The organism is Pseudomonas sp. MT3 (assembly GCF_054720805.1).
The window spans coordinates 285395-340079 of record NZ_JBTVPY010000002.1 but is presented as its reverse complement, the minus strand read 5'-3'; the positions used below and the strand labels follow the sequence as shown (position 1 = coordinate 340079).

Below are 54685 nucleotides of genomic sequence, written 5' to 3'. Positions count from 1 at the left end.
GGCATTCGAAGTCATCGTGGTCGACGACGGCAGCAGCGATGCCACCCGCGCCGTGCTGCAGGGCCTGCAACAGGATGGCTACGCCGAGCTGCGGGTGCTGGTTCACGCGCGTTCGCTGGGCCAGAGCACGTCCATCTACCACGCCGCCGAAGCCGCTCGCGGCCATTGGCTGGCGACCCTGGACGGCGACGGGCAGAACGATCCGGCGGACATCCCCGGCATGCTCGCCCTGGTGCGCGCCGCCGACTGCCCCGCAGGCCTCAAGCTGATCGCCGGGCATCGTGTGAAGCGCCAGGACAGCGCCAGCAAGCGCTGGGCCTCGCGCTTCGCCAATCGCCTGCGCGGGCGCCTGCTGCGCGACCAGACCCCGGACACTGGCTGCGGCCTGAAGCTGATCGAGCGCGAAGCCTTCCTGCGTCTGCCGTACTTCGACCACATGCACCGTTTCATCCCGGCGCTGATCCAGCGTCACCAGGGCGTCATGCGCGTGCATCCGGTGAACCACCGGCCGCGCCACGCCGGGGTGTCCAAGTACGGCAACCTTGACCGTGCTCTGGTAGGCATCCTCGATCTGTTCGGCGTCTGGTGGCTGATCCGCCGCACGCGCCTGGATGCCGTTCCCCACGAACTGGGGCGCTGAGGCATGGCGAGCCAGGGCGACTCCGGAAATTCGCTTTCCCGCTTGGCGCCGCCGCGCGCGAGGGTCGGCGCGCGGTATTCCTGGTGGTGGCGCTGCGCCGAGCGGCCCTGGCTGCTGCTGGCGCTGGCGGCCCTGCTGCTGGGGGCCGGCCTGGGGCTGCGCCAGCCGAGCAACGTCGATGAAGAGCGCTTCCTCGGCGTGGCCCTGGAGATGCTGCAGGACGGTGACTGGCTGATCCCCCATCGCGCCGCGGAAATCTACCCGGACAAGCCGCCGCTGTTCATGTGGCTGGTGGCGCTGCTGCTGCGCCTGGGGCTGGCGCCGAACCTGGCGCTGTTCCTGCCGGCCTTCGGCGCCGGCCTGGTGGCCACCGCCTGTCTCTACGACCTCGGCCGCCGTCTGTGGAAGCGCCGTATCGGGTTGATCGCCGGGCTGCTGTTCCTGGCCACCTACCAGACCTATTCGGTGCTGCGCGACGGCGCTATCGACGGCTTCCTTTGCCTGTGGATCAGCCTGGGCGTCTACGGCCTCTGCCGCCACCTGCTGCTCGGCCCGGCGTGGTGCTGGTTCTACCTGGCCTGCGCGGCGATGGGGCTGGGCATCATCAGCAAGGGCGTGGGTTTCCTGCCGGCACTGATGCTGATTCCCTACGCCTATGCCGTGCGCCAGGGATGGGCTGGCGTAGTGCGCATGCCCGGCCAGGCGCGCGCCTGGTGGCTGGGCCTGCTGGTGGCCCTGGTGGTCATCGTGCTGTGGCTGGTGCCGGTGGCGCTGCATGTGCTCTGGAGCGGCAGCGCCGATGGCCGCGCCTACCTCGACGACATCCTCCTGCAGCAGACCGCCAAGCGCTACGCCAGCGCCTGGCAGCATCAGGAGCCGTTCTGGTACTTCTTCGTCAAGGTCATCCCGCAGTACTGGCTGCCCTTGCTGCTGGTCCTGCCGTGGGCGGTGCCTGCCTGGCGCCGGCAACTGGCCCGGCGCGACGGACGCCTGCTGGTGCTGCTCGGCTGGGTGGCGCTGGTGCTGCTGTTCTTCAGCCTGAGTTCCGGCAAACGCAAGCTCTACATCTTCCCCGCGCTGCCCGGGCTGGTGCTGGCCGTGGCGCCGTTGCTGCCCTGGCTGCTGCGCCGCTGGTTCGCCGAGCGGCCGAGGGCGCGCAAGGTCTTCCTGGGCGTCGCGCTGTGCTGGTTCGCCGCCTGGTTCGCCCGTGGCTTCGTCGAGCCGTTGCGCGATCCCGGCGATGACCGTCGTCCGCTGATGGCCGAGGTGGCGCGCCTGAGCGGCGGCGCCGAGCTGGTGCTGACCCACTGGCGAGAAGGCCACTGGCTCTACGCCCGCCAGCCGCTGGTGCACTTCGGCCTGGACACCCCGGCCCCCTTGAGCAAGGCGCTGACCTGGCTGCGCGGCCATCCGCAAGCGGTGGCGATGGTCCGTGCCGAAGATCTCGAGCGCTGCTTCCGTCGCGAGCGCGCCCGCGAGGTGACGGGGGACTACGAGGAGCGCTGGTTCCTGGTCGGCGCCGATGCCGACAACGGCCAGTGCGCCGACGACGCTTCCGCCCCGGCCTACCGCTTCGCCTGGAAGCGGCCGCTTTCATGAGTTTCCACTTCCCGGGAGTCCGAATGTGAACCGAGCCGTCGACAGCGTGGACATCCTGTCGCTGCATCCCCCGCGCCGCCGTCTCGATCGGCGCGCCTGGCTATCCCTGGCGCTGGTCGTGGCGCTGCTCCTGCCGGCCGTGACGCTGGTACTCACCGGGCACTGGCAGCAGCGGGCCTACTTCTACATCAGCAGCCAGCTGCATGCCGCCGAGTGGGCCGGGCGCAGCGTCTGGCTGCCCGACTACAAGGTGGTGATCGACGCGCTGCCGGTGAAGGGCATCGAGTCCGACCTGTCCGCCATCAGCTACGACTTCGACCAGGACCGCCTGATCGCCGTGACCAATGCCGGGGCCATGAAGCTGGCGGTGTTGAGCAAGACCGGCGAGCTGCTGGCGCAGTACCCCATGAACGGCTTCCAGGATGTGGAGGGCGTGGCCTACCTGGGCGGTGGCCTGGTGGCGGTGTCCGATGAGAACCTCCAGCAGATCGATTTCTTCGCGCTGCCCGAGCGGCCTGGCCAGGGGATAGACGCTCGCGACGCGCAATCGATCGCCCTGGCGATCAACCCGAGCCTCCACAACAAGGGCTTCGAAGGGCTCACCTATGACGCCGGGCATGACCGCCTGTTCATCGGCAAGGAACGCGGCCCGCGACAGATCTACGAAATCACCGGCGTACGCGCCAGCCTTGCCGGCAAGTTGCAGCTCAAGGTGATCGACCACAGCGCCTGGGTGAAGCGCAGCGTCTTCGGCACCGACATCTCCGATCTCCACTACGACCGCAAGAGCGGCCACCTGCTGGTGCTCAGCGAAGAGTCGCGGCTGATCATGGAACTGGATGGGCAGGGCGGCCTGGTCAGCTTCCGCTCGCTTGGCGGTTTCGGCGACCTGGAGCACGGCGCGCCCCAGGCCGAGGGGCTGAGCATGGACGCCGACGGCAATCTCTACGTGGTCAGCGAGCCGAACCTCTTCTATCGCTTCGAGAGGCAGCGCTGAGGCGGCTTTTCGATAACCGCGAGGGCCTCTTCCGAATGCCGCCAGGGCTCAGTGGCTCTGCGCGCCGGCGCCTCCGGCCTGGCGCCGGATCAGCGCCAGGTTGCGCAGGTAGACCAGGATGCCGAAGGACTGGCCGAGGATGATGATGGGGTCGCGCTGCGCCACGGCGTAGCTGAACAGCAATACGCTGCCAGCCATCGACAGGTACCAGAAGTGGATCGGGTTGACCGGCCGGCCAGCGCGCTCGGAATACCACAGTTGCAGCACGAAGCGCCCGGTGAAGAGCGTCTGGCCGAACATACCGATCGCGGTCCAGAGCGGGTCGGCGCCGGTGATCGCCTTGAGCATCGGCTCGGGCTTCGACATCCAGCCCAGCGCGATGGCCACCGCCGCCCAGGTCAGCCAGGGCCAGGCGAAGAACAGTGGCCGGCCACCGCCGTGGCGGCGGTCCAGTTCCAGGTTGCGCAGGTAGATGGCCAGGCCGGCGAGCTGCCCCAGGCAGATCACCAGGTCGCGCTGGTGGGTGGCGTAGGCCAGCAACAGCACCGCTCCGGCGCAGCTGAAATACCAGAAATGCACCGGCATCAAGCTCTTGCGCGCGCGCTCGGACAACACCCACTGGACCAGGAAGCGGGCGGAGAAAGCCGCCTGCGCGAGCAGTCCGATGGCGAACCACAGTGGATTGGCGGCGTTCAAGCGGGGCCCCTCGTCGGATCGTCGAGAGCCGCGCCGGGCGCGGCCTGTAGCACAGCCGGAAGCATAGAGGCGGCAGATGTCGCTTTGGTGGCGGCGGCGGAAGGTCGAGTCGGGCGATTCGCGGCGGGATGGAGCGATGGCGACGGGCGGGATCAACATTCCCCCGGTGCCTGCACGTCCGGGGGTGTGGACGGGGCACCGAGGCCAGGCGGCAGGAGCCGCAACACGAGGGGAATGGAAATCGACCTTGTCTTGTGGACAAGGTCGGACTCCGACCCTTCGAGGGGTACCTGACAAGTCTCCCGAAGGGTGCGAGAGCGCGCCAACGATAGAAGCTGGCCACTAGCCGGTCAATCGAAAACGACAAACGCCTGTTGGGCATGTTCGATATTCGAACCGAAACGTGACGGAGAACAGTGGATTTCGTTAGCCGGCTATCGGAGGTTGTCTATACTGTTTCCAAATGTGTCGGCGAAAAAATCACCGGGTTAAGGTGACGATTCGTCCGATGCGAGGCGGCCAGGGACTTCCGCTCAGACACCCGGGAAGCAGTTCAACCCAACAAGAGAAGCCCCATGAACGCACCTGCCTCCGTACCGCAGTATTCCGCCCATGAGCGCCGCTCGCGCATTCTCGCCATCGTCGGCGCATCGTCGGGCAACCTGGTGGAGTGGTTCGACTTCTACGTCTACGCCTTCACCGCCCTGTACTTCGCCCACGCCTTCTTCCCCTCGGACAACCCGACGGTACAACTGCTCAACACCGCCGGGGTGTTCGCCGCCGGCTTCCTGATGCGTCCCATCGGCGGCTGGATGTTCGGCCGCATCGCCGACAAGAAGGGCCGCAAGACCGCGATGATGATCTCGGTGCTGATGATGTGCGGCGGCTCGCTGGCCATTGCCGTGATGCCGACCTACGCCACCATCGGCGTTGCAGCGCCCGCCCTGCTGCTGCTCGCGCGGCTGTTCCAGGGGCTCTCGGTGGGCGGCGAGTACGGCACCAGCGCGACCTACATGAGCGAGGTGGCGCTCAAGGGCCAGCGCGGCTTCTTCGCCTCGTTCCAGTACGTCACCCTGATCGGCGGCCAACTGCTGGCGGTGCTGGTGGTGGTGGTCCTGCAGCAGCTGCTGAGCACCGACGAGCTGCGCGAGTGGGGCTGGCGGATTCCCTTCGTGGTCGGTGCCATCACCGCGGTGATCGCCTTCTACCTGCGCCGCTCGCTGAGCGAGACAGCCAAGGCGTCCAACCTCAACCGCAAGGAATCGGGCACCCTCACCGAACTGTTCGCCCACCACAAGCGCGCCTTCTTCACCGTGCTCGGCTTCACCGCCGGCGGCTCGCTGATCTTCTACACCTTCACCACCTACATGCAGAAATACCTGGTGAACACCGCCGGCATGGACCCGAAGGTGGCCAGCGGCGTGATGACCTTCGCGCTGTTCTGCTACATGTGCATGCAGCCGCTGTTCGGCGCGCTGTCCGACCGCATCGGGCGCAAGACCTCGATGCTCTGGTTCGGCATCCTGGGGATGCTCTTCACCTGGCCGATCCTCTCCGCGCTGAAGGCGGTGAGCAGCCCCTACCTGGCCTTCGTGCTGATCATCGCGGCGATGGCCATCGTCAGCCTGTACACCTCCATCAGCGGCCTGATCAAGTCGGAGATGTTCCCGCCGCAGATCCGCGCCCTGGGCGTGGGCCTGTCCTATGCGGTGGGCAACGCCATCTTCGGCGGCTCGGCGGAATATGTCGCCCTGGGCCTGAAGAGCCTCGGCGTCGAGGAGTACTTCTACATCTATGTCTCGGTCATGTGCGGCGTGGCGCTGGTGGTCTGCCTGCTGCTGCCGGACCTGCGCAAGGTCAGTTACCTCAACGACGAGGACTGAGTCGCCTCGCGCCTGAAGGCTAGTTGTCGGCCCGGCCACGCAGCGCGTGGTCGGGCAACGCCAGGGCGATCAGCAGCGTCAGGACGCCGAAGCCGGCGCTGATCAGGAACAGGTGGCTGAACACCTGGTCCAGCACCTGCCGCTGCGCCTCGTGGCCCGCGCCACCCAGGCTGTCCAGCAGGGCGCTGGCCGACAGGCCGTGGCCGGCGTCGCCCGCCAGCGGCTGCAGCATGGCCAGCAACAGGGCCGACATCAGCGCGATGCCCACCGCGCCGCCGAGGGAGCGGAACAGCGTGATGTTGCTGGTGGCCACGCCCAGGTAGCGGCTGTCCACGGCGCTCTGCGCCGCCACCAGGCTGGTGGGGAACTGGGTGCCGGCGGCGGTGCCGGTGAGCAGCATGCACAGGCCCGAGAGCAGGTAGGCGTCCGGCGAGGTCAGCGCAAGGCCGGCGATGGCGCCGGGCGCCAACAGCGCGCCCGCGACGATCTGCGGCTTGTAGCGTCCGAGGACTGCGGTCAGGCGGCCGCAGCAGTACGCCCCCAACGGCACGCCCATCGCCAGCGGCAGCAGGTGCAGCGCCGCGCTGTCCGCGCCCGCACCGGTGACCGACTGGAAGCGCAATGGCACCAGCACCGATAGCGAGATGACCTGGAAGCTGGCGAAGAAGCTGATCAGCCAGCTCAACGTCGCCGCGCGGATACGGAACAGTTGCATCGGCACCAGCGGTTCCGGCGCGCGGCGTTCCTGCATGACGAACAGCGCGATCAACACCAGCGCGGCGGCGAACAGTCCAAGCATCTGCGGGTCGTTCCAGCGCGCGCCCTGGCCGACCTCGGTGATCGCCAGCAGCAGGCTGCCCAGGCCTGCGATCATCAGCGCGGTGCCCAGGTAGTCGATCACCGGCTGGCGGCCCGGCACCGGCAGGCCGCGCAAGGTGCGGCGGGACACGGCGAGGGCGACCAGTCCCACCGGCAGGTTGATCAGGAACACCCAGCGCCAGGACAGGTACTCGGTCAGCAGGCCGCCCAACACCGGTCCGGCGATGCTCGCCACCGCGTACATGCTGCTGAAATAGCCCTGGTAGCGGCCGCGTTCGCGGGGCGGGACGATGTCGCCGATGATCGCCTGGCTCACCGACATCATGCCGCCGGCGCCGATGCCCTGCAGCACGCGGGCGAGCACCAGCTGCTCCATGCTCTGCGCGGCGCCGCAGAGCGCCGAGGCGGCGGTGAATACGCCGATGGCGAACAGCATCAGCACGCGGCGCCCGTAGAGGTCGCCGAGCTTGCCGTAGATCGGCATGGAGATGGTCATCGCCACCATGTAGCCGGAGATGACCCAGGCGAGCAGGTCGAAATCGCCGAAGCCGGCGGAGATCGCCGGAAGCGACACGGCGACGATGGTCTGGTCCAGCGCGCCGAGGAAGATCGCCAGCATCAGTCCCACCAGTACGGTGCGGACCGCCGGGCGCGGCGCGGAGAAGGTATTCAAGGCGGTCCCCTTCACTGCAGAGGGCCTTCGGTCGGAAGGCGCCGAAAGGAGGCACAGTGTAGCCCAGGCCAGGGTCCAATGATTACGGGGCTTGCCGTCCGCGCGTCATTGTTTCCGCTGCGCAAAGGCTCTATCTCAGACCCGGCAAGAATGTCTCCGGGAGCGGCTGCTACGCTTGCATGGCGAACTATCCATCCGTGGCGCTACCGGACGCGATCCGCGCCCGATAGCTTTGCGCGAGCCAGGCCATAGGGACAGACTATGGAGGAACTGGTCTATAGTTCTTCAGCCCTGTGACCAGGAGGTATGCATGAAAGCCAATCTGCCCTCTGAGTTGCTGTCCCTGCAGCTGCCGTTGCGCATCCGCATCGGCGAGACCCAGGCCTTCGACCTGGGGCCGGATCCGCAGGTAACTCTCGTCGTGCGCGACCCTACGCTGCTGACCGAGATCACCCAGCCCAGCCTCGATGTGCTGGGCCGCGCCTACGTCGAGAAGCGCATGGACATCGAAGGCCCCATTGGCGATGTGATCGCTATGGGCGATGCCCTGAGCGCTGCCCTGGGTACCGACGATGCGGGGGGGGACTACGTGCGCGAAAGCCACGACAAGTCCACCGACGCCGAGGCGATCCACTACCACTACGACCTTTCCAACGCGTTCTACCAGCTCTGGCTGGACCCGGAGATGGTGTACTCCTGCGCCTACTACGAGACCGGCAGCGAGGACCTGGCCACCGCCCAGGTCGCCAAGCTGCGCCACCTGTGCCGCAAGCTGCGCCTCAAACCCGGCGAGAAGCTGCTCGACGTCGGCTGCGGCTGGGGCGGCCTGGCGCGCCTGGCGGCGAAGGAATTCGGTGTCCAGGTGCACGGCATCACCCTCAGCGAGGAGCAGCTCAAGCTCGGCCGCGAGCGGATCAGGGCCGAGGGCCTGGAGGGCAAGGTGACCCTGGAGCTGCGCGACTACCGCGACCTGCCGCGCGACGGCCGCTACGACAAGGTGGTCAGCGTCGGCATGTTCGAACACGTCGGTCACGCCAATCTGGGCATCTACTTCCAGCACCTGTTCGACGCGGTGCGGCCGGGCGGGCTGGTGATGAACCACGGCATCACCTCCAGCAACACCGACGGCCGTCCGGTCGGGCGCGGCGCCGGCGACTTCATCGACCGCTACGTGTTCCCCCACGGCGAGCTGCCGCACCTGTCGCTGGCCGTCGCCCGCATGAGCGAGGCGGGGCTGGAAGTGGTCGATGTCGAGGGGCTGCGCCTGCACTACGCGCGCACCCTGGACTTCTGGAGCGCCAACCTCGAGGCGAAGCTGGCCGAAGCGGCGCGACTGGTGCCCGACCAGGCCCTGCGCATCTGGCGCCTGTACCTCGCCGGTTGCGCCTACGGGTTCAAGAAAGGCTGGATCAACCTGCACCAGATACTTGCCAGCAGGCCGCACGCGGACGGTAGCCAGGAAGTGCCCTGGAGCCGGCGGGATATCTACGTCTGATCCTGAAAAAGCGATGCAATCGGACCCGGATTTCCGGGTCCGATTCGTTCGGGCTGCACCCCAGGGCGGTGTCGTAATGCTTGCATCACAGGCCGGCAGAGGATAAACCGTCGCCTCCTTTTGGCTTGCCCCTGCGAATCATGGTGTCTTTCTTCCCCGAACTGTCTCTCGTCGAACTCACTCCCGCCCAGGCGCCGTGGCCACTTCTGCTGCTGGCCGATCCGAGCCGCGCGCAGATCGAGCGGTACTTGCCACAGTCGCGGGTGCTGGCGCTCAGCGACAGCGAGGCGGTGCGCGGCGTGCTCACGCTGACCGCGCGCAGCTGGGGCGTGATCGAGATCACCAACCTTGCGGTGGAAGAGGAATGGCAGGGCCGCGGCCTGGCCCGGCGCCTGCTGACAGCGGCCATCGATGCCGCGCGAGCCATCGGCGCGCTGCGGCTGGACATCGCCACCGGCAACTCCAGCCTGGCGCAACTGGGCCTGTACCAGCGCATGGGCTTCCGCATCGCCTGCGTGGAGCACGACTACTTTTCGCTGAACTACCCGGAGCCGATCATCGAGAATGGCATCCGCTGCCGCGATCGCATACGCCTGGACCTGGTGCTCTAGGGCCGTACCCAACGGCTCGCCGCCACCGCGTCGTGGGCGTGCAGGCTTTCCGCATGCACCACGCGCACCTCGAAGCCTGACACCTCTTCGCGCTGCAGCAGCGCCCGGTGCAGCCGGCGCGCGGCGTCCTCGCAGAACATCAGGTTCTGTCCGTTGGCCAATGCAAAGGCCTGTTCGTCGGCGCGCTTCACCGCCGTCTGCACGGCGGTACCGAGGGCGGCCTCGGCGTGGTCGATCAACTCGCTGAAAGCGAATGTCCGCGCGGCCGGGTCGAGGCGCAGTTGTAGCCGCGCCTCGCTGCGCTGGCTGTGTGGCGTGGCGAGGATGCCCTGCGGGCTGCCGAGCCAGGCGCGGACCTCGCTGGCCTTCAGCGGACGGCCTGCGAAGTCGGCGTCGAAACGCTCCTGGATCAGCTGGCGCGCCAGCGCCGCCGAGCACGGGCAGGTCGAGGAGTAGGGCAGGCTCAGGCGCAGTTCCAGTTGCAACATGTCATCTTCCAGCTGCGCGTGGATTTCGCAGGGGTAGCGCTTCCATCCGCTCAGCGGGCTGACCAGTGCCGGGCGCCGCAGCATCAGTTCGAAACGCAGTACCAGGCTGGCGCGTCGGGAGAGCTGCGCGTGGCTTCTGAGGAATTGCCTGAGCAGGTCACGCAGCAGCGCGGGTGAAAGCTCCGCGTCCGCCAGCGCCTCCAGCTCCAGGTACAGCCGCGACATGTGGATGCCGCGCGCATCGGCTTCATCGAGGCTGACGCCGGCATCGGCATAGGCGGCAACGCGCTCGCCGGCGATACGCAGCGGCACGGCGATGCCCTGCATGCCGACCCAGTCGAGCGGGACGGGCAGGTGGGTGGATTGGCAGGCGATATCGGGGAGCAGGGCGGTCATGGGCGGGTCGCGGTCAACGGTTGTTATAATATAACGTATTTACTTTCCGGCGATCCCGCAATGGGCTCGTCAGCGTTTCAGCGTTCCTGTTGCTTGCAACCGCTGACCCGGCCACAGGTCAGCCGCGCGCTGTCACCGGTGGAGCTGCTGAAGCGGCTGATGTTGGTCCAGCCGATGCCGCGGCTGGTGCCGACCCACACCTGGCCGTCGCTGGTCACGCCGCTGAAGAAGGTCAGGCTGCCGTAGCGCGTGCCGGTCTGCGCCCAGCGCCGGCCGCTGCTCGCCTCGAAGCCGCGCAGGTAGGTGTCGTGGCCCTGGGTGGCGATGCTGTAGAGATTCCCCGAATCGTCCATGCAGGCCAGCACCGAAGCGGACCAGGCGCAGCGCGCCGGCTGCTCGCCGGGAAAGGGTAGCGGCGCGGAACCGCTGGCGTGGGCGAAGGGAGCGAGCAGGCAGAACAGCAGGGCGCGGCGCAGCATCGACGGTCTCGGAGGCGGATGGAGCGGAGCATCGGTATCGCATGTCGGAACACGCTTGTCGATTCTCGATTGCTGGATATGCACTGTTATAATATAACATAATCAAATTACTCCCTTCCGGAGACGGCCATGACCGAACAGGAACTGCTCGCCCAGCCCGGCGATGCCTACATGAGCGAGGCGCAACAGGGTTATTTCCGTGAGTTGCTGCTGCACCAGCGCGGCGAATTGCAGGCGCGCATCGACGAGGAATTCCGTGCCTTGCAGGACGGCGAGCGGGCCAGCGACGACGCCGATATCGCCAGTCGCGAGGAAGAACGCCAGTGGCAACTGCGTCGGCTGGAGCGCGAGAAGAAGCTGCTGGACAAGATCGACCAGGCGCTGGAGCGCCTGGTCCGGGGCGATTACGGCTGGTGCGAGGAAACCGCCGAGCCGATCGGCCTGCGCCGCCTGCTGCTGCGCCCCACCGCCTCGTTGTGCATCGAGGCCAAGGAGCGCCAGGAACGGCGCGAACTGCACGTCCGCGAAGCCTGATCCCTGGAGACGACCCGTTGAAAAGCCCCGTGAACCGCCTGCTCCCCGTCACCGTACTGTCCGGCTTCCTTGGCGCCGGCAAGAGCACCTTGCTCAACCACGTGCTGAAGAACCGCGAGGACCTCAAGGTCGCGGTGATCGTCAACGATATGAGCGAAATCAACATCGACGGCCGCGAAGTGCAGCGCGACGTCAGCCTCAATCGCGGCCAGGAGCGCCTGGTGGAGATGAGCAACGGCTGCATCTGCTGCACCCTGCGCGAGGACCTGCTGGAAGAGGTCAGCCGGCTCGCCGGCGAAGGTCGCTTCGACTACCTGCTGATCGAGTCCACCGGCATCTCCGAACCGCTGCCGGTGGCCGAGACCTTCACCTTCCGCGACGAGCAGGGCCGCAGCCTGTCGGACCTGGCGCGGCTGGACACGCTGGTCACGGTGGTCGACGGGCTGAATTTCCTCGCCGACTACCAGGGCGCCGACAGCCTCGCCGAGCGCGGCGAAACCCTCGGCGAGGACGACGAGCGTTCGCTCAGCGACCTGCTGGTGGAACAGGTGGAGTTCGCCGACGTGATCCTGGTGAGCAAGATCGACCTGATCGGCAGCGCCGAGCGTGATGAACTGCTGGCGATCCTGCGTCGGCTCAACCCCGACGCCGACATACGACCCATGGTCATGGGCCAGGTGCCGCTGGCGACCATCCTCGACACCGGCCGCTTCGACTTCCAGCGCGCCGAGCGGGCGCCGGGCTGGCTCAAGGAGCTGCGCGGCGAGCACCTGCCGGAAACCGAGGCCTATGGCATCGCCTCCAGCGTCTACCGCGCGCGCCGGCCCTTCCATCCACAGCGCTTCCACGACTTCCTCGCCGAGCCCTGGAGCAACGGCCGTCTGCTGCGCTCCAAGGGTTTCTTCTGGCTGGCCAGCCGCTACCGCGAGGCGGGCAGTTGGTCCCAGGCCGGCGGCCTGATGCGCCACGGCCTGGCCGGGCGCTGGTGGCGCTTCGTCCCGCGCGAGGCCTGGCCGCAGGACACCGCCGAACTGCAGGTCGTACTGCGCCACTGGGACGAGAACAGCGGCGATTGCCGTCAGGAACTGGTGTTCATCGGTCAGAACCTGGACTTCGCGCGCCTGTTCGCCGAGCTGGACCGCTGCCTGCTGGATGACGCCGAGATGGCCGCCGGAACGACCGCCTGGAAGCGCCTGCCCGATCCCTTCGAACCCTGGGAAGCGCCCACCTGAGGCGAGGCCTTGAAGACATCCCGTCCGCGTTGCCGATGTTGGGCTGGCGGGCAAAAAAAGGGCCGCCAGGGGATGGCGGCCCGATTCACCAAGATCATGCCCGGCGTGGGGTGCCGAGAGGGTGTGAGGTACCCGGCGACAGTAAGCCTGAGGCGTATGACAGGCCGATGACGACGTGTCAGGGTTTGCGCCACTGGCCGTGGCTCTGGGTCTCGCAGAAGGGCTGGAGGATGCGCGCGTCGCTGGGCACCCCGTAGTAATGGATGTCCTGGCGATAGGGCATGCCCTGCACCTGGGCGTTCTCGCAGACGCCGAAGGCCCCGCTCGGGCAGTGGTCGGCGTAGGTGACCTGGACTGTCTGGTCCTTCAACTGCGGCTGGCAGAAGCCATCGCGGAACAGCGTGGCGGGAATGCTGCGGTTCTGCTGGCAGACCTTCACGTCGAGGTTGGCCCCCTGGCTGTGCACCACACAGGCTTCGCCGTGGGCGAGCAACGGCAGGCAGGCGAAGGTCAAAGGAAGGAGTTGGCGCATGGTCGGTCCGGGGGTGCGTAAAGAAGTCGCGACTCTAGCGCTTTTCCCGACGAGCGTCAGGCGGCACCATGAGCGAATGTTGAAGCAGATCCCGACTCATCTCATCGCCGGCCCCCTCGGGGCGGGCAAGACCAGCCTGTTGCATGACCTGCTGGCCCAGCGCCCGGCGGAGGAACGCTGGGCGGTGCTGGTCAACGAATTTGGCCAGGTCGGCCTGGATGCCGCGCTGCTCTGCCGCGACGAGGAGGGCATCGCCCTCGGCGAGGTCGCGGGCGGTTGCCTGTGCTGTGTCAACGGCGCGCCGTTCCAGGTCGGGCTGGGCCGGCTGTTGCGCAAGGCCAGGCCACAACGGTTGTTCATCGAACCCTCCGGCCTCGGCCATCCGTCGCAGCTGCTGGCGCAACTGCGCGCCGCGCCGTGGCAGGGCGTGCTGGCGGTCCAGCCGCTGGTCATGGTGCTGGACGCCGCGTTACTGGCGGCCGGACAGCCCTTGCCCGAGCCTCAGCGGGAGGCGCTGGAGCAGGCCGGGCTGATGCTGCTGAACAAGAGCGAAACCCTCGATGACGCGGCCCGCGCGCAGTTGCTGGTCGCTCTGCCGGTGCTGCCGGCGCGCTGGACCACGCAGGGCCGCCTGGCGCTTTCCGAGCTTCCCGCTTCGCCCCTGGAGGCGCCGGGGGCCGGGCTGCCCATCCTGCCGGCCAGCGTCGAAGCGGGCGTGCTGCTGCGTCGTGAGCAGCCACTGCGGCAGGTGCGCATCGAGGATGGGCGACAAGCGGTCGGCTGGCGTTTTCACCCGGACTGGCGCTTCCGCATTGCCGAGCTGGACGCCTGGCTTGCCGCGCTGCCCGGCCTGCTGCGGGCCAAGGCGGTGCTGCATGGCGAGGCCGGCTGGCTGGCGTGCAATCGTACCGAACGAACGGCGCCCTGGACGCCCAGTCCGTGGCGGCGTGACAGCCGGATCGAGCTGATCCTGGCGGCGCAGGTCGATCCACAACCGCTCCACGATGCGCTTCTACGCTGCGCCATCGAGCCAGGATGACGGACGAGGTTGCCCTCGCGGGCCTGGTGAATGATAATAATTATCAGAAGATACTGCTTCGTGAACTCTTTCCGCAGGCTTTCTCATGTCGTTACCCCAACCGCGCGAAGCGGCTGACGCCAGTCTAGCCGTGTCCGCCGAGGACCAACTGTCCTCTGCCGCCACGGCGGAAGACAGTGCCGTACTGCCCAGCGTGAACGCCCAGCGCGTCAACGAGGCCAACCTGCGTCTGGTCAGCTGCGAGGGGGAGCGCCGGGACACGGAGGTGGTTCCCGAAGAGGTGCTGATCCCCTACGCCGTTCCCGTGGAAGGCGTGGAAGAGGGCGAAGAGCCGCCGCGCCGGAGCGGCTGGTGGAAGTCCTCGGGTCTGGCGATCGGCCTGCATGCGGCGATCGTTGCCGGGCTGGTCTGGGTCGTGCCCTCGCCGGCGGAGCTGAACCTGGGCCAGGGCGAGATGCCCAAGGCGATGCAGGTCAGCGTCGTCACCCTGCCGCCCAAGCCTGAGCCGGTGCAGCAACCGCCGGCCGCCGCGCCGGTCCCGACGCCGCCTGAACCGGAGCCGCCCAAGCCGGTCGAGCCGCCCAAACCGGTGGAAAAGCCCAAGCCGAAACCCAAGCCGGTGGAAAAGGCCGTCCCCAAGGTCGCGCCCAAGCCCAAACCGAAACCCAAGCCCGAGCCTGATCCGGAACCGGCGCAGGAAACCTCCGCGGCGCCGACCCCGGCAGCACCGCCGCCGCCTGCCGCGCCGACCGTCGGCCAGTCCACGCCGGGCGCGCAGTCGGCGCCGACCGGCTCTCAAGGCCCGGCAGGCCTGCCGACCGGCAGCCTCAACGACAGCGACATCAAGCCGCTGCGCATGGACCCGCCGAGCTACCCGCGGATCGCCCAGGCGAAGCAGATCGAAGGGCACGTGAAGGTGCTGTTCACCATCACCAGCGCCGGGCGGATCACCGACATCCAGTTCCTCGAGTCGACGCCGCCGCGCGTCTTCGAGCGCAGCGTGCGCGACGCGATGGAGAGATGGCGCTTCGAACCCCGCTCGCTGGGCGGCCGGATCGTGGCCCGCCAGGCGACCAAGGTGTTCAATTTCGAGCTGAAGAAAGCCCGTCGCTGAGACCTTTCGCCCCCAACGAAAAACGCGCCTCCAGGCGCGTTTTTCGTTGGCTGTAATCGGACATGGGCGATGTTCGGGGGGCTCTTGTGGGGGAGCGGATTCATTCCTCGGGGAACAGTTCGGCCTTCAGTAATTCCAGCGCCTCCCGCAGCCCACCGACGGCGATCTGCGCCGGCACCCCGAGCATCAGGTTCAGCGGCAGGTCGAAAGCCTCCACCTGGTTGCCGTCGCGGTCACGGCCCGGCTCGTCGCCTTGCCACTCGCGCGGCAGGCGTTCGGTACAGCTCCCGCCCGCGTCGATATAGCCGTACAGCGGCTTGCCCAGGGCGGCGGCATAACCCAGCTCGAAGGCCGTGCCGCTGTCCGGCTCGGCGCCACGGAAGGGGTTGAGGTTGGCGACCAGCGCATCGGCCTCTGCGATCAGCGCGAGGTTGGCCTGGTAGATCCACAACGCCTGCTCGCGGGGCCGGTCGATTCCCTCGGGCACCGAGTGGTCCAGCGGGTACAAGCCCAGCAGGCCGAACTCGGCGCACAGGGCCTTGAGTCGTTCACCCTGCTCGAAGGCGTCGGGGCGGAACACGTCGGGGCCGGCGAGGTAGATCTTGAGCATGGTCAGAGTCCCATCAGCGACAACATCAGGAAGGTGGCGAACAGCACGAAATGGGTCATGCCTTCGATGGCGTTGGTCTTGCCGTCGTGCAGGTTGAAGCCGGCGACCATCAGGGTGATGAACATCATGCCGGTCTGCAGCGGGGTCATTGCCATCTGGATCGGCTGGCCCTTGAACAGCGCCAGGGCCTCGATCACCGGCACGGTGAGGATGACCGTGGACAGCGAAGCACCCAGGGCGATGTTGACCACTGGCTGCATGCGGTTGGCCAGCGCGGCGCGCAGGGCGGTTAGGATTTCCGGGCTGGCGGAGATCGCCGCCACCAGCAGCGCCGGGACGATCGGCGGCACGCCGCTGCCTTGCAGGCCGACGTCCAGGGCCTTGGACATCACCTCGGCCAGCGCGCCGATCAGCACCACGCCGGCCGCCAGCAGCAGGATCGACCGCCGGCTGTCGCCGGGGGCCGCATGGGCCGTGTGCTGCTCGCCGTGGGCGGCGTAGTTGTAGCTGAAGAAGTAGCTGTGCTGACCGGTCTGCATGCGCAGGAACAGGGCGTAGAGCATCACCATGCAGCCGATGGTGAACATCGAGTAGAGCTTCCACTGCTCGGCGGGGATCAGCTCCGGCACCACCATGGAGATGCCCACGGCGGTGAGGATCATGGTCACGTAGGTCTTGCCCGAGTCGTCGTTGTACGACTGCTCGCCGTGCTTGAGGCCGCCGAGCAGCGCGGCCAGGCCGAGGATGCCGTTCATGTCCAGCATCACCGCGGCATAGATGGTGTCGCGGGCCAGCGTCGGCGAGTGGTTGTGGCCCATCATGATCGCCAGGATCACCACCTCCACCAGCACCGCCGCCAGGGTCAGGATCATGGTGCCGTAGGGTTCGCCGACCTTCTCCGCGAGGATTTCGGCGTGGTGCGCGACGCGCAGCGAGACGCCGATGATCACCGCCAGCAGGACGCTGGCGGTGATTCCGGCAAGCAGCTTGCCGCCGCCCAGCAGGCCGTGTTCCAGCGGGTACACCGCCAGCGCCACCAGCAGGGCGAGAATGAGGAGTTTTTCGTCTTTGAGCGCGCGCAGCATCGAGGACTGTCCATTTCCGGTAAGAGCGAGTGGGCCATCTTAGGCAATGCCCGGAGGGCGTACCAGCGAGCGGCCGACGAGATTCGCACGCAGGCCACGGCGCCCCTCATCGGCCTGTTGGCCTGCACGCTTCGCGGACCGTGCGATACTTTCCGCGACCGCCCGATAACGAGATCCCACCATGTACGACTGGCTCAACGCCCTGCCCAAGGCCGAACTGCACCTGCACCTGGAGGGCTCGCTGGAGCCCGAGCTGCTTTTCGCCCTGGCCGAGCGCAACAGGATCGCCCTGCCCTGGGGCGACGTCGAGAGCCTGCGCCAGGCCTATGCGTTCAACAACCTGCAGGAGTTTCTCGATCTCTATTACGCCGGCGCCGACGTACTGCGCACCGAGCAGGACTTCTACGACCTGACCTGGGCGTACCTTGCGAAGTGCAAGGCGCAGAACGTCATCCACGTCGAGCCGTTCTTCGACCCGCAGACCCACACCGACCGCGGCATTCCCTTCGAGGTGGTGCTGCGCGGCATCCAGGGCGCGCTCAAGGACGGCGAGCAGCAACTGGGCATCAGCCACGGCCTGATCCTCAGCTTCCTGCGCCACCTGTCCGAGGACGAGGCCTTCAAGACCCTGGAGCAGGCCCTGCCGTTCCGCGACGCCTTCATCGCCGTCGGCCTGGACAGCTCCGAGGTCGGCCACCCGCCGAGCAAGTTCCAGCGCGTGTTCGACCGCGCCCGCAGCGAAGGCTTTCTCACCGTTGCCCATGCCGGCGAGGAAGGCCCGCCGGAGTACATCTGGGAAGCCCTGGACCTGCTCAAGATCGAGCGCATCGACCACGGCGTGCGCGCGATCGAGGACGAGCGGCTGATGCGGCGCATCATCGACGAGCAGATCCCGCTGACCGTCTGCCCGCTGTCCAACACCAAGCTCTGCGTGTTCGACCATATGCGCGAGCACAACATCCTCGACATGCTCGAACGCGGCGTGAAGGTGACGGTGAACTCGGACGATCCGGCCTACTTCGGCGGCTACGTCACCGAGAACTTCCATGCCCTGCACGAGCACCTGGGGATGACCAAGGAGCAGGCGCAGCGCCTGGCGCAGAACAGCCTCGACGCTCGACTGGTGAGGTGACGCGTGACGCCCTCTTCCTTCCGGGAGAGGGCGATCGGCTTGGCCGTCTCAGGGCGCCGCTGTCGATGCCGTCAGCGCGGCGGGGAAATCCGGGTGGTAGATGGCCGCCCTCGGCACATCGAGTATCCCGGTCTTGCGCAACTTGCCCAGCACTCGCGCATTGGCCTCGCACAGGCGCACCTCGATGCCGCGCCGCTGAAGATCCTCGATCACCTCCTGCAGGGTCTGCAGGCCGGTGATGTCCATGAACGGCACGCGGCGCAGGCGGATGATCAGCACCTTCGGGTCGGTATGGGTCTGGGCCAGGGCGCGCTCGAAGGTTTCCGCCGCGCCGAAGAACAGCGGCCCTTCGATGCTGTATACCAGTACGCCCGGCGGCAGTTCGGCGAGGCCGCGGCCTCGCAGTTCCACCTCCAGCTCGGTGCCTTCGTCGGCATGTACCTCCACCGACGACGCCATGCGCCGCAGGAAGTGCAGCATGGCGAGGATCACGCCGATGTTCACCGCGATCACCAGGTCGCTGAACACGGTGAGCCCGAAGGTGATCAGCAGGATCGCCACGTCGGCGCGCGGCGCGCGCTTGACCATGAACAGGAAGTGCCGCGCCTCGCTCATGTTCCAGGCCACCACGAAGAGGATCGCCGCCAGCGCGCAGAGCGGAATGTTCGACGCCAGCGGGGCGAGGAACAGCAGGATCAGCACCAGGGTCGCCGCGTGGGTGACGCCGGCCAGCGGGCTGTTGCCGCCGTTGCGGATGTTGGTGGCGGTCCGCGCGATGGCGCCGGTGGCGGCGATGCCGCCGAACAGCGGGGTGACCAGGTTGGCGATGCCCTGGCCGATCAGCTCCTGGTTGGAGTCATGGCGGGTGCCGGCCATGCCGTCGGCGACCACTGCCGAGAGCAGCGATTCGATGGCGCCGAGCATGGCGATGGCGAAGGCCGGGCCGATCAGTTCCAGCACGCGCGGCAGCGTCACCTCCGGCAGGCTGAAGCTCGGCAGGCCCTGGGGAATGCCGCCGAAGGCGCTGCCGATGGTGGCCACGCCGTCGAAGTGGAACAGCGACTGGATGGCCGTCACCACCACCATCGCCACCAGCGGCCCCGGCACCCGGCGCAAGGCGGCGATGCGCGGGGCGAACAGCACCAGCGCCAGGCTCAGCAGCGCCAGCAGGGTGGTTGCGACGTGCAGTTGCGGCAGCGCCTGCAGCAGGTGCCAGACCTTCTGGTGGAAGTGCTCGCCGTTGACGGCGGGCAGGCCGAAGAAGTCTTTCCACTGGCCGACCCAGATGATCACCCCGATGCCGGCGGTGAAGCCGACGATCACCGGCGCCGGGATGAAGCGGATGATCGTGCCGAGCCGGCTCACCCCCAGCAGCACGAGGATGGCGCCGGCCATCAGCGTGGCGATCTGCAGCCCGTCGATGCCGTACTTGGCGGTGATCCCGGCGAGGATGACGATGAAGGCGCCGGTGGGGCCTGCGATCTGCACCCGGCTGCCGCCCAGCAACGACACCAGCGCGCCGGCGAAGATCGCCGTGTAGATACCCTGTTCCGGCTTCACTCCACTGGCGATGGCGAAGGCCATCGCCAGTGGCAGCGCCACCACCCCGACGATCACCCCGGCCACCAGGTTGCGCGTCCAATGCTCATGGCCGAACAGTCCGGCCTTCCAGGCGTCTCGCAGGGCGATCATCGCGGTCTCCGACAGGGTACTGGTTGGGAATAGTAACAGGGCGGCACGGGGTCGGGCGCTGGCGCAGATCATGGCCGCGGCGTGCTGTCGCAGGCAGGATGAGGTGAACAGAATATTGCACAATCCTGATGGTGCCTGGCGAGCCACAGGGTTCTGGAGTGGTTGTTTACAGGCGCTCATAGCCATGATCGACATCGTCGATTTGCCAATAGGCCCCGAAATTGGCAATATAGTGTGCATTATGTTGAACGTTAAGACTTTGCCTCTCCCCACTTCCCGCCTGGTTTCGCGCGAGCGTCACTGGACCGGCGACCTCTAGCCCCTCCCAACGGCAGCTACCTGTTGGTGGCGCCAAGCGCGGCGACCTTCGCCGCCCGAGTCGGCGCCACCGAACCCGAACCGAAAACCGCCGCAAGGATGCTCTTAGCGAGACTGCGCGCGGCCGCCCGTGGGAGGGCTTGCACCATGCGTTCCTGGATCTATCTGTTCGCCGCCATCGGCTTCGAAGTCGTTGGCACCACCTCGATGAAACTTACCCATGCGTTGTACCCGGTTGCGGGTCTGCTGCTGATGTACGTCATGGTTGGCCTGTCGTACTACTTCCTCGCCCTGGCCATCAAGCATGTGCCGGTGGGCGTGGCCTACGCCCTGTGGGAAGGCATCGGCATCGTGCTGATCACCCTGGTCAGCGCTGCCTGGCTGGGCGAGAACCTGACCCTGGAGAAGGGGCTGGGCCTGGCCGTGATGATCGCCGGCATCCTGCTGGTGAAGTCCGGTACCCGCAAGGGCGAGCCTGAGGCCGGCAGGGAGGCTGCCACATGCTGAACCATGAGCTGATTCCGATGGCCTGGCTGGGCCTCGCCATTGTCCTGGAAGTGATCGCCAACCTGCTGCTGAAGTATTCCGACGGCTTTCGCAAGCGCGCCCTGGGCGTCTTCTCGATTCTCTGTGTGCTGGGCGCCTTCACCGCGCTGTCGCAGGCGGTGCGCGGCATCGAGCTGTCGGTGGCCTACGCGGTGTGGGGCGGCTTCGGCATCCTCGCCACCGTGGCGATGGGCTGGGCCCTGTTCGGCCAGCGCCTGGCGTGGCGTGGCTGGGTCGGCCTGACGATGCTGGTGCTGGGCATGGGCTTGCTGAAGCTGGCCTGATGTCGCCGGCGTGACGCACGGGCGGAGTCTCCGAAAGGGAGGGCTCCGCCTTTTTCATGGGCGTCGTCCTGCGCCGATTCATTCCGGCCCGAGGGAAGCAAGAGACGCCCGCCCTGTGCGATAAGGTTATAACCCCGGCGCCGGGCGGCGAGACGGGGGTGAACTATAGTGAGCGGTGTCCGTGGGGCGGAAGAGCGATCCGCCGCGCGCCATGACATGGGACGGAGTCCGTGGACGTGGGGTGGGCGGCACTCGGGGGTGTGGGCGGTAGAGTCCGTGCGACGTTGCTTGCGGGGTGGCGGAGATTCCGCCGCTCTGGCTTATCGGTCTCTTGCTGGCGGGTTTCTCGATTGAACATACAGTCTGCCCCGTGTGACGCTCCGACCTATCTCATGACCGCTATTGGCTCGTTCTCCGCCGAAGCGGTCATCACCTCGCTCCGTCGCGACCCGCAGGCCCGGGTCGTGGGCGTCAGTTCCCTGCCCCGGGAATGGAACGCCAGCTCGCCCTTGCTGGACGCGTTCCACCGGGTGCCCGCCGCGCGGGACGTTCTTTCCTATGTCGGCCGTGTGCTGGACATCTGCGAAACCGAGCGGGTCACCCATGTGCTGCCGCTCATCGACCCCGAGGTCGATGCGTTCACGCGGCACCAGGAAGCGTTCTCCAGTCGCGGCATCACGCTGTGCATGGCGCCCGCCGAAACCGTGTACATCAGTCGGGACAAGTGGCTCGTCTTCGAGGCGTTTCGGGACAATCCGGACATTCGTCCCATCCCGACCTGGAAGATGGAAGATCCCGCCGTGGAAGACCTGGCCTTTCCGTTGTTCGCCAAACCGCGCGACGGCCGCAACAGCGAGGGCCTGGTGCGGATCTACGACGGGGAGGACCTGCGCCACTTCCGCAAGAAGCTGAAGGATCGCGAGTACGTCGTGCAGCCGCTGCTCGATGGCGACGTGTGCGTCGTGGATATCGTGCGACAGCGCGAGACGGGGCAGTGGGCGGGCATCGCCCGCCAGGAGCTGGTGCGAACCCCCAATGGCGCCGGCCTGACCGTGAGGATGCTGAACGACCCGTTGCTGGTCGATGCGGCAGGCCAGATCGCGCGGACCCTGGACGCCAATGGCTGCATCAACATCGAGTTTCTGGTGCAGGACGGCACGTCACAACTGATGGACATCAACCCCCGCTTCTCCGGAGGGATCGTCTTCAGTCATCTTTCCGGCTACGACATGGTGAGCAACCACCTGCGCTGCTTCTCCGGGTCGATGCTCGACGAGCCCGTTGCACCCATTCCGGCCATCCATGCCCGGCATTATGTGGAGGTCACCTTCACGGACCCTCAGTGAGGCTCGACCAGCGGGCCGCGATCCGTTGTGCTGTCGGAAGGGGCCTGCAGCGAACCCTCCGCAGGGGCGGGCTTCGTCCGCGATGCGTCCAGGCGGCTGCCGAGGTGGAGCACCCCTCAGCGCGCAATCCACAGCAGGCACAACGACAGCGTCACCAGCGACCCCAGCGTCGACACCAGGATGCTGCGCGACACCACCGCCGCCTCGCGCCGGTAGTACTCGGCGAGCATGAACGGCCCGGTGCCGGTGGGCAGAGCGCTGAGCAGCAGCGCCGAATCCGCCCACAGCGGCGGCAGGTCGAACACCGTGTAGGCGAGGAACCCGGTGAGCAGCGGCTGGCCGACCAGCTTGATCGCCACCAGCGGCCAGGCGCCGACCCGTGGCCCCTGCGTTTCCTGCTTCTGCGCGAGGAACAGGCCGAGGGACACCAGCGCGCAGGGCGTGGTGGCGGCGGCGAGCATGTCGAGGAAATGCAGCAGCGGCATGGGCAGGCCGATGCCGCTCGCGGCCCAGAGCCCGCCGAGGATCGGCGACACCACCAGGGGGTTCTTGCCCAGCGCCTTGAGCACCACGGCGATGGCGCGGCCAATGTGCTTCTCGTTCTGCAGCCCGACCTCGATGCACACCACGGCGATGGCGAACAGCACGCAGACCACCAGCAGGGAGGCGATCAGCGCCGGTTCAAGGCCGTCCTGGCCGAACACCAGCAGGCACAGTGGAATCCCCATGTACCCGGTGTTGGCGTAGGACGCGCTGAGCCCGTCGATGCTCGCCGCCGGCAGCGCGCGGCCTTGCAGCAACCGCCAGGCGAGGGTGGCGAAGAACACCAGCAGGCAGCCGCCGGTGAAGGCGGCGAGGAAGCCCGGTTGCCAGATTTCCGCCCAGGTGGAGGTGGCGGTGACCTTGAACAGCAGCGCCGGCAGGCACAGCCAGACCACCAGCTTGTTGATCTCCGACGCCGCCTGCGGCCCGAGCCGGTTGGTGCGCCGGCACAGCCAGCCGACCAGGATCAGCGCGAAGATCGGCAGGACGACGGACAGGACGTGGAGCATGGCGGCACAACCAGACAGCGAAACGGCTGGCGAGCATAGGGGGCGACGCCGTCGTCGTCCAATGCGACCCCGGCCGCAAGCGACGGCTCAGACGCGCCCGGTAACCGGGATGCAGGCGCCGGTGATCGCCGCCGCATTGTCCGAGGCGAGGAACAGCAGGGTTGCCGCCAACTGCTCCGGGCGCACCCAGCGGTCGAACTCGGCATCGGGCATGTCGGTGCGGTTCTGCGGGGTGTCGATGATGCTCGGCATCAGCGCATTGACGGTGATGCGCGCGTCCTTGAGTTCCTCGGCCAGCGCCTCGGTCAGGCGCATCACCCCGGCCTTGGCGGCCGCGTAGGCGCCCATCCCCAGGGCCGCGCGGGTCGCGGCGGTGGCCGCGATGTTGAGAATGCGTCCGTGCCCGCGGGCCTTCAGGTGTGCCAGCGCGGCCTGGCTGGAGACCACGGCGGTGCGCAGGTTGATGCGGTACATCAGGTCCCAGGTGTCGACGTCACCATCGGCCAGGGTTTCCCAGTGGAAGCCGCCGGCCACGTTGATCAGCGCATCGAGCCCGCCGAAGTGTTCGGCGGCCTGGTCGATGGCGGTGCGGGCGGCGGCGCTGTCGGTCAGGTCGACGCTGCCCAGGGACAGCGCCCCGGCCTGTGGATAACGCGGACTGACGGCCCGGTCGAGCAGCGCGACCTGCCAGCCGGCAGCGGCGAAGGCCTGGCCGACCACGCTGCCCAGGTAGCCGAAACCACCGGTGATGGCGACGATCTTGTTCATGGCGTGCAACCTCTAGGCGTTGGAAAGGTGGCACTTATAGGGTTAGCACGCCGGGGGAGAAAGGTCGCCGACGCCAGATGCAGGGACGGATCGGGACGGGGCAGGGGGCTGCCTCGCACCGGCGCTTTCATGAGGCCGTTACAGCGGCGACGGCAGGTCATCCGGCTTTCGTCGAAAGGCCTCGGGAACGCCATATGGCACTGGTAAGCTGGAAGCCTGTGAGACCTGGAGCAGGTGATGAATACCCTCTTGCCGGAACGCTCCCTGCAACGCTTCGCGCGCAACCTGCGCGGACGCGATTTCGTGGTGGGGGATGTGCACGGCCATTTCGAACTGCTCGAACGCCTGCTGGAACGGGTGGCGTTCGACGCCGCCGCCGACCGCCTGTTCGCCGCCGGCGACCTGGTGGACCGGGGCCCTTATTCGCCGCGTGTGCTGGAGTGGCTGGAGCATCCCTGGTTCGCCTCGGTGCGCGGCAACCATGAGCAACTGGTGATCGACTCGGTGCTGGCCGGCGACGACCGCGACCTGCACTTCCGCAACGGCGGCGCCTGGCTCTACGCGTTGCCGCAGGACGAGCGCGAGCACATCGCCCGGCGCCTGCAGCACCTGCCGCTGGCCATCGAGGTGGATATCGGGGAGAGTCGCCGCGTGGGCATCGTCCACGCCGAAGCGCCGATCTCGTCAGCCTTTCCGGACTGGGACAGCGGCATGGCGGCCTTGGCAGGGGAGTTGGGCAACGCCGCCCGGCGTAACGCGGCGGCACTGGCAATGTGGGCGCGCACCCGCATCGAGGGCGAGGATGATACGCGGGTGCCCGGCCTTGAGCGCCTGTATGTCGGCCACACGGCGCAGGCCCGCGTGCGTCGGCTGGGCAACACGCACTACATCGACACCGGCAGCGGCTACGCCGATGGCACCTTGAGCCTGGTGGACCTGCACAGCGGAGCGGTGGAGACGGCGGTCGCGCACTGAGCGGCCGCCGTCCGCTTACTCGCCGCGGATGTATTGCTCCAGTTGCCGGATCAGATCGGCCTGCTCGGCGATGGCCGCCTTCACCAGGTCGCCGATCGACAGCAGGCCCAGCAGCTCGCCGTTCTCCACCACCGGCAGGTGGCGCAGGTGGCGTTCGGTCATGATGCTCATGCACGTGTCGATGTTCAGGTGGGAGTCCACGGTGATCACCGGCGCGGTCATCACCGCACGGACCGGCGTGTCCTCCGAGTTGCGCCCCTTGAGCGCCAGGCGCCGGGCATAGTCGCGTTCGCTGAAGAAGCCGACCACCTGGTTGCCCTCCACCACCGGCAAGCCGCCGAGGTTCTTGTCCGCCATCAGGCGTAACGCATCGATCACCATCGCGTCCGGGCCGATGGTGTAAACCTGCTGGTCCGCCTTGGCGTTCAACAGCTGAGCCACATTCTTCATTCCTGACCCCTTTCGTCGTCTCACGGCGCGATGCCCGAGGTTCATAGAGAATCGTGGACAGATGCCGATCCGGCAAGGCCGGAAAGCGGCGCCGGCGCCTTCGAAAACGTCATGCTTCGCCAGCGCGGCTTATACTGACCTTCCATTTCTGCCTTGCTGATCGGCCATGACTGACGACGACCGCGACCTTCCCGAGCCCGAGCACGACCACCTGCTCGATCTCGACGACGACCTCGACAGCCTGCTGGAAGCGGACTCGGCGCATTTCGACGATCCTCTGGACGACGAGGAGCCGGAGGAGTACCAGTCGGGTCTGGACGATGGGGACGACTGGCTGGAGGACTGATTCCAGACGGATTCTCTGCGTCATGAAGTGCTGGCAGAATGCCCGGACACCAAGAGGGATCACCATGCGCTACTTCCCCATCGTCCTGAGCCTCGCCTTGCTGGGCGGCTGTTCCTCCTCCGTTCGTACCGACGAACGCGGCGCTCCCATTTCCCTGTACCGCGATACCCGGCACAACCTGGTGGTGAACTTCCAGCCCGACGCCCAGGTGGCCGCCAACCCGCGCTGGAACGCGCTCATGACCGGTTGGCGGGAAGCGCTGCGCGAGGAAGCGGATTCGGCGGACTATCAGTTTTCGGTGCAGGACGGCGAGCCACGCGCCACGGAAACCCTGTCCACCCTGGTGGTGATCGAGGTCGGCAGCGGCCACAGCGCCAACAACCGCCCGCGTACCGACGAGGGCGAATGGGTCACCTCCACCGTGCGCTACCACGACGGCCTGACCGGCCAGTTGCTCGCGTCGCGCCGCTACGACAGCGAAGCGGAGGCAGGCGGCGACCTGTTCGCCTCGATGGGGCCGTCGCAGCTTGACGCGGTATCCGAGCAGATCGTTGAGGAGGTCGCCGGCGCCCTGCTGGTCGCCCGGCCTTCCCGCCCGCTACCGTCGCCGGCCACGCCCGGTTCGCCAGTGACGCCACCGCGGAGCGTGCCCGCGCCCGCCGCGCCGACCGCGGTGGAAACCGTCGCCCACGCGTCTCCCTCGCGAAGCCAGGAGCAGCAGCTCTTCGAACTGCAGCAGCGCAACCTGCCGTACGAGGAATATCGAGACGAGTACCGCAGGATCATGGGGCGCTGACGGCAACGTCGCGCAGCCCCGCTCGGTAGCTCGAACCTTCGGGACTACCAGAACCAGCCGTCGTCCGACAGCTCCTGTTCGCAACTCTTGTACTGGGCGCTGTACAGCGAGGCGCGCGCCTGGACCTTCTGCGACACGTTCTTCAGCCAGGGCTTGGCGTCGTAACTGTGCTGGCGATAACCGCCCCAACCTTCGTGGTAGTTCAGGTACTGGGCGTAGGCGTCCCACTTGGAAACGCGGTTGACGTTGTAGGTTTTCTGCATGTACCAGCCCATGAAGTCCAGCGCGTCGGCGAAGTCGTCACGGTCGGCGCCCCAGCTTCCCGCTTCCTTCTTGTAGTCCGCCCACGTCTCGTCCTTGGCCTGGGCGTAGCCGTAGGCGGAACTGACCCGGCCCCAGGGGATGAAGCCCAGGAAGTAGTAGCGGGGCGGCAAGGCGTCGTGGTGGAAGGAGGACTCCTGGTACATCATGGCCATCGGCACCTGGATCGGCGCCCCCCAGCGCTTCTGCATCTTCAGCGCCGCGTCGTGCCATTTCGGTTTTTCGCGAAAGATCTCGCAGAGGTTTTCGGGGTTCGCCGGAGGCTTGGTGGCGCACCCGGCAAGGGCCAGGAGCAGGGCTGGCAACGAGAGCCGAAGCATTGGCGGTTCATCCTTTTCGCGCGCGATGGCGCAAGGCTTATACAGCCTTTGCTGGCGAAGATGAATCGTATGACGTCGACGGCAACCCCGACACCAGGATCCGCCAGTTGCCAGGAGTGCACCGCGGGAAGTGCAAGGCTGCACCACCGGAACGAAGAAGGCCCGCGGCGAGCGGGCCTTTTCATGTCCGTGAGCGTCGATCGATGTGGCGACGATGGACGGCGTTTCGGCAAGTTTTGCCGGTTGATAAGTCCGTGTTTTCAGCCGGCACAGGGCAGTGCGGGCGGCGGCGCGTTTCATCGCCATCCTGCTGGCGCGGCTGTCAATGGTAGCGGTGGCTTGATAAAGTAACTGCCGCAGAGGAGCACAGATGAACATTCAGCAGCACGAACTTTTTCTTGAGCCGACTTCGGAACAGAGCCACGTAAAAAAGAATACTCGCTCGGCCCGCTCGGGCACATTTACAGACAATATGAAGTTGCCAGTGCATCGCTGGTTCAGATATTCGGCCGGCTTTTCTGCTGAATGGGCCGAGCAGGTTATAAAAGAATATTCCCCTGCTGCGGTTCTTGATCCTTTTGCAGGTTCCGGAACAACTCTACTGGCGGCCGAGGCTGCCGGTGCGAAGGCATACGGGTTCGAAAGCCACCCTTTCGTGGCCCGGATCGCCGAGGCGAAGATTCACTGGGATCATGACCCACGGCGCCTTCTTGAATGTGCCGATAGAATTCTGATGGCATCGGTAAATGCCCGGCCGGTTCCAGAAGGCGATATTCCGGAACTCATGAAAAAGTGTTATTCCCCGGAAGTCATGCAGAAGTTGTATGCGCTGCAACAGGCATATTTTATCTGCTCATCAGATTTCGATGTTGAAGTATCAAGACTTCTCTGGCTGGCTATTACGGCAATATTGCGTCCTTGCAGTCATGTGGGTACCGCGCAATGGCAGTATGTACTTCCCAACAAGACGAAGGCCAAGACGCTCGAGCCGTTCTTTGCATTTACGCAAAAGGTTCGGGAGATGGCGGCGGATATGGCCGAACTCTCTCGGAAGGCCGTCCGCAGCGATTCGATTGTGTTCCAGCACGACTCTCGCCGAGAGCAGGAACTGATCGAGCCGAACAGCATAGACCTCGTCGTCACCTCGCCGCCGTACCCGAACAACTACGACTATGCGGATGCCACGCGCCTTGAAATGACCTTCTGGAACGAGGTCAAGTCCTGGGGCGATCTGCAGGTGGTTGTCCGGCAGCACATCATCCGCTCCTGCTCGCAGCATTCGACTGCCGAGCGGCTGAAGCTGGACGAGTTGCTTGGCGATGCGTCCGTCGATGCCATTCGCACGGAGCTGTCCGCGGTGTGCAATGAGCTGGCCGAGGTTCGCCTCACCAAAGGCGGCAAGAAGGCCTATCACACGATGGTAGCGGCGTACTTCTACGACCTTTCCAGGGTCCTCCAGGGGCTGCGCAAGGTGTGCAAGCCGGGAAGCACCATGTGCTTCGTGGTGGGCGACTCAGCCCCTTACGGGGTGTATGTCCCGGCTGATGTCTGGCTGGGAGAGCTCGCGCGCGCCGCTGGATTCGAGTCCTACTCCTTCGAGAAACTCAGGGATAGAAACGTAAAGTGGAAAAACAGGAAGCATCAGGTGCCCTTGCATGAAGGGCGCCTGTGGATTAGGGGATAGAGGATAGTGGCAAACTCACCTGCGCATCGTTTTGGCCAGATCATTGGCGACCTGCTGGAGGAAATCATCGCTCCGCAACTTCAGGAGTTCTGCAATAGCCGAGGGTATTACCTCGACAAGAAAGGCAGCAGAGGCAAGGCCAGGAAGGGGAAGAAGGTTTCCTGGTTCGACAAGTATGGCAACAGCCATGACCTGGACTTCGTCATCGAAAAGAATGGTACCGATGATGAAGTCGGGCGTCCCCTGGCTTTCATCGAAGCGGCATGGCGCAGGTACACCAAGCATTCCCGCAACAAGGCCCAGGAAATCCAGGGCGCGGTACTACCCATCGCCGAAAAGTATTCCTGGGACAAGCCTTTCCTCGGTGCGGTGCTGGGTGGAGTTTTCACCTCGAATTCGATCAACCAGATGGAGTCTTCTGGTTTCGATGTCGTGCTGTTCCCCTATGCGAGCGTCGTGGCGGCCTTTGCCTGCGTCGGAATCGATGCAGAGTTCGACGAGGACACTCCAGATGCGGTATTCCAGGCCGCGATCGAGCGATACGAGGCACTCGATGCCGCCGGCCGTTCAGCGCTGGAGCGTGACCTGGTAGAGCGCAACCAGAAGCTTATCGACGAGTTCTTCCATAACCTCGCGGCAACACTGGACCGACAGATCGACAACATTGTCATTGTCCCGCTGCATGGAAGCTCCAATGAGTTCGAGGAGCTCTCCGGTGCGATCTCGTTTGTTCAGCAGTACCAGGAGCAATCGACGCAGGGTGGCCCGTTCAGGGAGTATGAGGTAATCGTCAAGTACTCCAACGGCGACAAGATCGAGGCGCTGTTCAAGGATAAGGCGCGAACTGTCGCTTTCCTTCGCTATGTGAGCGAAGGAGTAGGTATCTAGTCGGAAGGCTGCACTGGCGGTCGTTTCGCGTCGGCGCTCATCGCGGCAAAAAGAAAGCGCCCGGGCTGGCCAGGATTGTGTCCGTCAGTGGACAGCTCTTGATCTCGCTCCGTTTCATCCTTGTACGCCGCGGGTTCGAATTTTCTTCAGGCGTACAAGCCGGCATACATGACGAGCCATGCTGGGGATGGACCGGGATAGACCGCCAGAAACAAGAAAGCCCGCACGGGGCGGGCTTTTCAGGGTGTTCCGTAGACTGTTGGAGACAGCCCGAAACAGGTAGATGGCGCATCCGGCGGGATTCGAACCCACGACCCCTGCCTTCGGAGGGCAGTACTCTATCCAGCTGAGCTACGGATGCGTATGCCGCGCCTGGCGCGGCAGGCGGCAATCATACGCATCTCGGGCTTGGGCGTCCAATAACAGTACGTTCGTTCATGATATCGAACGAAAAGCGCCGCCTGTCGGTAGAAAAATGCCTAAAAGGCTCTGCTGCCGGATACCTTCGTTGGTTTTGTCGAACAAGCTCTTGCCCTTTGCAGTCGAGGGCCCTAGGATTCGTTTGAGATTTCAAACGCCTCCCCATCACAACAACAGGAGACCGGAGAATTGGCATCACACCAGCCGGCCAACAGCCTGCGGGATGACATTCTTCCGTTGTGCCAACCGCTTGTCTTCACTGACAGCAGGTCCCTGTGCGGCTTCCGTCGATCAGCGTACCGGAAGGTTGTAGGGCAGACGTCTTCTTGGATTCAATCCAGGAATCCGTGCGTGAGCGAACTGGACCAGACCGGGCAATGACCCCGGTCTGTGTTTTTTCGTGTCCGCGTGCCGAGCGAACTAAGAGCCGTTCGCCTGGCGTCGCCCCTTGCTGTGGCGACCTTCGCCCCTGGCACCGACATGGGTCGGTCGGGGTGAATGAACGGTAGGGACTGCGGTCTCTCCATTCCAGACAACAAGACAGGTGGGGACTCGAGGTCGACCCGCCGTCCACAGGCTTTCCTCGAAAGGAGACAGGTCATGCAACTCAATGATGCCAAGCTGTTCCGTCAACAGGCTTACATCGACGGTTCCTGGGTCGACGCCGACAACGGCCAGACCATCAAGGTGAACAACCCGGCCACCAACGAAATCATCGGCAGCGTGCCGAAGATGGGCGCCGCCGAAACCCGCCGCGCCATCGAAGCCGCCGACAAGGCCCTGCCGGCCTGGCGTGCGCTGACCGCGAAAGAGCGTGCCAACAAGCTGCGCAAGTGGTTCGACCTGATGATCGAGAACCAGGACGACCTGGCTCGCCTGATGACCATCGAGCAGGGCAAGCCGCTGGCCGAAGCCAAGGGCGAGATCGCCTACGCCGCCTCCTTCCTCGAATGGTTCGGCGAAGAAGCCAAGCGCATCTACGGCGACACCATTCCGGGCCACCAGCCCGACAAGCGCATCATCGTGATCAAGCAGCCGATCGGCGTGACCGCGGCCATCACCCCGTGGAACTTCCCCTCCGCGATGATCACCCGCAAAGCCGGCCCAGCCCTGGCCGCCGGTTGCACCATGGTGCTCAAGCCCGCATCGCAGACCCCGTACTCCGCCCTGGCTCTGGCCGAGCTGGCCGAGCGCGCCGGCATTCCGAAGGGCGTGTTCAGCGTCGTCACCGGCAGCGCCGGCGAAGTCGGCGGTGAGCTGACCAGCAACCCGATCGTGCGCAAGCTGACCTTCACCGGCTCCACCGAGATCGGTCGCCAACTGATGGCCGAATGCGCCAAGGACATCAAGAAAGTGTCCCTGGAACTGGGCGGCAACGCTCCGTTCATCGTGTTCGACGATGCTGACCTGGACGCCGCCGTCGAAGGCGCGCTGATCTCCAAGTACCGCAACAACGGCCAGACCTGTGTCTGCGCCAACCGCCTGTACGTACAGGACGGCGTGTACGACGCCTTCGTCGAGAAGCTGAAGGTCGCCGTGGCCAAGCTGAACATCGGCAACGGCCTGGAGCAGGGCATCACCACCGGCCCGCTGATCGATTCCAAGGCGGTTGCCAAGGTCGAAGAGCACATCGCCGACGCCGTCTCCAAGGGCGCCAAGGTCCTCTCCGGCGGCAAGCCGCACGCCCTGGGTGGCACCTTCTTCGAGCCGACCATCCTGGTCGACGTACCGAAGAACGCCCTGGTGTCCAAGGACGAGACCTTCGGCCCGCTGGCGCCGGTGTTCCGCTTCAAGGACGAGGCCGAAGTCATCGCCATGTCCAACGACACCGAGTTCGGCCTGGCTTCCTACTTCTACGCCCGTGACCTGGCCCGCGTGTTCCGCGTGGCCGAGCAGCTGGAGTACGGCATGGTGGGCATCAACACCGGCCTGATCTCCAACGAAGTGTCGCCGTTCGGTGGTATCAAGGCGTCGGGCCTGGGCCGCGAAGGTTCGAAGTACGGTATCGAGGACTACCTCGAGATCAAGTACCTCTGCCTCGGCGGTATCTGATCCGTTTTTTCCGTGGGCGCGCGGGTGGCAGGCAAGAGCTGACAGCCACCTTCGCGCCGGCGTTTTCCGGTGGTAGCACCGGACAACCCGTCTGGCGGGCCGCAAGTTCCACGGCAGTCGATCATCGTATGCTGTCGTGTGAGGCTTCTCCCCCGCTTTCATCCTTTGATCCGGTCGCCCGATGAGCGGCCACTGAGGAAGCTATGAGCAAAACCAACGAATCCCTGCTGCAACGTCGTCAGGCCGCCGTACCGCGCGGTGTAGGCCAGATCCACCCGGTCGTCGCCGAGCGTGCCGAGAACTCCACCGTGTGGGACGTCGAAGGTCGCGAGTACATCGACTTCGCTGGCGGCATCGCCGTACTGAACACCGGCCACCTGCACCCGAAAGTGGTTGCCGCCGTTCAGGAGCAACTGACCAAGCTGACCCACACCTGCTTCCAGGTGCTGGCGTACGAGCCCTACATCGAACTGGCCGAAGAGATCGCCAAGCGCGTTCCGGGCAACTTCCCGAAGAAGACCCTGCTGGTCACCTCCGGCTCCGAAGCGGTTGAAAACGCCGTCAAGATCGCCCGTGCCGCCACCGGCCGCGCTGGCGTGATCGCCTTCACCGGCGCCTACCACGGCCGTACCATGATGACCCTGGGCCTGACCGGCAAGGTCGTTCCGTACTCCGCTGGCATGGGCCTGATGCCGGGCGGCATCTTCCGCGCCCTGGCTCCGTGCGAACTGCACGGCGTGAGCGAAGACGAGTCGATCGCCAGCATCGAGCGCATCTTCAAGAACGACGCTCAGCCGCGCGACATCGCCGCCATCATCATCGAGCCGGTTCAGGGCGAGGGTGGCTTCTACGTCAACTCCAAGTCCTTCATGCAGCGCCTGCGCGCCCTGTGCGACGAGCACGGCATCCTGCTGATCGCTGACGAAGTACAGACCGGCGCTGGCCGTACCGGCACCTTCTTCGCCACCGAGCAACTGGGCATCGTTCCGGACCTGACCACCTTCGCCAAGTCCGTTGGTGGTGGTTTCCCGATCTCCGGTGTTTCCGGCAAGGCCGAAATCATGGACGCCATCGCTCCCGGCGGCCTGGGCGGCACCTACGCCGGTAGCCCGATCGCCTGCGCCGCGGCCCTGGCCGTGCTGAAAGTGTTCGACGAAGAGAAGCTGCTGGAGCGTTCGCAAGCCGTTGGCGAGCGCCTGAAGGCTGGTCTGCGCGACATCCAGGCCAAGCACAAGGTGATCGGCGACGTTCGTGGCCTGGGTTCGATGGTTGCCATCGAGCTGTTCGAAGGCGGCGACCACAACAAGCCGGCTGCCGAACTGGTCAGCAAGATCGTGGTTCGCGCCCGTGAGAAAGGTCTGATCCTGCTCTCCTGCGGCACCTACTACAACGTGATCCGCTTCCTGATGCCGGTAACCATCCCTGACGCGCAGCTGGAAAAAGGCCTGGCCATCCTGGCCGAGTGCTTCGACGAACTGGCCTGAGCCTTACCGCTCTAACGGTTCAAAAGAAGGCCCGCGCAAGCGGGCCTTTTCTTTTCCGAGCTTTTGCCTCGCGGTGGATTCCTTTCTTTGTGCAGGGGAGGGCAGGTTTCCGGGCATGAAAAACGCCGCTGCCCTTGCGGGGAGCAGCGTTTCTCAGGGTGGCGGGCGCCTCAGCGCTTGGCCAGCAGTTCCTGGCCGCGAGCGACGGCGGCGCGGACCTGATTCGGCGCGGTGCCGCCGATGTGGTCGCGGGCGTTCACCGAGCCTTCCAGGGTCAGCACGGCGAACACGTCGTCGTCGATCTGGTCGCTGAACTGACGCAGCTCGTCCAGGCTCATCTCGGCCAGGTCCTTGCCGCTGTCTACGCCGTACTTCACGGCGTGGCCGACGATCTCGTGGCAGTCACGGAACGGCAGGCCACGGCGCACCAGGTAGTCGGCGAGGTCGGTGGCGGTGGAGAAGCCGCGGCGGGCCGCTTCGCGCATGATCTCGCGCTTGGGCTTGATCGCCGGAACCATGTCGGCGAAGGCGCGCAGGCTGTCGCGCAGGGTATCGGCGGCGTCGAACAGCGGCTCCTTGTCTTCCTGGTTGTCCTTGTTGTATGCCAGCGGCTGGCCCTTCATCAGGGTCAGCAGGCCGGCGAGGTGGCCGAACACGCGGCCGGACTTTCCGCGCACCAGCTCCGGCACGTCCGGGTTCTTCTTCTGCGGCATGATCGAGGAACCGGTGCAGAAGCGGTCGGGCAGGTCGATGAACTGGAACTGGGCGCTGGTCCAGAGCACCAGCTCTTCGGAGAAACGCGACAGGTGCATCATCGCCACGGAGGCGGCGGCGCAGAATTCGATGGCGAAATCACGGTCGGACACGCCGTCCAGCGAGTTGCCGGAGATCGCTTCGAAGCCCAGCAGTTCGCAGGTGATGGTCCGGTCGATCGGGTAGGTGGTGCCAGCCAGCGCGGCGCTGCCCAGAGGCATGCGGTTGGCGCGCTTGCGGCAGTCCACCAGGCGCTCGTAGTCGCGGCTGAGCATTTCGAACCAGGCCAGCAGGTGGTGGCCGAAGGTCACCGGCTGGGCTGTCTGCAGGTGGGTGAAGCCGGGCATGATGGTATCCGCTTCGGCGTCCGCCAGGCCCAGCAGGCCCTGCTGCAGGCGGGTGATCTCTTTGATGATCAGGTCGATCTCGTCGCGCAGCCAGAGGCGGATGTCGGTGGCCACCTGGTCGTTGCGCGAACGGCCGGTGTGCAGCTTCTTGCCGGTGATGCCGATGCGGTCGGTCAGGCGTGCTTCGATGTTCATGTGCACGTCTTCCAGGTCGACGCGCCAGTCGAAGGTGCCGGCCTCGATCTCGCTCTGGATCTGCGCAAGGCCCCCGATGATGGTGTCGCGCTCGGCGTCGGTCAGCACGCCGACCTTGGCCAGCATGGTGGCGTGGGCGATGGAGCCCATGATGTCGTGGCGATAGAGGCGCTTGTCGAAGTCGACGGAAGCGGTGAAGCGGGCGACAAAGGCATCGACGGGCTCGCTGAAACGGCCGCCCCAGGACTGGTTGGTCTTCTCTACGCTCATGGATCTCTCTCGCTGAAACGGGCAGGCGCGGCGCGCGGCCTGCATGAAGGGCAAAGTGCGACGATAATAGCAGGCTGAAGGACAAAACCGGCGGCGCTTTGGCGGTTGGGGGAGCGGCGATGAATCGCAGTGCGGCCCCGGCCGATCCTTGCGCTGCCCGACATTTCCAGGCTCTGGTCGCACGCTGCGCTTGCCGCCGTGCGGACGCTTACGGAAACTGCGTCGATGCCCATACTCGCGAAGACCGGCGTCCGGCCGGCACCCGAAGACGATTTCTTCATTCCCGAACTGTGTGAGCCCGAAGCGCTGTTCAGCCTGGTGGTGCTGGCCGAGATGCTGGTGCTGGTGATCGTGCTGGCTGAACCGATGACGCCGAATTTCAACTGGGTGCGTCTGTCGCTGATCTCGCTCTTCGTGCAGTGGAACGTGCTGCTCTCGGCCGGCCTGCTGTGCCGCTTGCGGCCGCTGCTGGCGCGCCGCCCCGCCTGGCTTGCCGGGGTGCTCAGCTGTGCGCTGGTGGTGGCGTTGACGCTCGCCTGCACGGCGGTGGCCGACTACCTGTCCCTGGGCGGGCCGATGTCGCGCACCGGCGAGGTGAATCTCTACCTGCGCCATGCATTGATCGCCCTCATCATGTCCACCCTGTTGCTACGCTACTTTTATCTCCTGAGCCAATGGCGGCGTCAGGAACAGGCCGAGCTGCGGGCGCGGATCGAATCGCTGCAGGCGCGTATCCGTCCGCATTTCCTGTTCAACAGTCTCAACAGCATCGCCAGTCTGATCGAGCTTGACCCGGGCAAGGCCGAGCAGGCGGTGCTGAATCTGTCGGACCTGTTCCGCGCCAGCCTGGCCAATCCCGGAACATTAATTTCCTGGGGGGAGGAACTCGAGTTGGCCAGACGCTATCTTTCCATTGAGCAGTTTCGTCTTGGCGCTCGGTTGCAGATGGACTGGCAGGTGCACGGCGTGCCCGATGGCGTGCCGATCCCGCAGTTGACGCTGCAGCCTTTGCTGGAGAACTCGTTGATTTATGGCATCCAGCCGCGCATCGAAGGCGGGCTGGTGAAAGTTGAGGCGGACTACCGTGACGGTGTGTTTCAGCTCTGCGTGAGCAACCCGTACGACGAGTCGACGCAGACGTTGCCCACGAAGGGGACCAAGCAGGCGCTGCAAAATATTGCGGCGAGACTTGCGGCACTTTTCGGGCCAAAAGCTAGTCTCAGCGTCGAGCGCCGTGACGGACGGCACTACACCTGTCTACGCTATCCATGTGCGCGTCTCATGCAGGAAGCCTGAGCTTATGAATGTCCTGATCGTCGATGACGAACCCCTGGCGCGAGAGCGCCTGGCCCGGCTGGTAGGGCAACTGGACGGCTATCGCGTCCTCGAACCCTCCGCCAGCAATGGTGAAGAAGCGCTGACGCTGATCGACAGCCTGAAGCCGGATATCGTCCTGCTGGATATCCGCATGCCCGGCCTGGACGGGCTTCAGGTGGCGGCCAAGCTGTGCGAGCGCGAAACCCCACCGGCGGTGATCTTCTGCACCGCCCATGACGAATTCGCCCTGGAGGCCTTCCAGGTCAGCGCGGTCGGCTACCTGGTCAAGCCAGTCCGCAGCGAGGACCTGGCCGAAGCCTTGAAGAAGGCCTCGCGGCCCAACCGCGTGCAACTGGCGGCGTTGACCAAGCCGCCGGCAGCCGGCGGTCCCGGCCCGCGCAGCCACATCAGCGCGCGGACCCGCAAAGGCATCGAGCTGATCCCGTTGGAAGACGTGATCTTCTTCATCGCCGACCATAAGTACGTGACCCTGCGCCACGCTGGCGGCGAAGTGCTGCTGGACGAGCCGCTGAAGGCGCTGGAAGACGAGTTCGGTGATCGCTTCGTGCGTATCCACCGCAACGCGCTGGTTTCCCGCGAGCGCATCGAGCGCTTGCAGCGTACGCCGCTGGGGCACTTCCAGCTGTACCTCAAGGGGCTCAACGGCGATGCACTGACCGTCAGCCGCCGGCATGTCGCTGGCGTACGGCGACTCATGCATAACCTGTAGCGACACAGTGCCGCATTCCGCGTGAAGCCTGGGTCCTGCGCCCAGGCTTCTGCGCGCGCGAGCTGTTATGATGCGGGTCGTCTCATGCACGCTCTATTGCACGGAAATGCCCATGTCCTCTCGCGAAATCCGTATCGCCACGCGCCAGAGTGCGCTGGCCCTGTGGCAGGCCGAATACGTCAAGGCCCGCCTGGAACAGGCCCATCCCGGCCTGCTCGTTACTCTTCTGCCGATGACCAGTCGCGGCGACAAGCTGCTCGACGCACCGTTGGCGAAGATTGGCGGCAAGGGCCTGTTCGTCAAGGAGCTGGAGACCGCACTGCTGGAGAACGAGGCGGACATCGCCGTGCACTCCATGAAGGACGTGCCGATGGACTTCCCCCAGGGTCTTGGCCTGTACTGCATCTGCGAGCGCGAAGACCCGCGCGACGCCTTCGTTTCCAATACCTACGCCAGCCTCGATGAGCTGCCCGCCGGTAGCGTGGTCGGCACGTCCAGCCTGCGCCGCCAGGCGCAGCTGCTGGCGAGCCGCCCGGACCTGCAGATCCGCTTCCTGCGCGGCAACGTCAACACCCGTCTGGCCAAGCTGGATGCCGGCGAGTACGACGCCATCATCCTCGCCGCCGCCGGCCTGATCCGCCTCGGTTTCGAGAATCGCATCCGCTCCTCCATCAGTGTCGAAGCCAGCCTGCCGGCTGGCGGCCAAGGCGCGGTGGGCATCGAGTGCCGTACTGCCGACGCCGAAATCCATGCGCTGCTGGAGCCGCTGCATCACGCGCAAACCGCCGTGCGTGTCACCGCCGAGCGTGCCCTGAACAAGCGCCTCAACGGTGGCTGCCAGGTGCCCATCGCCTGCTACGCCATTCTCGAGGGCGATCAGTTGTGGCTGCGCGGCCTGGTCGGCCAGCCCGATGGTTCCCAGTTGCTGCGTGCCGAGGCGCGTGCGCCGCAGGCCGACGCGGAAGCGCTCGGCGTGAAGGTGGCCGAGGACCTGCTGGAACAGGGCGCCCAGGAAATCCTCACGGCGGTGTACGGCGAGGCCGATCACCCGTGAGCCGCTGGCGGCTGCTGCTGACCCGTCCCGAGGATGAGTGCGCGGCGCTGGCCGCGAGCCTCGCCGAGGTAGGGATCCACAGCGCCAGCTTGCCGTTGCTGGCGATCGTTGCGCGGGAAGAGTCGCCGGCCGAACGCAGCCTGATCCTTGACCTGGACCGCTACTGCGCGGTTATCGTGGTCAGCAAGCCGGCGGCGCGCCTTGGCCTTGAGCGGCTGGATCGCTACTGGCCACAGCCGCCGTCGAACCAGGGCTGGTTCACCGTGGGCGCGGCGACCGCGGCTATTCTCGAGGACTACGGCCTGGCAGTGCATTACCCCGTGGACGGCGACGACAGCGAAGCCCTGTTGAAGCTGCCGGCGTTGGCGCAGGCGCTGCAGGTGCATGATCCGAAGGTGCTGATCCTGCGTGGCGAAGGTGGCCGAGAATTTCTCGCCGATTGCCTGCGCGGCCAAGGCGTGGCGGTCGACTATCTGGAACTCTACCGCCGCGAGTTGCCGGCCTATCCCTCGGGGGAACTGCTGAGGCGGGTCCGCGAGGAACATCTGAACGCGGTGGCGATCAGCAGCGGGCAGGGGTTGGAGCACCTGCATCGTCTGGCGGCGCAGGACTGGCCGCAGGTGAGTGCGCTGCCGCTGTTCGTGCCCAGTCCGCGTGTGGCCGAGCAGGCCCGCGGGCTGGGCGCGCAGCGAGTGATCGATTGTCGGGGCGCCAGCGCTGCGGCACTGATGGAGGCGCTGAGAAGCGCTGACGAGAACAATTTCTGAGCGAAGGATGGATCTGTGAGCGAAGCCGTCACTCCCCAAGAGACTCCCACTCCGACCAATCCGGCCACGGAGCCTGCGCCGCGCAAAGGCGGCGCGGGCATTGCCCTGCTGGCCCTGCTGGTCGGCGCTGCCGGCCTCGCCGCGGGCGGCTGGGGTATCTGGCAAGTCCAGCAACTGAAGGGCGCCGAGCAGCAGCGCAGCGCCCAGTTGGAGGACGCCCGCGGGCAGGCGCAGAGCGTGCAGAATAGCAACCTCGAACTGAACAAGCGCCTGGACGACCTGCCGACCGCCGATGAGCTGGAGGCCCGCCGCCGCCTGGTGGTGGAATTGCAGGGCGACCAGCAGCAGTTGTCCAAGCAGCTCAAGCAGGTGCTGGGCCAGAGCCGCCAGCAGTGGCGCCTGGCCGAAGCCGAACACCTGCTGCGCCTGGCCGCGCTGCGCCTGTCCGCGCTACAGGACATCGACAGCGCGACCGAGCTGGTGCAGGGCGCCGACGATATCCTGCGCGTGCAGAACGATCCGGGTGCCTTCGCTGCCCGCGCGCAACTGGCCAAGAGCCTGGAGGCGCTGCGCAGCCTGCCGCGTCCGGACCGCACCGGACTGTTCCTGCAGTTGGGCGCCCTGCGTGATCAGGCTGCGCAGTTGCAGCCGCTCAACCCGGCCTTCAAGGCCGACGAGAACGGCACCGCCGCCGCCACCGCCTGGGGTGACGGCAGCAGTACCTGGGACCTGTGGTGGGAGCGCATCTCCCACTACGTCCGCATCGACTTCAACGCCGGCCAGGACATCCGCCCGTTGCTCTCCGGCCAGCAGCTCGACCGTGTGCGCCTGGCCCTCAGCCTGGCGCTGGAGCAGGCCCAGTGGGCGGCCCTGAACGGCAAGCAGGATGTCTACCAGCAGGCGCTGAAACAGGCCCGGCAGATCGTGGGCGACTTCTTCAACGCCGACCTCGCCGACAGTCGCGCCCTGGCGACGCGTCTCGACGAGTTGAGCGGCCAGGCCGTCACCGTGCAGATGCCGGACCTCAGCCCCGCCCTCAGCTCGCTGCAGGCCTACCTCGCACGCCGCGACGCCGATGCCGCCCAGCAGGAAGCCGTCGCGCCTGACGCGGGGACCCAGCCATGAGCCGCGTCTATGTGCTGATCCTGGCCGTCGTGCTGGCCGCCACCCTGATCGGGCTGGCCGTCGCCGAGCAGTCGGGCTACGTGCTGATTGCCTACAAGAGCTTCCGTTACGAATCCAGCCTGTGGACGTTCCTCGCGCTGCTGGTGGTGCTCTGGGTCCTGTACCTGGGCGTGCGGCTGGTGCTGCGTCTGCTGGGCGTTTCCGGGCGGGTGGTCAATCCCTGGTCGCGCTTCAACCGCCGCCGTCGTTCGCAACTGGCCGAGGAGAACGGTCAGCGCGACCTCGCCGAAGGGCACTGGCAGCAGGCCCTGCGTCACCTGCGGCGTGCCGCGGAGCTGAGCGACCGTCCGCTGCCGCACTACCTGGGCGCCGCCCGCGCCGCCAACGAGTTGGGCAGGACCGAAGAATGCGACGAGCTCCTCGAACGTGCCCAGCAGCGCGAACCAGGGGGCGAGCTGGCCGTGGGCCTGACCCGCGCCCAGTTGCTGATCAACCGCAGTGACTTCGCCCAGGCGCGCACCGTGCTGGACAAGCTGCACCAGGATCATCCGCGTCACCCCACGGTGCTGCGCCTGCTCCAGCAGCTCTACGTCAGCCTGCACGACTGGCAGGCGCTGTGCGTGCTGCTGCCCGAGCTGCGTAAGGAGCGTGTGCTGCAGAACGCCGAACTGGCCGATCTGGAGCGTCGTGCCTGGATGGCGGCACTGGACGAGGCCGGCGAGCAGGGTATCGGCCAGGGCGAGAGCAGCCTGCAGCCGCTCACCCAGCGCTGGCAGAACGTGCCGAGCAATCTGCGCGCGCAGCCGCTGCTGGTCGCCGCCTACGCCGAGCAGCTGTTGCGCCTGGGTGCGCCGGAAGAGGCCGAGGAAGTCCTGCGCAAGGCGCTCAAGGAGGGCTACGACAGCCGCCTGGTGCATCTGTATGGCCGCGCCCGTGGCCGTGAGGGCGCACAGCAGCTCAAGACCGCCGAAGGCTGGCTGAAGCAGCAGGGTGACGACCCCGAACTGCTGCTGGCCCTGGGTCGCCTGAGCCTGCAGAACAAACTCTGGGGCAAGGCGCGCGAGTACCTGGAAGCCAGCCTTGCGCGTCAGCGCAGCGCGGAAGCCTGTGCCGAACTGGCGCGCCTGCTGGCGCAACTGGGCGAGGTGGAGCGCAGCAACCAGCTGTTTCAGGAAGGCCTGGGCCTGCTGGCGCCGCCGGTCTCGCAACCGGTGGCGGTGCGGGCCTGATCCCGCTGCATGAGAAAACGGCGCCCACGGGCGCCGTTTTCGCTTCTCAGGGTTTGCCGTAGCGGATGCGGTAGATCGCGCCGTTCTGGTCGTCGCTCACCAGGAGCGCGCCGTCGGGCGCCACCAGCACGTCGACCGGCCGGCCGCGTACCTGGCCGTTCGCGTCCAGCCAGCCTTCGGCGAACACGCTCTGGCGCTTGAGTGAGCCGTCCTCGTTCAGTTCGACACGGGCCACGCGGTAGCCGATCTTCTGCGTGCGATTCCACGAGCCGTGTTCGGCGATGAACAGGTTGTCGCGGTACTCCGGTGGGAACTGCTCGCCCGTGTAGAAACGCAGCCCCAGCGCCGCGACGTGAGGGCCGAGCCTGGCCACCGGTGGGGTGAAGGCGGAGCAGGGCGTCTTGCCTTCCTCGGGGTCGGCGATGTCGCCCTGGTGGCAATCGGGATAGCCGAAGTCCTCGCCGGCGCGGCTGACCCTGTTCAGTTCGTCGTCGGGCTGGTTATCGCCGAGCAGGTCGCGGCCGTTGTCGGTGAACCAGAGTTGGCGTGTCTGCGGATGCCAGGTGAAACCGACGGTGTTGCGAATGCCGTGGGCGACTACTTCGCGGGCGCTGCCATCGGTGTTCAGGCGTTGCAGGTTGGCGTACTTCTCACGGTCCGGGCGGCAGATATTGCACGGCGCGCCCACCGGCACGTAGAGCTTGCCGTCCGGCCCGAAGGCGATGAACCTCCAGCCGTGCGCCGTCTCGGACGGGAAGCGGACAGGCAGCTCCTCGGGCGGCGGCGGTGCGTCGAGGCGCTTCTCGATCCCGCGCAACACCAGGATGCGACTGACGGCCGAGACATACAGGTCGCCTTCGTGGAAGGCAACGCCCACGGGCATCTGCAGGTTCTCCGCCACCACCGAGACGCGGCCGTTCGGGCGTACCGCATAGACCTTGCCGGCGCTCATGCTGCCGACGAACAGGGTGCCCGCAGCGCCCCAGGTCATGGCGCGCGCGCCCGGAACCTGGTTGGTGAGCAGGCTGATGTGGAAGCCCTCCGGTAGCCGGATGTAGTCCAGGGCGCTGTCCGAACAGGCCGGAAGGCTGACCAGGCACAAGAGCACGAAGAGCGGCAGTGGACGACGCATGGCATGGATTCCCGGATGAGTGCCACCGGCAGTTTAGACAGCCGCCTTGAAACAGCGTCGGACTTTCCTCTACCGTAGCGCCCTTCCTGCAACAGCCCATTCAGCGGAGCCGCCATGAACCTGGCCAGCCGTCGTTCCCTGTTCTTCCTCGCCTTCATCGCCTGCGCCGTCATGCTCGGCGCCGGCTTCTACCTGCAGTACGTGATCGGGTTGGAGCCCTGCCCGCTGTGCATCCTGCAGCGCATCTTCTTCGCCGGCGCCGGACTCTTCGCGCTGATCGCCGGGCTGCATGGCCGCGGCCCCCGCGTATATTCGGTGCTGATCCTGCTCTGCTCGCTGGCTGGCGCCGGCACCGCGGGCCGCCAGATCTGGCTGCAGACCCTGCCGCCGGACCAGTTGCCTGCCTGCCTGCCGCCGCTGGAATACATGATGGAGAGCATGCCCTACGCCGACATCCTGTGGACCATGTTCCACGGATCGGCCGACTGCGCGGAAGTCACCTGGACCCTGTTCAGCCTGAGCATCCCGGAGTGGAGCCTGCTCGCCTTCATCGCCTTCTCGCTGTTCGCCATCTTCCAGTTCTTCCGCCGCGGCTGAGCGTCGCATCCCTTCCGGCTCTGACCTGCGCGCTCTGGCGCAGGCCAGAGAGGCCGCGGCCTGCCGATTAAACGCTCGTATGAATTTTCCGCGCGCCTTTGTCTTGAAGGCGGAATCGGGCGGGCATACTCTGGATTCCCATTCCGCCGGAAAGCCGCCACCGAAGAAAAACCAGTTACGCGGATGCCGAGGTTCGACAGAATATTGTCCCGGGGCGGACATTGCCGGGACGGCGACAAGGGAAGTGAGGACAACATGCTCGAGAGCTGCCGTAATGCCCAGGAACGTTGGGGAGGCGTACACCAGCTGATCGACCGCTGGCTGCGGGATCGACATGAGTTGGTCCGGGCATTCGATTCCCTGGACGGTGTCCAGGCGCCGAAGACCAACGCCGAGCCCCTGCAGAGCTTTTGCCAGCTCCTGCTCGACTACGTGTCGGCGGGCCATTTCGAAGTCTACGAACAGTTGATGAACGAAGCGCAGGCCTTCGGGGATACCCGGGGGCTGGAACTGGCCAAGCAGATCTATCCCCGCCTCGAAACCATCACCGCCAATGCGCTCAACTTCAATGATCGCTGCGACAACGGCGACTGCCGCGAAGGCACCTGCCTGAGCAGCGAGTTGAAGAGTCTGCGCCAGCAACTGCACGAACGCTTCGAACTGGAAGATTGCCTGATCGAGGTGTTGCACAACGCCCACGAACAGAAAGTTGCCACGGTCTGATCGACGCACCGGGTGGGGAAGCGGCGCGAGCGCGTGAAGCGGTCGCGCCGTTTTCGTTTCAGCGACTCTCCAGCAACTCGATCTCGAACACCAGCGGCGCGTATGCGGGAATCAGGTCGCCCGCTCCTTCGGCGCCATACGCCTGCGCCGATGGCACCACCACCCTCCAGCGCGCGCCCATCGGCATTGCTTGCAGTGCGATGCGCCAACCGGGAATGACCGTATCGAGACGGAACCATTGCGGCGAGGCGCTGGCATCGAACGGGCTACCGTCCGCCAGGTTGCCGATGTAGTTCACCCGTACCTCGCGCAACTGCGGATTGCCATTGCCGCGTCCGCCTTTCAACTCACTGATCAGTACGCCGCCCGGCAATTCGCGAACACCGTAGCGCGCCTTTTCGTTGACCAGAAAACGCCTCTCCGCAGCTCGCGCGGCGTCGGCGGATTGTGCCTGTGCCGAGGTGCCTTCTTGCTGCTGATCATGGACGCCGAGCACCTGCTTCATGCGCGCCTCCGGCAGTGCCAGCGGCTCGCCGCGATAGCTCTGGCGCAGGCCTTCCAGCAGGTCGTCGATGGCGATGCCAGGGGCCTCCTGATGCAGCCGTTCACCCAGTTGCACACCCAGGGCGTAGGCCAGTTCGTCCCTGGGTGGCGCGGCGCTGGCCAGCAGTGGCGTGATCAGCACGCAGAGCGGAGCAAGACGAAGCATGGGTTCTCTCGACTGTGAAAACGGCTGGAGATTATGCCGGGCGCGGGCTCCAGCTCAATCAGGACAGTGGCGAGCGGCTTCCGACGGGGCTAGTATGGGCGCAACCACGTCCGCCAGGAGGCACGTCATGTCGGCCAACAAGAAACCTGTCACTACCCCTTTGCACCTGTTGCAGCAGTTGTCCCACAGCCTGATCGATCACCTTGAAGGCGCCTGCAAGCAGGCCCTCGTCGACGCCGAAAAACTGCTCGCCAAGCTCGAGAAGCAACGCGGCAAGGCACAGGAAAAACTGCACAAGGCGCGCACCAAGCTGCAGGACGCCACCAAAGAGGGTAAGGCCAAGGCTCAGGCCAAGGCGAAGTCCGCCATCGCCGAACTGGACGAGGTGCTGGATACGCTGAAGACCCGCCAGACCGAAACCCGCGCCTACATCGCCAACCTCAAGCGCGATGTGCAGGAGAGTCTGAAGCTCGCCCAGGGCGTGACCAAGGTGAAGGAAGCTGCTGGCAAGTCCCTGGCCAACCGCAAGCCGGCCGCCGCCGTGAGGCCGGTCGCCAAGCCTGTTGCTAAACCGGTTGCCAAGGTTGCGGCGAAGCCTGCCGCCAAGCCGGCTGCCAGGGCTGCTGCGAAACCTGCCGCCAAGCCAGTTGCCAAGCCAGTTGCCAAGGCTGCTGCGAAGCCTGCCGCCAAACCAGTTGCCAAAACTGCCGCTGCGAAGCCAGCCGCCAAGCCAGCCGCCAAGCCAGCCGCCAAGCCGGCTGCCAAGGCTGTCGCTGCGAAGCCGGCCGCCAAACCGGCTGCCAAGGCTGCTGCTGCGAAGCCCGCCGCCAAGCCGGCTGCCAAGGCTGCCGCTGCGAAGCCCGCCGCCAAGCCGGCTGCCAAGGCTGTTGCTGCGAAGCCCGCCGCCAAGCCGGCTGCCAAGGCTGCTGCTGCGAAGCCCGCCGCCAAGCCGGCTGCCAAGCCTGCCGCTGCGAAGCCCGCTGCCAAACCCGTTGCAGCCAAGCCAGCTGCTCCGGTAGCGCCCGCTGCTCCGGCTGCTCAGCCGAGCGCTCCGGCCCCGGCTGCCAGTGCCACTCCGGCGCCGGCCGTTCCGGCCAGCGGTACCTCCTCCAGCGCCTCCTAAGGCTCAGGAGAGGCTCGCCGCGATGCGCAGGATTTCCCGCGCATCGCGGCGCAAGCTGCCCGCGTCACCCGACGCGGCGTCCAGCCAGCGCGCCAGATCCTCCGCTTCACCCCGTGGCCAATCCTTCGCCACGCTTTCCAGCCTCTCCAGCAACACCTTTTCAGCCTCCAGCTCGAGCCGTTTGAGTCGTTCCCGCAGCGACGTCAGCTCCGCATCGCGCACCGCCGATTCACGCCAGCGCTGACGCAACGAACGCAGCGGCACTATCACGTCTTCGCGCCAGCCCTGCGCGGTGCTTTCCAGCGCACTCATCCGGGGTGGCGAGAAGGCCACGCGGACGCTTCCCAGCCAGGCCGAAACGAGCAGCAGGCAAACGTCCGCACCGGCCTCCTGCAGCGACAGGCAGGCCGCCTCAACTCCTTCACGGGCGTAGAGTTTCAGGGCATACGGCCAGACATCATCAGACATAGAGCACCCACAGCGATTGCCAGGCGAAGCTGATAAACTCCGCCGCCATGATTCGACTACAAGATCTTACGCTACAGCGTGGCCCCCAGCGCTTGCTGGAAGGTGCCGAACTCACCCTGCACGCCGGACAGAAAGTCGGCCTGATCGGCGCCAACGGCGCCGGCAAGTCGAGCCTGTTCGCCCTGCTGCGCGGCCAGCTCGGCCAGGACGCCGGCGACTGCTACCTGCCCGCCGACTGGCGCATCGCGCACATGCGCCAGGAAGTCGATACCCTCGACCGCCTCGCCGTCGACTACGTGCTCGATGGGGACGTGCATCTGCGCAAGATCCAGGCGGACCTCGCCGCGGCGGAAGAGACCCACGACGGCACCGCCCTGGCGCGCCTGCACAGCGAGCTGGACAGCGCCGACGGGTACACCGCCGACGCCCGCGCGCGCAAGCTGCTGGCCGGCCTTGGCTTCACCTCCGAGCAGATGGACCGCCGTGTCGGCGACTTCTCCGGTGGCTGGCGGATGCGCCTGAACCTGGCGCAGGCGCTGATGTGCCCGTCCGAATTGCTGCTGCTCGACGAACCCACCAACCACCTCGACCTCGATGCCATCCTCTGGCTCGAAGAGTGGCTCAAGGGTTATCCGGGCACGCTGCTGCTGATCTCCCACGACCGCGATTTCCTCGATGCCGTAGTGGACAACATCGCCCACCTCGAACAGCGCAAGCTGACCCTGTATCGCGGCGGCTACTCGGCCTTCGAGCGCACCCGCGCCGAACGCCTCGCCCAGCAGCAACAGGCGTACGAGAAGCAGCAGGCGCAGCGCGCGCACATGGAAAAGTACATCGCCCGCTTCCGCGCCCAGGCCACCAAGGCCCGCCAGGCGCAAAGCCGGATCAAGGCGCTGGAACGCCTGGAAGAACTGGCGCCGGCCCACGTCGATTCGCCGTTCGACTTCAGCTTCCGCGAGTCCGACAAGATTTCCAGCCCGCTGCTCAACCTCTCCGAGGCGCGCCTGGGCTACGGGGAAAAGACCGTGCTGGAGAAGGTCAAGCTGCAACTGGTGCCCGGCGCGCGCATCGGCCTGCTCGGCCCCAACGGAGCCGGCAAGTCGACCCTGATCAAGACCCTGTCCGGCGACCTTTCGCTGCTGGCCGGCGAGCTTGCCCGTGGCGAGAACCTCGCCATCGGCTACTTCGCCCAGCACCAGCTCGACTCGCTGGACCCCAAGGCCAGCCCGCTGCTGCACCTGGCGCGCATTGCGCCGGCCGAGCGCGAGCAGACCCTGCGCGACTTCCTCGGTGGCTTCGACTTCCGTGGCGAGCGCTGCGACGAGCCGGTGCTGAATTTCTCCGGTGGCGAGAAGGCGCGTCTGGCCCTGGCGCTGATCGCCTGGCAGAAGCCCAACCTGCTGCTGCTCGACGAACCGACCAACCACCTCGACCTGGAAATGCGCCTGGCGCTGACCCTGGCGCTGCAGGAGTTCTCCGGCGCCGTGGTGGTGGTGTCCCACGATCGGCACCTGCTCAAGAGCACCACCGACGAGTTCCTCCTGGTGGCCGACGGGCGCATCCGCGAATTTGACGGCGACCTCGACGACTACGCGCGCTGGCTGGTGGATTTCCGCGCCCGGCAGACGCCGTCCGCGCCCGCCGCGCAGGCCGGCGACAAGACCGACAAGCGTGCCCAGCGCCAGGCCGCCGCCGCCCTGCGCCAGCAGCTCGCTCCGCACAAGCGCGAGGCGGAGAAGCTGGAGAAGGAGCTGGGCAAGGTCCACGAACAGCTTGCCGAACTGGAACAGCGCCTGGGCGATAGCGCGCTCTACGAGGCCGCGCGCAAGGATGAGTTGCGCGCCCTGCTGGCCCGCCAGTCCACCCTGAAGACCCGCGAAGGCGAGTTGGAAGAGTCCTGGCTGATGGCCCTGGAAACCCTCGAAGAGCTGCAGCGCCAACTGGAGACCAGCGAGTAATGGAGGATGTGAATCTGCTGCTGGCGTGGAGCGATCCACTGCTGCGCGGCTTGCAGATCATCCTCATCCTGGTGCTCGCCTGGGCGGCGCAGCGGCTGGTGGTGCGCGGCATCAGCCGGCTGGGCCAGCGTTATCCGCTGCCGCCGGAGCTGTTGCTGCCGCTGCGGGGCGGGCTGCGCTGGCTGATCATGGGCTCGGCACTGATGATGGTGCTGGAGCGCCTGGGCGTTTCCGCCGATGTGCTGTGGGCCGCGCTGACCGGCTTCGTCGCCGTGGCGGCGGTGGCCTTCTTCGCCATCTGGAGCGTGCTGTCCAACCTGTTCTGCGCGCTGCTGATCTTCACCCTCGGGCCGTTCCGCCTGGGCGATCGCGTCGAGGTCATCGACACCGCGGACAAGCCCGGTGTGAAGGGCCGCGTGGTGGCGATCAATCTGCTCTACACCACGCTCGAGGAAGAGAGCACCGAGGCGGGCGCTCCCGGCGCGCTGCTGCAGGTGCCCAACAACCTGTTCTTCCAGAAATCCATCCGCCGCTGGCGCGGCCCGAATCTTCCCACCACCCTCTGACGGACATCCCCCCACTATGGAATGGCTCACAAGCCCTGAGATCTGGGTTGCCTTTCTGACCCTGACTGCCCTGGAAATCGTTCTGGGCATCGACAACATCATCTTCATCTCGATCCTGGTCAGCCGCCTGCCGGCCGCCCAGCAGCCCAGGGCGCGCTTCTTCGGCCTGGCGCTGGCGATGGGCACGCGCATCCTGTTGCTGCTCTCGATCACCTGGGTCATGCGCCTTACCGCCGACCTGTTCACGGTGTTCGACCACGGCATTTCCGGGCGCGACCTGATCCTGTTCTTCGGCGGCCTGTTCCTGCTGTTCAAGAGCACGATGGAGATCTTCCACAGCCTGGAAGGCGCGGAAGAGAGCGAACAGCAGGGCGGCAAGTCGCGCGGTTTCATGGGCATCATCATCCAGATCGCGATCATCGACATCGTCTTCTCGCTGGACTCGGTGATCACCGCCGTGGGCCTGGTGCAGCACGTGCCGGTGATGGTCGCCGCCATCGTCATCTCGGTCGGCGTGATGATGCTGTCGGCCGGCACCATCAGTGCCTTCATCGACAAGCACCCGTCGCTGAAGATGCTGGCGCTGTCGTTCCTGATCGTGGTTGGCACCGTGCTGATCGCCGAGGCTTTCGAAGTCCACGTGCCCAAGGGCTACGTCTACTTCGCCATGGCCTTCTCGCTGGCGGTGGAGGCGATCAACATCCGCCTGCGCAGCGCCCTGGCGCGCAAGCGCGGCGAGGATCCGGTGAAACTGCGCAAGGACATACCGAGCTGATCGGCTCGTCGTGATGGACAAGAAGCCCGGCCTAGTGCCGGGCTTTTTCTTTGGATTCATGCAGGAGCGAGCTTGCTCGCGAGCCGCCTCGGCATCGGAGCCGCTGAGAGGTTCCGTTCGCGAGCAAGCTCGCTCCTACAGGGCTCACTCGACCTTCGTCGGCCAGGCTGGGCGACATCGTGCGACTAGGGCACACTGGGGCGTCCGTAACAAATTATTGCGCCTGCCTGGGCGCCGTGAGGTCCGCAATGCTCGCCAGTACCTGGTTCGCCTTCTTCATCGCCTGCTGGGTAATCAGCCTGTCGCCCGGCGCCGGGGCCATCGCTTCGATGTCCTGCGGGCTGCAATACGGCTTCTGGCGCGGCTACTGGAACGCACTGGGCCTGCAGCTGGGCCTGGCGCTGCAGATCGCCGTGGTCGCCGCTGGCGTCGGCGCGCTGCTGTCCGCCTCGGCGGTCGCCTTCAGCGCGATCAAGTGGTTCGGCGTGGCCTATCTGGTCTATCTCGCCTACCGCCAATGGACCGCGCCGCCGCAGGCGATGGACGCGGGCGGGCAACGCCCCATCGGGCGGCCGCTGACCCTGGTGCTGCGTGGTTTCCTGGTCAACGCCAGCAACCCCAAGGCGGTGATTTTCATGCTTGCGGTGCTGCCGCAGTTCGTCGACCCGCACCAGCCGATGCTGATCCAGTACGTGATCATGGGTGTCACGATGATCACCGTCGACCTGATCGTCATGGCCGGCTACACCGGCTTGGCCGCCCACGTACTGCGCGCGTTGCGCTCGCCACGCCAGCAGACGGTGATGAATCGAACCTTCGCCACTCTGTTCGTGGGTGCCGCCGCGCTGCTCGCCACCGTGCGCCGCGCCCCGGCCTGAGGGCGTTGGCGGAGAGCCTGGGGGGCGTCACGGATGCTTCGGGCACAGCCTTCCCAGACATTGTCCTTGCATAGACGGAAACCTGAGGTGACAATTTAATCTCTTTCATTCTCATTTAACTTCCGCTATGCGACCCTCCAAACTTATCGTCTGGCTGTTGCCGCTGGTCGGCCTGTGCAGCCTTGGAGCTCACGCCGACACGGCTGTCGACCCCTCTCAAGCCCTTCATCTGCTCAGTTATCTCGCCGCCGACTACCCGGCAACGGTTGCCGACGGCAAGATCGTCGACGCCAGCGAGTACAAGGAGCAACTGGAGTTCGTCGGCAATCTCCACGCACTGATCCTGGCGCTGCCGGCGCGCCCCGAGCGCGCCGATCTGGAAACGGCCGCCCATGCCCTCAGGCAGGCCATCGAGCAGCGTCTGCCGGGCAAGCAGGTTGCCCAGCAGGCGCGTCACCTGGAGGCGCGCGTCGCCGATCTCTACCAGGTGGTGCAGACCCCAGCGATCACCCCGGATCCGACCCGCGCCGCCGAGACCTACGCCCAGCAGTGCTCGATCTGCCACGGCGCCGCCGGCAAGGGCGATGGCCCGGCGGGCATCGGCCTGGAGCCGCCGCCGGCCAACCTGACCGACCGCGCGCGCCAGGATCGCCTGAGCCTGTATGACCTGCACAACGTCATTGGCCTGGGTGTCGCCGGCACCGACATGCCGGCCTTCGCCGACCAGCTCGACGAGCGTCAGCGCTGGGACCTGGCGGCCTACATCGCCGGCCTCAGCGCCGGCCAGGCCAAGGCCGATCCGGCCCACGGCTACCCGCTGGCGACCCTCTCGACCCAGACTCCGGCCGATGTGGCCGAGCGCGATGGCGAGGCGGCGGCCGAGAGCTTCCGTGCCCTGCGTGCCCATCCGCCGCTGGAACACCGTGGCCCGGCGCAGCAGATCGACTACACCTCCGCGACCCTGGACAAGAGCTTCGCCGTGTACCGCGCAGGCGACCACGACCAGGCCTACGACCTGTCCGTGGCGGCCTACCTGGAAGGCTTCGAGCTGGTGGAAAGCTCGCTGGACAACGTCGACGCCGACCTGCGCAAGGCCACCGAGAAGCAACTGATGGCCTACCGTCAGGCGCTGCGTGACGGTCTGCCGGAAGCCGAGGTGGCCCAGCAGCTGGAGCTGGCCAAGAGCAAGCTGGCGGACGCCGCCAAGGCCCTGAGCGGCGACTCGCTGAGCTTCTCCATCAGCTTCGTCTCGGCCCTGCTGATCCTCCTGCGCGAAGGCGTGGAAGCGATCCTGGTGCTGGCCGCGATCCTCGCCTTCCTGCGCAACACCGGGCAGGAGAAGGCCGTGCGCGGCGTGCATATCGGCTGGGGCCTGGCCTTCGTTGCCGGCTTCGCCACCTGGGCGGTCGCTGCCTACGTGATCGACATCGGTGGTGCCCAGCGCGAGCTGATGGAAGGCTTCACCTCGCTGTTCGCCTGCGTGATGGTGCTCTGGCTCGGCGTGTGGATGCACGACCGTCGCCATGCCGCCGCCTGGCAGGACTACATCCGCAGCAGCCTGGTGGGCGGCGGTGGCCGCTTCGGCTTCGCGGTGCTGGCGTTCTTCTCGGTCTACCGCGAGCTGTTCGAGGTCATCCTGTTCTACGAAACCCTCTGGCTGCAGGCCGGTCCGGCTGGCCACAACGCGGTGATCGCCGGTGCGGGCACTGCCGTGGTGGTCCTGATCGGTATCGCCTTCGTGATCCTGCGCGGTTCGGCCCGACTGCCACTGAAGCTGTTCTTCACCGTCAACGCCGCGCTGCTCTGCGCCCTGTCGGTGGTCTTCGCCGGCCACGGTGTGGTCGCCCTGCAGGAAGCCGGCGTGATCGGTACCCGCCCGGTGCCGTTCTTCGACTTCGACTGGCTCGGCATCAAGGCCGACGCCTACTCGCTGTCGGCCCAGGCCGTGGCGCTGCTGGCGGTGGCCGTGTTCTACGGGCGCAGCTACTTCTCCGAGCGCCGCAAGGCCGCCGAGATCGCCTCGTCCTGAGGCAATAGCTGAGCGACACACGACGGCCAGTGCGATACTGGCCGTTGTGCTTTCTGGAGAATGGTTTTCCGATTATGCGTATCTGGATCGATGCCGACGCCTGCCCGCGCGCGGCCAAGGAGCTGGTGGCCAAGTTCGCCTTGAAGCGCAAGCTGGAGGTGGTGATGGTCGCCGGCCAGCCGGTGGCCAAGCCGCCGTTCGCCTGCGTCAGCCTGGTGGTGGTGCCCAGCGGGATGGACGCCGCCGATGACTACCTGGTGGAGCAGGCCGAGCCCGGCGACCTGGTGATCTGCAGCGACGTGCCGTTGGCCGACCGGCTGGTGAAGAAGGGCGTCGATGCGCTGGACCCGCGTGGACGCGAGTTCGACGAGAAGAACATGGGCGAGCGCCTGGCGGTGCGCAACCTGTTCACCGACCTGCGCGAGCAGGGGCAGGTGGGGGGAGGGCAGGCGCCCTACGGCGACAAGGACAGGCAAGCTTTCGCCAACAGCCTGGATCGATTGCTGACGCGCCTCATGCGCGAGGCGGAAGCTCGCAAGCCCTGAATGAAAACGCCCGGCACTGCTGGGCGTTTTAACTCCAATGAGCTATATCGGCGCTGCATCGGTTCGCGAGCAAGCTCGCTCCTACAAAAGCGGTGCAACCTGTAGGAGCGAGCTTGCTCGCGAATATTCGTCGCTCGACGGTCTCAGGCCAGCTCCAGCACCCGGTCGACCGCCTTGTTGATGCCGCTGGCGGCTTCGGCAATGGACTGCGCGAGCATGTAGGCCGGCGTGGTGACCAGCTTGTGGTCCTTGTCCTCGACGATGTCCTCCACGGCGCAATCGATGTGCTTGGCGCCCATGCTGGTCAGCGCCTGGGCGGTGCCCTCGTCGGTGCCGATGGTGCATTCCACGCCGGCGCCATAAATGCGCGCGGCCATCGCCGGGGCGATGCAGAGCAGACCAACCGGCTTCTTCGCCGCGGCGAAGGCCTTGGCCAGGGCCAGCACGTCGGGCTGTACTTCGCACTGGTCGCCCTTGAAGGCAAAGTCGCTGAGGTTCTTCGCGGCGCCGAAACCACCGGGTACGAGCAGTGCGTCGAAGTCTTCGACCTTGGCGTCGCGGATGTCCTTCACCTCGCCACGGGCGATGCGCGCGGACTCCACCAGCACGTTGCGGCTCTCGGCCATTTCCTCGCCGGTGAGGTGGTTGAGCACGTGGTGCTGGGCGATGTTCGGGGCGAAGCACTGCACCTTCGCGCCGCGCTGGGAAAGGCGCAGCAGGGTGATCACGCTTTCGTGGATCTCGGCGCCGTCGTAGACGCCGCAGCCGGAGAGGATGACGGCAACTTTCTTCTGCATGGACTGCTCCTGTTCGGGAATGCCGGGCGTGTCGCGATATGCCGCCCGGGTTGTCGCCGGCGGTCGGGGCCGGCGCGGGGCAAGGGGCTAGGATCGAATCTGGGCCTTCCCATAAGCATAACGACTCGGCCGCGCCATGAACTATATCCTCTTCGCCGTACCCTTCTTTTTCCTCCTGATTGCGCTCGAATTGCTCGCCGACCGCTGGCGGGGCATGCGCACCTACCGCCTGAGCGATGCGCTGAACAGCCTCAGCGCCGGCGTGCTGTCCACCACCAGCGGTCTGCTGACCAAGGGGCTGGGCGTGGTGACCTATACCCTTGCCTGGCAGCACCTGGCGCAGTTTGAGCTGTCGGCCCAGAGCCTCTGGGTCTGGGTATTCGCCTTCGTCTTCTACGACTTCTGCTACTACTGGAACCACCGCCTGGGTCATGAGCGCAACGTGCTCTGGGCCGCGCATTCGGTACACCACCAGAGCGAGGACTACAACCTTTCCACCGCGCTGCGGCAGACCAGCACCGGCTTCATCTTCGGCTGGATCTTCTACCTGCCGATGGCCATCGCGGGGGTGCCGCCGCTGGTGTTCCTCAGCGTCGGTGCGCTGAATCTGCTCTACCAGTTCTGGGTGCACACCCGGCACATCCCCAAGCTGGGCGTGTTCGAGTGGATCTTCATTACCCCGTCCAACCACCGTGTGCACCATGCGCAGAACCCGGTGTACATGGATCGCAACTACGGCGGTGTGTTCATCGTCTGGGACCGCCTGTTCGGCACCTTCCAGGAGGAACTGGACGATGAGCCG

General features: G+C 66.2%; 54 protein-coding genes and 1 tRNA gene (2 of these 55 cut by a window edge). 37 read left to right on the top strand and 18 right to left on the bottom strand.

Annotated features, from left to right (window positions below; genetic code table 11):
• The 3 genes in view from ACYCAX_RS03425 to ACYCAX_RS03415 are tightly spaced (at most 25 nt apart) and all read left to right on the top strand, a layout consistent with a single transcriptional unit that may run on beyond the window.
• On the top strand, window positions 1-640 hold the 3' portion of the coding sequence (locus tag ACYCAX_RS03425) for a glycosyltransferase family 2 protein (protein WP_015474987.1). 101 nt of this gene lie to the left of the window's left edge; 640 of the gene's 741 nt are visible here — the last part of the coding sequence; the start codon falls outside the window, past its left edge; it ends in the stop codon at window positions 638-640.
• Between the two features lie 3 nt (window positions 641-643).
• Window positions 644-2239, top strand: a complete 1596-nt coding sequence (locus ACYCAX_RS03420) for an ArnT family glycosyltransferase (RefSeq protein ID WP_294972173.1) — start codon at window positions 644-646, stop codon at window positions 2237-2239.
• Between the two features lie 25 nt (window positions 2240-2264).
• Entirely contained in the window at window positions 2265-3236 is a 972-nt protein-coding gene (locus tag ACYCAX_RS03415) for an SdiA-regulated domain-containing protein (RefSeq protein WP_015474989.1), read from the top strand.
• A gap of 48 nt (window positions 3237-3284) precedes the next feature.
• Here ACYCAX_RS03415 and ACYCAX_RS03410 read toward each other — a convergent pair whose 3' ends face one another.
• On the bottom strand, window positions 3285-3932 hold the full coding sequence (locus ACYCAX_RS03410) for a lipid-A-disaccharide synthase N-terminal domain-containing protein (RefSeq protein WP_015474990.1): 648 nt from the start codon (window positions 3930-3932) through the stop codon (window positions 3285-3287).
• 575 nt (window positions 3933-4507) lie between these two features.
• On the opposite strand from ACYCAX_RS03410, the gene ACYCAX_RS03405 reads away from it, so the two are divergent.
• Window positions 4508-5815 (top strand): MFS family transporter, encoded by a 1308-nt coding sequence (locus tag ACYCAX_RS03405; RefSeq protein ID WP_294972172.1) that lies wholly within the window; start codon window positions 4508-4510, stop codon window positions 5813-5815.
• A 19-nt stretch (window positions 5816-5834) separates the two neighbouring features.
• On the opposite strand, the gene ACYCAX_RS03400 is transcribed toward ACYCAX_RS03405, so the two are convergent.
• The gene (locus tag ACYCAX_RS03400) at window positions 5835-7307 is read right to left on the bottom strand and encodes an MDR family MFS transporter (RefSeq protein ID WP_460247423.1); all 1473 of its coding nucleotides are present in this window, start codon (window positions 7305-7307) and stop codon (window positions 5835-5837) included.
• 310 nt (window positions 7308-7617) lie between these two features.
• Between ACYCAX_RS03400 and cfaB the strand changes: the two genes are divergently transcribed.
• Both cfaB and ACYCAX_RS03390 read left to right on the top strand, forming a co-directional pair.
• Entirely contained in the window at window positions 7618-8802 is a 1185-nt protein-coding gene (gene cfaB / locus ACYCAX_RS03395; RefSeq protein WP_015474993.1) for a C17 cyclopropane fatty acid synthase CfaB, read from the top strand.
• A gap of 140 nt (window positions 8803-8942) precedes the next feature.
• Window positions 8943-9413, top strand: coding sequence for a GNAT family N-acetyltransferase (locus tag ACYCAX_RS03390; RefSeq protein ID WP_041712315.1), 471 nt, complete (start codon window positions 8943-8945; stop codon window positions 9411-9413).
• Here ACYCAX_RS03390 and folE2 read toward each other — a convergent pair.
• The gene (folE2, locus tag ACYCAX_RS03385) at window positions 9410-10297 is read right to left on the bottom strand and encodes a GTP cyclohydrolase FolE2 (protein ID WP_294972165.1); all 888 of its coding nucleotides are present in this window, start codon (window positions 10295-10297) and stop codon (window positions 9410-9412) included. The two genes, ACYCAX_RS03390 and folE2, sit on opposite strands and share 4 nt — an antisense overlap.
• A gap of 77 nt (window positions 10298-10374) precedes the next feature.
• Window positions 10375-10773 (bottom strand): hypothetical protein, encoded by a 399-nt coding sequence (locus tag ACYCAX_RS03380; RefSeq protein WP_294972237.1) that lies wholly within the window; start codon window positions 10771-10773, stop codon window positions 10375-10377.
• A 132-nt stretch (window positions 10774-10905) separates the two neighbouring features.
• Here ACYCAX_RS03380 and dksA point away from each other — a divergent pair, with 132 nt between their 5' ends.
• Both dksA and zigA read left to right on the top strand, forming a co-directional pair.
• Entirely contained in the window at window positions 10906-11310 is a 405-nt protein-coding gene (gene dksA / locus ACYCAX_RS03375) for an RNA polymerase-binding protein DksA (RefSeq protein WP_015474997.1), read from the top strand.
• Between the two features lie 29 nt (window positions 11311-11339).
• Complete coding sequence (gene zigA / locus ACYCAX_RS03370; protein WP_294972234.1) at window positions 11340-12542, top strand: zinc metallochaperone GTPase ZigA; 1203 nt, start codon at window positions 11340-11342, stop codon at window positions 12540-12542.
• A 178-nt stretch (window positions 12543-12720) separates the two neighbouring features.
• Here the strand turns inward: zigA and ACYCAX_RS03365 are convergent, their stop codons facing one another.
• Window positions 12721-13074 (bottom strand): NADH:ubiquinone oxidoreductase, encoded by a 354-nt coding sequence (locus ACYCAX_RS03365; RefSeq protein ID WP_460247422.1) that lies wholly within the window; start codon window positions 13072-13074, stop codon window positions 12721-12723.
• A gap of 76 nt (window positions 13075-13150) precedes the next feature.
• Here ACYCAX_RS03365 and ACYCAX_RS03360 point away from each other — a divergent pair, with 76 nt between their 5' ends.
• Both ACYCAX_RS03360 and ACYCAX_RS03355 read left to right on the top strand, forming a co-directional pair.
• A complete protein-coding gene (locus ACYCAX_RS03360; RefSeq protein ID WP_460247421.1) occupies window positions 13151-14113 on the top strand; it encodes a CobW family GTP-binding protein in 963 nt (320 codons plus the stop codon).
• An 85-nt stretch (window positions 14114-14198) separates the two neighbouring features.
• The gene (locus tag ACYCAX_RS03355) at window positions 14199-15227 is read left to right on the top strand and encodes an energy transducer TonB (RefSeq protein ID WP_041711655.1); all 1029 of its coding nucleotides are present in this window, start codon (window positions 14199-14201) and stop codon (window positions 15225-15227) included.
• Between the two features lie 100 nt (window positions 15228-15327).
• On the opposite strand, the gene ACYCAX_RS03350 is transcribed toward ACYCAX_RS03355, so the two are convergent.
• Window positions 15328-15837: a nucleoside 2-deoxyribosyltransferase gene (locus ACYCAX_RS03350; protein WP_460247420.1), complete on the bottom strand. Its 510-nt coding sequence runs from the start codon at window positions 15835-15837 to the stop codon at window positions 15328-15330.
• A gap of 2 nt (window positions 15838-15839) precedes the next feature.
• Window positions 15840-16922, bottom strand: coding sequence for a calcium:cation antiporter (locus ACYCAX_RS03345; protein ID WP_460247419.1), 1083 nt, complete (start codon window positions 16920-16922; stop codon window positions 15840-15842).
• A gap of 181 nt (window positions 16923-17103) precedes the next feature.
• Between ACYCAX_RS03345 and ACYCAX_RS03340 the strand changes: the two genes are divergently transcribed.
• Window positions 17104-18054, top strand: a complete 951-nt coding sequence (locus ACYCAX_RS03340) for an adenosine deaminase (protein ID WP_015475004.1) — start codon at window positions 17104-17106, stop codon at window positions 18052-18054.
• 48 nt (window positions 18055-18102) lie between these two features.
• On the opposite strand, the gene ACYCAX_RS03335 is transcribed toward ACYCAX_RS03340, so the two are convergent.
• Window positions 18103-19746, bottom strand: coding sequence for a SulP family inorganic anion transporter (locus ACYCAX_RS03335; RefSeq protein WP_015475005.1), 1644 nt, complete (start codon window positions 19744-19746; stop codon window positions 18103-18105).
• Window positions 19747-20271: 525 nt separating this feature from the next.
• Here ACYCAX_RS03335 and ACYCAX_RS03330 point away from each other — a divergent pair.
• The 3 genes from ACYCAX_RS03330 to ACYCAX_RS03320 all read left to right on the top strand — a co-directional run bounded on the left by ACYCAX_RS03330 (window position 20272) and on the right by ACYCAX_RS03320 (window position 22240).
• Window positions 20272-20571 (top strand): SMR family transporter, encoded by a 300-nt coding sequence (locus ACYCAX_RS03330; protein ID WP_442961270.1) that lies wholly within the window; start codon window positions 20272-20274, stop codon window positions 20569-20571.
• The gene (gene mdtI, locus ACYCAX_RS03325; RefSeq protein ID WP_015475007.1) at window positions 20565-20894 is read left to right on the top strand and encodes a multidrug/spermidine efflux SMR transporter subunit MdtI; all 330 of its coding nucleotides are present in this window, start codon (window positions 20565-20567) and stop codon (window positions 20892-20894) included. The genes ACYCAX_RS03330 and mdtI overlap by 7 nt, the downstream gene beginning before the upstream one ends.
• A 392-nt stretch (window positions 20895-21286) precedes the next feature.
• Window positions 21287-22240, top strand: a complete 954-nt coding sequence (locus ACYCAX_RS03320; RefSeq protein ID WP_294972152.1) for an ATP-grasp domain-containing protein — start codon at window positions 21287-21289, stop codon at window positions 22238-22240.
• A gap of 116 nt (window positions 22241-22356) precedes the next feature.
• On the opposite strand, the gene ACYCAX_RS03315 is transcribed toward ACYCAX_RS03320, so the two are convergent.
• On the bottom strand, window positions 22357-23292 hold the full coding sequence (locus tag ACYCAX_RS03315) for an AEC family transporter (protein ID WP_460247418.1): 936 nt from the start codon (window positions 23290-23292) through the stop codon (window positions 22357-22359).
• 87 nt (window positions 23293-23379) lie between these two features.
• Window positions 23380-24060, bottom strand: a complete 681-nt coding sequence (locus ACYCAX_RS03310) for an SDR family NAD(P)-dependent oxidoreductase (RefSeq protein WP_015475010.1) — start codon at window positions 24058-24060, stop codon at window positions 23380-23382.
• A gap of 237 nt (window positions 24061-24297) precedes the next feature.
• Here ACYCAX_RS03310 and ACYCAX_RS03305 point away from each other — a divergent pair, with 237 nt between their 5' ends.
• Entirely contained in the window at window positions 24298-25035 is a 738-nt protein-coding gene (locus ACYCAX_RS03305; protein ID WP_460247417.1) for a metallophosphoesterase, read from the top strand.
• Between the two features lie 15 nt (window positions 25036-25050).
• Here the strand turns inward: ACYCAX_RS03305 and ACYCAX_RS03300 are convergent, their stop codons facing one another.
• Entirely contained in the window at window positions 25051-25485 is a 435-nt protein-coding gene (locus ACYCAX_RS03300; protein WP_460247416.1) for a CBS domain-containing protein, read from the bottom strand.
• A 166-nt stretch (window positions 25486-25651) separates the two neighbouring features.
• Between ACYCAX_RS03300 and ACYCAX_RS03295 the strand changes: the two genes are divergently transcribed.
• Together ACYCAX_RS03295 and ACYCAX_RS03290 are read left to right on the top strand one after the other, a co-directional pair.
• Entirely contained in the window at window positions 25652-25831 is a 180-nt protein-coding gene (locus ACYCAX_RS03295; RefSeq protein ID WP_041711659.1) for a hypothetical protein, read from the top strand.
• 64 nt (window positions 25832-25895) lie between these two features.
• Window positions 25896-26627 (top strand): hypothetical protein, encoded by a 732-nt coding sequence (locus ACYCAX_RS03290; protein ID WP_460247415.1) that lies wholly within the window; start codon window positions 25896-25898, stop codon window positions 26625-26627.
• A gap of 44 nt (window positions 26628-26671) precedes the next feature.
• Here the strand turns inward: ACYCAX_RS03290 and ACYCAX_RS03285 are convergent, their stop codons facing one another.
• Window positions 26672-27268, bottom strand: coding sequence for a transglycosylase SLT domain-containing protein (locus tag ACYCAX_RS03285; RefSeq protein ID WP_015475014.1), 597 nt, complete (start codon window positions 27266-27268; stop codon window positions 26672-26674).
• Window positions 27269-27638: 370 nt separating this feature from the next.
• Here ACYCAX_RS03285 and ACYCAX_RS03280 point away from each other — a divergent pair, with 370 nt between their 5' ends.
• Window positions 27639-28952: a DNA methyltransferase gene (locus ACYCAX_RS03280; protein ID WP_015475015.1), complete on the top strand. Its 1314-nt coding sequence runs from the start codon at window positions 27639-27641 to the stop codon at window positions 28950-28952.
• 6 nt (window positions 28953-28958) lie between these two features.
• Window positions 28959-29840, top strand: coding sequence for a hypothetical protein (locus ACYCAX_RS03275; RefSeq protein ID WP_015475016.1), 882 nt, complete (start codon window positions 28959-28961; stop codon window positions 29838-29840).
• Between the two features lie 284 nt (window positions 29841-30124).
• Here the strand turns inward: ACYCAX_RS03275 and ACYCAX_RS03270 are convergent.
• A tRNA-Arg gene (locus ACYCAX_RS03270) sits at window positions 30125-30201 on the bottom strand.
• A gap of 659 nt (window positions 30202-30860) precedes the next feature.
• Here ACYCAX_RS03270 and gabD point away from each other — a divergent pair.
• The gene (gene gabD / locus ACYCAX_RS03265; protein ID WP_460247414.1) at window positions 30861-32312 is read left to right on the top strand and encodes an NADP-dependent succinate-semialdehyde dehydrogenase; all 1452 of its coding nucleotides are present in this window, start codon (window positions 30861-30863) and stop codon (window positions 32310-32312) included.
• A 203-nt stretch (window positions 32313-32515) separates the two neighbouring features.
• A complete protein-coding gene (gabT, locus tag ACYCAX_RS03260) occupies window positions 32516-33796 on the top strand; it encodes a 4-aminobutyrate--2-oxoglutarate transaminase (protein WP_015475018.1) in 1281 nt (426 codons plus the stop codon).
• A 170-nt stretch (window positions 33797-33966) separates the two neighbouring features.
• On the opposite strand, the gene argH is transcribed toward gabT, so the two are convergent.
• The gene (gene argH / locus ACYCAX_RS03255; RefSeq protein ID WP_460247413.1) at window positions 33967-35361 is read right to left on the bottom strand and encodes an argininosuccinate lyase; all 1395 of its coding nucleotides are present in this window, start codon (window positions 35359-35361) and stop codon (window positions 33967-33969) included.
• A 225-nt stretch (window positions 35362-35586) separates the two neighbouring features.
• Between argH and ACYCAX_RS03250 the strand changes: the two genes are divergently transcribed.
• The 6 genes from ACYCAX_RS03250 to ACYCAX_RS03225 all read left to right on the top strand — a co-directional run bounded on the left by ACYCAX_RS03250 (window position 35587) and on the right by ACYCAX_RS03225 (window position 41583).
• The gene (locus ACYCAX_RS03250; protein WP_294980333.1) at window positions 35587-36657 is read left to right on the top strand and encodes a sensor histidine kinase; all 1071 of its coding nucleotides are present in this window, start codon (window positions 35587-35589) and stop codon (window positions 36655-36657) included.
• A gap of 4 nt (window positions 36658-36661) precedes the next feature.
• Window positions 36662-37408 carry an alginate biosynthesis regulator AlgR gene (gene algR, locus ACYCAX_RS03245; protein WP_015475021.1) on the top strand — a complete coding sequence of 249 codons (747 nt, stop codon included), beginning with the start codon at window positions 36662-36664 and terminating at the stop codon, window positions 37406-37408.
• A gap of 112 nt (window positions 37409-37520) precedes the next feature.
• Window positions 37521-38462, top strand: coding sequence for a hydroxymethylbilane synthase (gene hemC, locus ACYCAX_RS03240; protein ID WP_460247412.1), 942 nt, complete (start codon window positions 37521-37523; stop codon window positions 38460-38462).
• Window positions 38459-39229 carry a uroporphyrinogen-III synthase gene (locus ACYCAX_RS03235; RefSeq protein ID WP_460247411.1) on the top strand — a complete coding sequence of 257 codons (771 nt, stop codon included), beginning with the start codon at window positions 38459-38461 and terminating at the stop codon, window positions 39227-39229. The genes hemC and ACYCAX_RS03235 overlap by 4 nt, the downstream gene beginning before the upstream one ends.
• A gap of 15 nt (window positions 39230-39244) precedes the next feature.
• Entirely contained in the window at window positions 39245-40354 is a 1110-nt protein-coding gene (locus ACYCAX_RS03230; RefSeq protein ID WP_460247410.1) for a uroporphyrinogen-III C-methyltransferase, read from the top strand.
• Window positions 40351-41583: a heme biosynthesis HemY N-terminal domain-containing protein gene (locus ACYCAX_RS03225; protein WP_460247409.1), complete on the top strand. Its 1233-nt coding sequence runs from the start codon at window positions 40351-40353 to the stop codon at window positions 41581-41583. The genes ACYCAX_RS03230 and ACYCAX_RS03225 overlap by 4 nt, the downstream gene beginning before the upstream one ends.
• A 46-nt stretch (window positions 41584-41629) precedes the next feature.
• Here ACYCAX_RS03225 and ACYCAX_RS03220 read toward each other — a convergent pair whose 3' ends face one another.
• On the bottom strand, window positions 41630-42715 hold the full coding sequence (locus ACYCAX_RS03220) for a PQQ-dependent sugar dehydrogenase (protein WP_460247408.1): 1086 nt from the start codon (window positions 42713-42715) through the stop codon (window positions 41630-41632).
• Window positions 42716-42829: 114 nt separating this feature from the next.
• Here ACYCAX_RS03220 and ACYCAX_RS03215 point away from each other — a divergent pair, with 114 nt between their 5' ends.
• Together ACYCAX_RS03215 and ACYCAX_RS03210 are read left to right on the top strand one after the other, a co-directional pair.
• On the top strand, window positions 42830-43312 hold the full coding sequence (locus ACYCAX_RS03215) for a disulfide bond formation protein B (protein WP_015475027.1): 483 nt from the start codon (window positions 42830-42832) through the stop codon (window positions 43310-43312).
• A 255-nt stretch (window positions 43313-43567) separates the two neighbouring features.
• The gene (locus ACYCAX_RS03210; RefSeq protein ID WP_015475028.1) at window positions 43568-44035 is read left to right on the top strand and encodes an Rsd/AlgQ family anti-sigma factor; all 468 of its coding nucleotides are present in this window, start codon (window positions 43568-43570) and stop codon (window positions 44033-44035) included.
• A 58-nt stretch (window positions 44036-44093) separates the two neighbouring features.
• Here ACYCAX_RS03210 and ACYCAX_RS03205 read toward each other — a convergent pair whose 3' ends face one another.
• Window positions 44094-44744 carry an FKBP-type peptidyl-prolyl cis-trans isomerase gene (locus ACYCAX_RS03205; RefSeq protein ID WP_015475029.1) on the bottom strand — a complete coding sequence of 217 codons (651 nt, stop codon included), beginning with the start codon at window positions 44742-44744 and terminating at the stop codon, window positions 44094-44096.
• A gap of 127 nt (window positions 44745-44871) precedes the next feature.
• On the opposite strand from ACYCAX_RS03205, the gene ACYCAX_RS03200 reads away from it, so the two are divergent.
• Complete coding sequence (locus ACYCAX_RS03200; protein ID WP_460247429.1) at window positions 44872-45867, top strand: AlgP family protein; 996 nt, start codon at window positions 44872-44874, stop codon at window positions 45865-45867.
• A gap of 3 nt (window positions 45868-45870) precedes the next feature.
• Here ACYCAX_RS03200 and ACYCAX_RS03195 read toward each other — a convergent pair whose 3' ends face one another.
• Window positions 45871-46335 (bottom strand): TIGR02444 family protein, encoded by a 465-nt coding sequence (locus ACYCAX_RS03195; RefSeq protein WP_460247407.1) that lies wholly within the window; start codon window positions 46333-46335, stop codon window positions 45871-45873.
• A gap of 47 nt (window positions 46336-46382) precedes the next feature.
• Here ACYCAX_RS03195 and ACYCAX_RS03190 point away from each other — a divergent pair, with 47 nt between their 5' ends.
• The 6 genes from ACYCAX_RS03190 (at window position 46383) to ACYCAX_RS03165 (ending at window position 53086) form a co-directional block, all read left to right on the top strand.
• Window positions 46383-48293 carry an ATP-binding cassette domain-containing protein gene (locus tag ACYCAX_RS03190; protein ID WP_460247406.1) on the top strand — a complete coding sequence of 637 codons (1911 nt, stop codon included), beginning with the start codon at window positions 46383-46385 and terminating at the stop codon, window positions 48291-48293.
• Window positions 48293-48859, top strand: a complete 567-nt coding sequence (locus tag ACYCAX_RS03185) for a mechanosensitive ion channel domain-containing protein (RefSeq protein ID WP_460247405.1) — start codon at window positions 48293-48295, stop codon at window positions 48857-48859. Before ACYCAX_RS03190 ends, ACYCAX_RS03185 begins: the two co-directional genes overlap by 1 nt.
• A 16-nt stretch (window positions 48860-48875) precedes the next feature.
• Window positions 48876-49634: a TerC family protein gene (locus tag ACYCAX_RS03180; RefSeq protein ID WP_015475034.1), complete on the top strand. Its 759-nt coding sequence runs from the start codon at window positions 48876-48878 to the stop codon at window positions 49632-49634.
• Window positions 49635-49882: 248 nt separating this feature from the next.
• Complete coding sequence (locus ACYCAX_RS03175) at window positions 49883-50512, top strand: LysE family transporter (RefSeq protein ID WP_460247404.1); 630 nt, start codon at window positions 49883-49885, stop codon at window positions 50510-50512.
• 127 nt (window positions 50513-50639) lie between these two features.
• On the top strand, window positions 50640-52541 hold the full coding sequence (locus tag ACYCAX_RS03170) for an FTR1 family protein (RefSeq protein WP_460247403.1): 1902 nt from the start codon (window positions 50640-50642) through the stop codon (window positions 52539-52541).
• A gap of 74 nt (window positions 52542-52615) precedes the next feature.
• Complete coding sequence (locus ACYCAX_RS03165) at window positions 52616-53086, top strand: YaiI/YqxD family protein (protein ID WP_294980659.1); 471 nt, start codon at window positions 52616-52618, stop codon at window positions 53084-53086.
• 143 nt (window positions 53087-53229) lie between these two features.
• Here ACYCAX_RS03165 and elbB read toward each other — a convergent pair whose 3' ends face one another.
• Window positions 53230-53883 (bottom strand): isoprenoid biosynthesis glyoxalase ElbB, encoded by a 654-nt coding sequence (gene elbB / locus ACYCAX_RS03160; RefSeq protein ID WP_015475039.1) that lies wholly within the window; start codon window positions 53881-53883, stop codon window positions 53230-53232.
• Window positions 53884-54019: 136 nt separating this feature from the next.
• On the opposite strand from elbB, the gene ACYCAX_RS03155 reads away from it, so the two are divergent.
• Window positions 54020-54685: the 5' portion of a sterol desaturase family protein gene (locus tag ACYCAX_RS03155; RefSeq protein ID WP_460247402.1), read on the top strand. Its footprint extends 573 nt past the window's final position; the window shows 666 of its 1239 coding nt (coding positions 1-666); the start codon lies at window positions 54020-54022; its stop codon lies beyond the right edge, outside the window.

Coding starts and splice junctions, on each gene's coding strand:
- ACYCAX_RS03280 (WP_015475015.1), top strand. CDS start 27,639: ATGAACATTCAGCAGCACGAACTTTTTCTTGAGCCGACTTCGGAACAG.
- ACYCAX_RS03320 (WP_294972152.1), top strand. CDS start 21,287: ATGACCGCTATTGGCTCGTTCTCCGCCGAAGCGGTCATCACCTCGCTC.
- ACYCAX_RS03180 (WP_015475034.1), top strand. CDS start 48,876: ATGGAATGGCTCACAAGCCCTGAGATCTGGGTTGCCTTTCTGACCCTG.
- ACYCAX_RS03405 (WP_294972172.1), top strand. CDS start 4,508: ATGAACGCACCTGCCTCCGTACCGCAGTATTCCGCCCATGAGCGCCGC.
- ACYCAX_RS03305 (WP_460247417.1), top strand. CDS start 24,298: ATGAATACCCTCTTGCCGGAACGCTCCCTGCAACGCTTCGCGCGCAAC.
- ACYCAX_RS03215 (WP_015475027.1), top strand. CDS start 42,830: ATGAACCTGGCCAGCCGTCGTTCCCTGTTCTTCCTCGCCTTCATCGCC.
- ACYCAX_RS03355 (WP_041711655.1), top strand. CDS start 14,199: ATGTCGTTACCCCAACCGCGCGAAGCGGCTGACGCCAGTCTAGCCGTG.
- ACYCAX_RS03315 (WP_460247418.1), bottom strand. CDS start 23,292: ATGCTCCACGTCCTGTCCGTCGTCCTGCCGATCTTCGCGCTGATCCTG.
- ACYCAX_RS03365 (WP_460247422.1), bottom strand. CDS start 13,074: ATGCGCCAACTCCTTCCTTTGACCTTCGCCTGCCTGCCGTTGCTCGCC.
- folE2 (WP_294972165.1), bottom strand. CDS start 10,297: ATGACCGCCCTGCTCCCCGATATCGCCTGCCAATCCACCCACCTGCCC.
- ACYCAX_RS03220 (WP_460247408.1), bottom strand. CDS start 42,715: ATGCGTCGTCCACTGCCGCTCTTCGTGCTCTTGTGCCTGGTCAGCCTT.
- ACYCAX_RS03285 (WP_015475014.1), bottom strand. CDS start 27,268: ATGCTTCGGCTCTCGTTGCCAGCCCTGCTCCTGGCCCTTGCCGGGTGC.
- algR (WP_015475021.1), top strand. CDS start 36,662: ATGAATGTCCTGATCGTCGATGACGAACCCCTGGCGCGAGAGCGCCTG.
- ACYCAX_RS03175 (WP_460247404.1), top strand. CDS start 49,883: ATGCTCGCCAGTACCTGGTTCGCCTTCTTCATCGCCTGCTGGGTAATC.
- ACYCAX_RS03165 (WP_294980659.1), top strand. CDS start 52,616: ATGCGTATCTGGATCGATGCCGACGCCTGCCCGCGCGCGGCCAAGGAG.
- mdtI (WP_015475007.1), top strand. CDS start 20,565: ATGCTGAACCATGAGCTGATTCCGATGGCCTGGCTGGGCCTCGCCATT.
- argH (WP_460247413.1), bottom strand. CDS start 35,361: ATGAGCGTAGAGAAGACCAACCAGTCCTGGGGCGGCCGTTTCAGCGAG.
- hemC (WP_460247412.1), top strand. CDS start 37,521: ATGTCCTCTCGCGAAATCCGTATCGCCACGCGCCAGAGTGCGCTGGCC.
- ACYCAX_RS03225 (WP_460247409.1), top strand. CDS start 40,351: ATGAGCCGCGTCTATGTGCTGATCCTGGCCGTCGTGCTGGCCGCCACC.
- elbB (WP_015475039.1), bottom strand. CDS start 53,883: ATGCAGAAGAAAGTTGCCGTCATCCTCTCCGGCTGCGGCGTCTACGAC.
- gabD (WP_460247414.1), top strand. CDS start 30,861: ATGCAACTCAATGATGCCAAGCTGTTCCGTCAACAGGCTTACATCGAC.
- cfaB (WP_015474993.1), top strand. CDS start 7,618: ATGAAAGCCAATCTGCCCTCTGAGTTGCTGTCCCTGCAGCTGCCGTTG.
- ACYCAX_RS03300 (WP_460247416.1), bottom strand. CDS start 25,485: ATGAAGAATGTGGCTCAGCTGTTGAACGCCAAGGCGGACCAGCAGGTT.
- ACYCAX_RS03250 (WP_294980333.1), top strand. CDS start 35,587: ATGCCCATACTCGCGAAGACCGGCGTCCGGCCGGCACCCGAAGACGAT.
- gabT (WP_015475018.1), top strand. CDS start 32,516: ATGAGCAAAACCAACGAATCCCTGCTGCAACGTCGTCAGGCCGCCGTA.
- ACYCAX_RS03310 (WP_015475010.1), bottom strand. CDS start 24,060: ATGAACAAGATCGTCGCCATCACCGGTGGTTTCGGCTACCTGGGCAGC.
- ACYCAX_RS03390 (WP_041712315.1), top strand. CDS start 8,943: ATGGTGTCTTTCTTCCCCGAACTGTCTCTCGTCGAACTCACTCCCGCC.
- ACYCAX_RS03185 (WP_460247405.1), top strand. CDS start 48,293: ATGGAGGATGTGAATCTGCTGCTGGCGTGGAGCGATCCACTGCTGCGC.
- ACYCAX_RS03345 (WP_460247419.1), bottom strand. CDS start 16,922: ATGCTGCGCGCGCTCAAAGACGAAAAACTCCTCATTCTCGCCCTGCTG.
- ACYCAX_RS03420 (WP_294972173.1), top strand. CDS start 644: ATGGCGAGCCAGGGCGACTCCGGAAATTCGCTTTCCCGCTTGGCGCCG.
- ACYCAX_RS03170 (WP_460247403.1), top strand. CDS start 50,640: ATGCGACCCTCCAAACTTATCGTCTGGCTGTTGCCGCTGGTCGGCCTG.
- ACYCAX_RS03335 (WP_015475005.1), bottom strand. CDS start 19,746: ATGATCGCCCTGCGAGACGCCTGGAAGGCCGGACTGTTCGGCCATGAG.
- ACYCAX_RS03290 (WP_460247415.1), top strand. CDS start 25,896: ATGCGCTACTTCCCCATCGTCCTGAGCCTCGCCTTGCTGGGCGGCTGT.
- ACYCAX_RS03350 (WP_460247420.1), bottom strand. CDS start 15,837: ATGCTCAAGATCTACCTCGCCGGCCCCGACGTGTTCCGCCCCGACGCC.
- ACYCAX_RS03205 (WP_015475029.1), bottom strand. CDS start 44,744: ATGCTTCGTCTTGCTCCGCTCTGCGTGCTGATCACGCCACTGCTGGCC.
- ACYCAX_RS03210 (WP_015475028.1), top strand. CDS start 43,568: ATGCTCGAGAGCTGCCGTAATGCCCAGGAACGTTGGGGAGGCGTACAC.
- ACYCAX_RS03195 (WP_460247407.1), bottom strand. CDS start 46,335: ATGTCTGATGATGTCTGGCCGTATGCCCTGAAACTCTACGCCCGTGAA.
- ACYCAX_RS03295 (WP_041711659.1), top strand. CDS start 25,652: ATGACTGACGACGACCGCGACCTTCCCGAGCCCGAGCACGACCACCTG.
- ACYCAX_RS03200 (WP_460247429.1), top strand. CDS start 44,872: ATGTCGGCCAACAAGAAACCTGTCACTACCCCTTTGCACCTGTTGCAG.
- ACYCAX_RS03330 (WP_442961270.1), top strand. CDS start 20,272: ATGAAACTTACCCATGCGTTGTACCCGGTTGCGGGTCTGCTGCTGATG.
- ACYCAX_RS03190 (WP_460247406.1), top strand. CDS start 46,383: ATGATTCGACTACAAGATCTTACGCTACAGCGTGGCCCCCAGCGCTTG.
- ACYCAX_RS03340 (WP_015475004.1), top strand. CDS start 17,104: ATGTACGACTGGCTCAACGCCCTGCCCAAGGCCGAACTGCACCTGCAC.
- dksA (WP_015474997.1), top strand. CDS start 10,906: ATGACCGAACAGGAACTGCTCGCCCAGCCCGGCGATGCCTACATGAGC.
- ACYCAX_RS03360 (WP_460247421.1), top strand. CDS start 13,151: ATGTTGAAGCAGATCCCGACTCATCTCATCGCCGGCCCCCTCGGGGCG.